The following is a 57671-nucleotide window of genomic DNA, read 5'->3' as shown; positions in this document are numbered from 1 at the left end:
CGCGGCCGGTGCGCGTGGTGGTGCGGCGGGCGCGGCCGGAAGAGCCGGTGCGACAGGCATGGGCGGGATGGGCGGCCACGGGCAGAAGGGCCAGGGCGAGGACGACCTGGAACACAGGTCCGCCGACTACCTCATCACCGAGGAGAACACGAACGAGATCATCGGCGACATGCCGATGGTCGCTCCGCCGACGATCGGGGGGTGACGTGCTGCGGTCGTCCATCCAACTGTCCGACCTCGCCTTCGACGTGCTGTGGAAGCAGGAGGGGCTGGGGGAGTACCACCCCGCGCTCTCCGTCGAGTCGCCCGGTCAGACCGAGGACGAACGCGTGCTCATCGAGCGCGACGTCATCGGTGAGCTGCGCCGGGTCGGGCTCGACCACCCGGACGTCCGGGGGACGCTGCACCTGATCGCCAAGGCCGAGCACGACTACTCGGCCTGGATCGCGGTCACGCCGCAGGAGACCAGGCCCGTCGTCGTGGCGGCGAACGCGCGGCACGGCGTGCTCGCGTTGCACGACAACGGGTTCGTGCAGCTGCACCCGATCCGGCCGGAGAACGCGCCGGAGGTCCTCGCGATGCAGCTGCCGGACGTGCCGGCGGGCCGCGGCGCGTCGATCAACGTGCGCGCGACCGAGATCAACGTGCACCAGCCGGGCAAGGCGTCGCCGTCGATCTCGTTGCGCCAGCTGCTCGCCCAGCCCCGCAACGGCACGGCGAAGCTGTACGCGGCGAAGCGCGAGGGTGATGCCCGGCAGCGCGCCAAGACGTTCCTCACCACGATCGACTTCGAGGACGGCCGCTGGCTCGTGGTCAAGTACACCGACGAGAACCAGCAGACGTGGGTGCACGCCACGCCCGCGTCGCGCCAGATCATCACGGACTGGCTCAAGCGCCTGGAGTAGGGCCGCCGCCGCTGAAGTTCACCTCGGGTTCGGCCGGTGGTCAGAAGCGGCGACTAGAAACCCGCGCATGACCTTCGACCGTCGTACGTTGTTCAAGGCAGGCGCACTCGGCACGGCCGCCGCGTTCGTGCCGAGTGGCGTCAGCCTCGCGAAGACCGACCGGCCGATCCTCACCCACGGCGTGCAGTCCGGTGACGTCACGTGGGACGGCGGCATCGTGTGGACGCGCGCCGACCGTCCCTCGCGGATGCTCGTCGAGGTGTCCAACGACCCGAAGTTCCGCTTCTCCCACCGCGTCCGCGGTCCGCTGCTCACCCCGGAGACCGGCGGCACCGGGCAGGTCAGGGTGTCGAGCCTGCTGCCCGGCCGTCCCGCGTACTACCGCGTCACGGCCGAGGACCTGCACGGCCGCACCCGCAGCGAACCCGTCACGGGCAGCTTCACCACGGCCCCGCTCGGCCGCGAGGACGTGCGGTTCGTGTGGTCCGGTGACGTCGCGGGCCAGGGCTGGGGCATCAACCCGGACATCGGCGGCATGCCGATCTTCAAGGCCATGGCCGACCGCAGGCCGGACTTCTTCGTCCACAGCGGTGACAGCGTCTACTCCGACGGCCCGATGCAGGCGAGCGTGACGCTCCCGGACGGCCGGATCTGGCGCAACGTCGTCACGCCGGAGAAGTCCAAGGTGGCCGAGACGCTCGACGAGTACCGCGGCCAGTTCGCCTACAACTTCCTCGACGACAACGTGAAGCGCTTCGCGTCCCAGGTGCCGGTCTTCGCCCAGTGGGACGACCACGAGGTCACGAACAACTGGTACCCGGGCGAGATCCTCGACAGCCCGCTCTACACCGAGAAGCGCGTGGACGTGTTGGCGCAGCGGGCTTTCCAGGCGTTCCACGAGTGGATGCCGATCGACCAGAAGCGCGCGGTCGACGGTCGCGTCTACCGGAAGTTCTCCTACGGCCGCAACGTCGAGATCTTCGTGCTCGACATGCGCACCTACAAGGACCGCAACACCTCGCCCAAGGACAAGCCGGGCGTCATCCTCGGTGCCCGGCAGGCGAAGTGGCTCGTCGACGGCCTCAACCGCAGCACCGCCACGTGGAAGATCATCGCGGCGGACCTGCCGATCGGCCTGACCGTCCCGGACGGTGCCGACGTCGAGGGCGTCGCGAACGGCCTGCCGGGCGCTCCCAACGGCCGTGAGCACGAGATCGCGTGGGTGCTCAGGGAGCTCAAGCGCCGTCGCGTCCGCAACACCGTGTGGCTCACCGCGGACGTCCACTACACCGCCGCGCACCACTACTCGCCCGACCGCGCGGCCGCCGGCGACTTCGACCCGTTCTGGGAGTTCGTGTCCGGCCCGCTGCACGCCGGCGCGTTCGGTCCCAACACGCTCGACCCGACGTTCGGCCCGCAGGCCGTGTTCGTGCACGCCCCGCCCGCCGCCAACACCACGCCGCTGGACGGGTTCCAGCACTTCGGCGAGGTCAGGGCGTCGCAGCACGAGCTCACGGTGTGGCTGCGCGACGCGACAGGCGCCTCGCTGTGGTCCAAAACGCTCAGGGCTTCCTGACGCGAGACGTAGTGTCGGTGGGTGCCCATCTCGTTCGACACCTCCGGCTTCCGTCAGCTCGACCAGAACACCTGGCAGCACCCCAGCGGTGACCAGGCCGAACTGGCCTACTACGGCCTGGTCCCGGACCTACCGGCCGGGCTGGACGACCTGCCGAGGCTCCGGCACGACCTCGCCCTGGTCCACGGCGAGACCGGCTGCCTGATCGAGGCCCACGTCGTCCAGCTCGGAGGGGCGCCGACGCTGCTGCGGATCGTCAAGATGCCGCTGCCGAACCAGCCGCACGGGCAGATGTTCGTCGCGTCCTTCACCATCCCGAAGGAGAACTGCAGCGCCGTGCTGCAGCTCGGTGCGGTGGAACGCGGCATGACGGGCACGCGGGAGGCCATCCTCGCGGCTGAGATCGGGTTCCAGAACTGGGCCAAGCAGCACCCGTACGCGCCCGAGCTGGAGGGCGTGCTGCCGTTCCACGCGGGCGACGATCCCCGTCACGACGCGAGGTTCCCCGACCACCCGTTGTCCCGCGTGCGGGCGTGGGCGCACCACGTGGTCCGCACGGCACGGGTGGATCCCGGGTTCGCCTCGCTGCCGCCGTTCCGGGGCCAGACGCCGCCACCAGCACCGGTCGAGCCCGGTCAGACCCTCGTCACCGCGCTGCCTAGCCTGCCGGTCAGGGACTTCGTCGGTCTGCAGATCGGCGAGCAGACCACGTACTGGCGCACGAGCGACCCGAAGCTCAAGGAGATGCTCGGCCTCGGTCTCATGGGGCGTTCGCCGCTCGCCGAGACGAGGTTCCGCGACATGCTCCTCATCGACGTCGAGACCGGCGAGGCGATGATCCCCGACCGCTTCACCACCAACGGCCAGATGACCGCGCACAACACGCGCCTGCAGCAGGTCTCGCTGCCCGAGGCCGACGCGTCGCTGTCCGACGACGACGTCATGGACGCCTTCAAGTGGGCAGGCCGGATGGCGGGCGCGGCGGCGGAACGCGGTGAGTTCCTGTCCCTGGAGCCGATCGAGAACCAGGACGAGCAGGCCGATCCGCACATCCTCCTGGCCGTGCAGCAGCACGAGGGCCGGCAGATGGCCATCGCCCAGTTCTCGCCACCGCCGTCCGAGGGACCGCTGGCGGGCGCGCCGAGCCGCAGCGCCCCGGCCACGCCCGAGTCCGTCGAGGGCATCGGCGTGATCGCCGGTCTGGCGGTCAACGAGTGGCGCTCGCATCCGCTGAAGATGGCGATCACCTACCGGCGTCCGGCGGGCTGATCGCAAACATTTGCAGTACCCGACGTATTGTTTCCCGCTGTTTGTCGTGGTTTCGTGCAGCAACCCTGCAAGAGTTTGCGACAAGGAGGTCGCGATGCGTCGGGTCGTCGCCGCGCTCGCTGCACTGGTTTTGCTCCCCCTGACACCCGTTCAGGCCGTTGCCGCACCACCGCAACGCCTGGCCGTGGGGGAGGTGGTGGACATAGCGCCCGGTGTGCGCGACGGGGACGCGAGACTCGCGTTGCCGCCCAAACGCGATGACCTGCGAGGCGAGCGCTTCTACTTCGTGATGCCCGACCGGTTCGCGAACGGAGACCCGGGCAACGACCGGGGGCGCTCGAAGGCCGCCGAGCACGGCTTCGACCCCGCCGACAAGGGCTTCTACCACGGCGGTGACCTCAAGGGCCTGCACCGCAAGCTCGACTACCTCGACGGCATGGGCATCACGGCGATCTGGATGACGCCGATGTTCCTCAACCGCTGGGTGCAGGGCGACAGCGCGGGCTACCACGGCTACTGGACGCTCGACTTCACCAAGCTCGACCCGCACTTCGGCACCACGCAGGAGATGCGCGACCTGATCCGCGACGCGCACCGGCGTGGCATCAAGGTCTTCTTCGACATCGTCGCGAACCACACCGCCGACGTGATCAAGTACGCCGAGAACAAGACCCAGTACGTCTCGACCGGCGCCCAGCCGTACCTCGACGCGAGCGGCAAGCCGTTCGACATCGCGGACTACGCGGGTCGCAAGGACTTCCCGAAGCTCGACGCGCAGAAGTCCTTCCCGTACACGCCGGTGAAGGACGGCCCGACGAAGTACCCGTTGTGGCTCAACGACTCCACGCTCTACCACAACCGCGGCGACTCGACGTTCTCCGGCGAGTCGAGCGAGCAGGGCGACTTCTCCGGCCTCGACGACCTCATGACCGAACACCCGCGCGTGGTCAACGGCATGAAGGACATCTTCACCAGCTGGATCGACACGCTCGACATCGACGGCTACCGCGTCGACACCGTCAAGCACGTCAACCTGGAGTTCTGGCAGGCCCTCGCGCCGCACGTGAAGCAGTACGCGAACCGCAAGGGCAAGAAGGACTTCTTCGTGTTCGGCGAGGTCTTCGACTCCTCGCCCGAGAACACCTCGAAGTACACGACCGACGGCCGCATGCAGGCCACGCTGGACTTCCCGTTCCAGAGCAGCGCGCTGAACTTCCTGTCCGGCAAGGGTTCCCAGCGTCTGGGCGAGGTCCTGCTCGACGACGACCGCTACACCGACGCCGACTCCAACGCCTCGTCGCTGCCCACGTTCCTCGGCAACCACGACATGGGCCGCATCGCGTGGATGATCCGCAACGACCGTCCGGGCATCACCGACGCCGAACTGCTGGAACGCCTCAAGCTCGGCAACCAGCTCATGTACCTGTGGCGCGGCAACCCGGTCGTCTACTACGGCGACGAGCAGGGCTTCGCGGGCACGGGCGGCGACAAGCTCGCACGTCAGGACATGTTCGCCTCCAAGACGCCCGAGTACGTGGCGGAGAAGCTGATCGGCTCCGACCGCACGGGCGCCGTCGACAACTTCAACACCTCCCACCCGCTGTACCAGCAGCTCAAGGCCCTGGCGGCGCAGGTCGACAAGGACCCGGTGTGGCGTGACGGCAACCAGGTGCTCCGGTACGCCGACGGCGACGTGTTCGCGTTCAGCCGCATCCTCGGCCGCGAGCACCTCGTCGTCGCGAACGCCGGCACCTCGCCCGCGACCGTGACCGTGCCGGTGTCCTCCGCGGGGTTCGAGAACGCCGTCGTGCAGAACGGCCGCGTCACGGTGACCGTGCCCGCGCTGTCGGCGTTGGTGCTCAAGGGGACCGGCGACGTCGTGAAGTCGAAGCCGGCACCCGTGCTGGTCGCCCCGGCCGCCGGGACCGTGCTGGACGAGCGCGTCGAACTGCGTGCGGACGGCATCAGCGCGCCCAACGCGGCCGCGACGTTCGCCGCCCGCGTCGAGGGCACCCGCGACTGGACCGTGCTCGGCACCGACGACGCCGCCCCGTACCGCGTGTTCGCCGACCTCTCCGCGCTTCCGGGCGCGGCCGTCGGCAAGCGCGTCGAACTGCGCGTCGTCGCGAAGTCGGGCGAGATCGGCGCGGACGGCGCGTTCGTGTCGCTCGTGGCCGCGCCGCCGCTGCCGGACCCCGGCACGAAGAACCCGGACTGGCTGGTCGTGCACTACGCGCGCGACAACTACGACGGCTGGGGCCTGCACGTCTGGGGCGACGTCGAGACGCCGACCGAGTGGAGCACTCCTCTGCCGTTCGCGGGAGAGGACGCCTACGGGCGCTTCGCGTGGGTGAAGCTGAAGCCGGGTGCGAAGTCTGTCGGGCTCATCGCGCACAAGGGTGACGAGAAGGACACGTCCGTCGACCGGTTCGTGGACCCGAGCGTGACGCCCGAGGTGTGGCTGAAGCAGGGTGATCCGGCCGTGCACCCGTCCGAGCAGGCGGCCACGGGCAAGGCGGTCGTGCACTACGTCGGTGACGCCACCGGTGCGGTGGTGCGCGTGTCCGGACGTGGGGACGTGCCGTTCACGAACGGCATCGCGGAGCTCCCGCCCACCACCGACTTCTCCGTCGTGCGGGGCACGACCGTGGAGGCTTCCGGCAAGTTCACCAGCGGCCACGCGTGGGTCGCCGGTGGCAAGGTGCACGCGTCGCTCGCCGCCGCCGAGAACCGGGCGGTGATCCACTACAACCGCCCGGACGGCGACTACACCGACTGGACGATGTACCACTGGACGGGCTCCGCGGAGCCGTCACCGGGCTGGAACCAGTCGCGGGTGCCGGACGGGCGCGACCAGTTCGGCGTCTACTGGTCGGTGCCTTTGGCGGCCGGCGCGGCGGGTCTGAGCTACATCGTCCACCGCGGCGACACCAAGGACCCCGGCCCCGACCAGTTCCTCGACCTGGGACAGAAGGGCAACGAGGTGTGGCAGCTGCAAGGGAACGAGACCTACCTGCTTCCGCCCAACGCCGGCCCGGCCGCCGATGACGACCTGACCAAGGCCAAGGCGATCTGGATCTCGAAGGACAAGGTCGTCTGGGACGTCCCGTCGGTGCAGTCCGACGGTTACCGGCTCGAGTACGGCTCGAAGGTCCTGCGCCTGTCGCCCACGACCGAGGAGGTGCCGGCCCAGTTCCCGCACCTGCGCGGCAAGCCGGTGTTCGCCGTGCGCGGGTTCGTGGACGAGGCGTTGCGGGACAAGCTCTCCGCCGTGCACGTCGACGCGGGCGGAGCGATCCGGCACCGCACGAGCGTGCAGATCGCGGGCGTTCTCGACGACCGTTATGCCGCTGCCGCGACGAAACTGACGTTCGGGCCGACGTTCGACCACGACCGCGCGTCGGTCAGGCTGTGGGCGCCGACGGCGTCCAACGTCAAGCTGCGCCTGTTCGACCAGCCTTCGGGTGAGCCGCGGAAGGTCGTGCAGCTCAAGCGCGACGACGCTTCGGGGTCGTGGACCGGCACGGGTGACTGGAAGAACAAGTACTACCAGTTCGAGGTCACCAACTGGCAGCGCACGGTCGTGGTCACCGACCCGTACTCCGTGGCTCTGTCGGTGAACTCGACGCACTCGCAGTTCGCTGACCTGAAGGACGGCCGGACGATGCCCGCCGGGTGGTCCCGGGACGTCGCGAAGGGCATGGGCGGCGCGATCACCGAGCTGCACGTGCGGGACTTCTCGATCAACGACCAGTCCGTCCCGGAGGCGGATCGCGGTACGTACAAGGCGTTCACGCACCGCGACTCGACGGGCATGAAGCACCTGAAGACGCTGGCCGCGGCGGGCATGGACACCGTGCACCTGCTGCCGACGTTCGACATCGCGACCATCCCCGAGAAGCGTTCCGAGCAGGCCACGCCCGCGTGTGATCTGAAGGCGTTGCCCGCGGACTCCGACCAGCAGCAGGCCTGCGTCGGCGCGGTGGCCGGGCGTGACGGCTTCAACTGGGGTTACGACCCGTTCCACTACGACGTGCCCGAGGGCTCGTACGCCACGGCGGACGCGCAGAACGGCGCAGCTCGCTCGAAGCAGTACCGCGAGATGGTGAAGTCGTTGCACGACAACGGCAACCGCGTGGTCGTGGACGTGGTCTACAACCACACGGCGGCGTTCGGCGACGCGGCGACGTCCGTGCTGGACAAGGTCGTGCCCGGCTACTACCAGCGGCTGAACCTCGACGGCTCGGTCGCGAACTCGACGTGCTGCGCGAACACCGCGACCGAGAACGCCATGATGGGCAAGCTCGTCGTGGACTCGGTGGTGCGCTGGGCGCGCAACTACAAGGTCGACGGGTTCCGGTTCGACCTGATGGGCCACCACCCGAAGGCGAACATCCTCGCGGTGCGGGCCGCCCTGGACGCGCTGACCGTGGAACGTGACGGCGTGGACGGGCGCAGGATCGGCGTCTACGGCGAGGGCTGGGACTTCGGCGAGGTCGCCGGCAACGCCCGGTTCGAGCAGGCCACCCAGGCCAACATGGCCGGGACGGGCGTCGGCACGTTCAGCGACCGGCTCCGGGACGCGGTGCGCGGTGGCGGTCCGTTCGACGACGACCCGCGCGTGCAGGGGCTCGGTTCCGGGCTGGCCGGGGACGTGAACTCGTCGCCCGCCAACGGGAACGTGGCTCAGCGGCTGGAGAACTACAGCGACCTGGTGAAGCTGGGCATGGCGGGCAACATGGCCTCGTACCGGTTCCAGTCGACGGCAGGACCCGTGGTCTCCGGTCGGGACGTTCAGTACAACGGTTCTCCCGCCGGGTACACCGGGCAGCCGTTGGAGGCCATCACGTACGTCGACGCGCACGACAACGAGGCGTTGTTCGACGCGTTGATGTACAAGCTGAAGCCGGAGACCTCGATGGCCGACCGCGTGAAGATGCAGACGGTCTCGCTGGCACCGGCGTTGCTCGGGCAGGGGCGGCCGTTCGTGCACGCGGGCACCGAGTTCCTGCGCTCGAAGTCGTTGGACCGCAACAGCTACGACTCGGGCGACTGGTTCAACGCCTACGACCCGTCGTTGCGCGACAACGGTTTCGGCCGCGGGCTGCCGCCGAAGGCCGACAACGAGGCGAAGTGGCCGTACGCGAAGCCGTTGCTGGGTCTGGCGAAGCCTTCGTCGTCCGACATGAAGGCCTCACTGGACGCGACGCTGGAGCTGCTGCGGATTCGCCAGTCGTCGCCCCTGTTCTCGCTGGGGTCCGCCGAGCTGGTGCAGCAGAAGGTCTCGTTCCCGGCAGCGCAGTCCGGCCTGATCGTCATGCACGTCGACGACACGGTCGGTCTGGACGTCGATCCGGCACGTCGCGGGCTGGTCGTGGTGATCAACCCGTACCCGACGGACCAGGCCGTCACGCTGCCCGCCGGCGACTGGAAGCCGCTGACCAGGGAGAAGAAGGCGGGAGCCGCGCGGTCGGTCGTGGTGCTGGAGCGATAGTCCCGCTGAGAAATAGTTTTGTTCGAGAATAGTTTGCTACCGTTGGGTCCATGGGCACGACGGGGTGTACTGACCTGATGATGCTGCTGCATCGGACGGGGCACGCGCTCGAGACAGAGCTGACGGCGAGGCTCGCGGAGATCGGACTGACTCCGCGGGCCCGCTGCGTGTTGTCGAGCGCGCTGGACGCGGAGCTCACGCAGACCGAGATCGCGGACCGGATCAGCATCGACAAGACGACCATGGTCGTGACGATGGACGCCCTCGAGTCCGCCGGGTACGCCGAGCGCAAGCCGTCGCCGACGGACCGCCGCGCCCGCGTCGTGGTGGTGACCGAGGCCGGCCGCGCGATCGTGGCCAAGGCGGACGACGTGTACTCCGACGTCGTCGGCAGCGTGCTGGGCTCGTTGCCCGACGCCGAGCGCGAAGGCATGGTCAACGGCCTGACGCGCCTGGTGGAAGGCCGTTTGAGCGCTCCTCCCGCGTGTGAGAGGCCGCCGCGAAAACGTGCTCTGCGTCATGCGGTTGGGTAGAAGATAGTCCCGTACAAAACTATCTGTTACGGTTCCTCTTATGACTTCAGGGGGATCGAAGACCGACGCGCGCTGGCTGGCGCTGATCGTGCTGTGCGCAGGGATGTTGATGATCGTGCTGGACCAGACGATCGTGAACGTCGCGCTGCCCGCGATCGCGGAAGACCTCGAGTTCGGCCAGGCGGGGCTCGCCTGGGTCGTGAACGCGTACCTGATCGCCTACGGCGGTCTGCTCCTGCTCGCGGGCCGTCTCGGCGACCTGATCGGGCACAAGAAGGTGTTCCTGATCGGCCTCGGCGTCTTCACCGTCGCCTCGCTGCTGTGCGGGCTGTCGATGAGCGCCGAGATGCTGATCGTGTCGCGTTTCGTGCAGGGCGCGGGCGGTGCGCTGGCCACGTCCGTGACGCTCGGCATGGTCGTGACCATGTTCCCCGAGAAGGACGAACAGAGGCGCGCCATCGGCATCTTCAGCTTCGTCGCTGCTGCCGGCGCGTCCTTGGGTCTGCTGCTCGGCGGCGTGCTGACCGACGGCATGTCGTGGCACTGGATCTTCTTCGTGAACATCCCGATCGGCATCGTGGCCGCCATTGCCGCCGTGCGTCTCGTGCCCGACTCCGTCGGCCTCGGGTTGCGTGAGGGCGCGGATGTCCTGGGGGCGCTGCTGATCGTGGCCGCGGTGATGCTCGGCGTCTACACGATCGTCAAGGCCGAGCACTACGGGTTCGGCTCTGCGCACACGCTCGGGCTTGGCGCCGTGGCGGTGGCGTTGTTGGTGGGGTTCGTTGTGCGGCAGAGGACTGCCGCGAAGCCGTTGCTGCCGTTGAGGGTGTTCAGGTCTCGCAACGTGACCGGCGCGAACCTGGTGCAGATCTCCATGGTCGCCGGCATGTTCGGGCTGTTCTTCCTCGGCACCTTGTACATGCAGCTCGTGCTGCAGTACACACCGCTGCAGATCGGGCTGGCCTTCATGCCCGTCGCCGGTGCCATCGCGGTGTTCTCGGTGTCGCTGTCGGCTCGGCTGAACGCCCGGTTCGGTGAGCGCAACATGCTGATCGTCGGGTTGCTGTTCATGCTCGTCGGCATGGTGGTGTTCACGCAGGTGCCGGTGGACGGGTCCTACGTGGCCCACATCCTGCCCGCGGTGGCTCCACTGGGCGTCGGGCTCGGGTTGTCGTTCCCGGCCTTGATGACGTTGGCGATGTCCGGTGCCTCGCACGACGAGGCAGGGCTGGCGTCCGGCCTCGTGAACACGACCGCGCAGGTGGGTGGCGCGTTGGGGTTGGCCGTGCTGGCCACCACCTCCACGAGTTACACGTCGTCGTTGCTCGCCTCCGGGGTCGGGCGGCTGGAGGCGCTGACGTCCGGGTTCCACCTGGCGTTCTGGATCTCGGCCGTGCTGGTGGCGGTGGCCCTGGGGCTGGCGGTGTTCGTGCTGCGACAGGTCGCCGTCGACCGCTCCGAGCAGCCCGTGCTGGTGCACTAGTGGTCGGCTAGCTCTTCTCGCTTCCAGACGTCCTCGGTGCGCAGGATCTTGAACTCGCGGTCCTTCGCGTCGAGGACTTTCAGGAAGCCCGGGCTGGTCTCGAAGACGTAGACCTCCTGGGCGTCGTTGATGCGTTCCTTCGGGACCCACGGGGTGCTGACGACCGCCGCCACCGCCAGCGCGGAGCCCGCGAGGATCCAGGCGAACCACTTGAGGACCCAGCGGGCGTTGCGGATCGCCAGCACCATGGCCGCGCCGATCGCCACCGCGCCCAGCGCCAGCCACCAGCGGTGGTAGGTGAGGGTGTGGGAGACCATCAGAGCGATCAGCACGATCAGGGCGAGGAGCGCTGTCGTGTGTGGACGCTCCGGGTCCTTCCGGGTGCGGAGGTAGTAGAAGAACGTCGCCGGGGTGACGATCATCAGCAGCACCGTGCTGATGCGGTCGTCGGCCATGAACGTGCCGAGGAACAAGCCGGGGGCGTCGTCCAGTTCCAGCGTGTGGAGCAGGGCGAAGGCGGTGTGCCAGTCGTAGTGGGAGACCGCGAGGAGCCGGAGGAGGACGAACAGTACGGCCGCGCCGGTCACCGCGGACCCCGTGTGCTTTGCACTCACGCTGCGCACTATCGCAGGTGTGGCGTTCGCTACCCTGTCGTGCACATCCCGTACTTGTTTTGAGGAGTTCTCCGTCGTGTCCGAGCGCACCCTGGTTCTCGTTAAGCCCGATGGCGTTGCCCGTGGTCTCGTTGGCGAGGTGATCGCCCGCATCGAGCGCAAGGGCCTCAAGCTCGCCGCTCTCGAGCTGCGCACCGCAGACCGTGCCACCGCCGAGCAGCACTACGCGGAGCACGACGGCAAGTCGTTCTACGGCGACCTGGTCGACTTCATCACCGGTGGGCCGCTGGTCGCCCTCGTCGTCGAGGGTGTTCGCGCGGTGCCGGCGTTCCGTCAGCTCGCCGGCGGGACCGACCCCGTCGAGAAGGCCACCCCCGGCACCATTCGCGGGGACTTCGGCACCGAGGTCCAGTACAACCTGGTGCACGGGTCGGACTCGGCCGAGTCGGCCGAGCGTGAGATCAAGATCTGGTTCCCCAACCTCTGAGGGTCCTCCAGTGCGACGACGAATGGCCTCGGCGTGCCGCCGGGGCCATTCGTCACAGTGAGGCCGAGTGAGCCTCGCGGAAGTGTTGTCGCAGTGCCGTGCGCTTGGGCGGCGACACCACGAGACGGCTGCCGTGCAGGCCTGAGTAGGCCGGGTAGTCGCGGATGGTGGAAGACACGTACACCTGCAACGAAGTCGGATGCACTGCCACGAGGCCACGGTCGAAGAGCTTGTGGATGTCTGAACGCAGGAGCAGGCCTTCGTCCACGTCGTGGCGACCGTGCGTGGAGAACGCCAACAAGTGTGCGGCTTCCAGCGCTTCTGCTGGGCAAGGCCCGGTGACGGCGCACACCAGGCCGTACTTCTGGAGCAGCTGTTCGCGGTAGGCGGCCTGTCCGTTGCGCACCTTCACCAGCGCCCGGCGGTGGCCACCGGTGATCGGGGGCGGCGGGGTGGTCGTGGCGGGCTTGGGGATGTTCACGAGCATTCGCGCGAGCATCACCTCGAGTGTGCTCACGTCCAGTGGGCTGATGGATTCCTGCTTGGAGTTGTTCAACGCAGCTGTACGCAGTTTTTCGACGGTGATCGCGCCATCGAGCGCCCGCCACGTCCGCTCGTAGCGGGCCGTGTACCGCGTGATGTCGATGTCCACCGGAACAGGTTCGTGGAAGGTTGTGCGGCACGCATCGCGCAAGCAGAGAAATGGCGGGGTCTTCACCTTGCGCCGCTTGAAATTCGTGAAGCCGCACACCGGACACGTGTTCCGCTGCTTGGTCAGACCCGGCGCCACGTCGATCTTCTCGATCGTAGCGGCGCCAAGCGCAACCCTCTTGTCTCGGACAACGACGAGGTCGCCTGAATGCACTGTTGCGCTGTTGTGCACGGTTGAGTCGTAGACGTAGAAAGCATCCGGAACGTCGGCATATCCGTCGTTGCCCTGGAAGTCCCGCTCATCACCGAATGACAACAGTGCCCATGCTCGCATGCCTCATCTAACCGCGACGCGGGCTGCTGCCCAGGCCCCCGGCTGCCGCCCCGTTCAGTGTCGTCCCCTCCGGATAACCCAGCGGCAGGTACATCCACACGTCGTCCCACCGCTCGGTTCCCACGGCGATCGCGTTCGGCATCCGGCCGCACTCCCGGAAACCCAGGTGCTCGTACAGCTCGATGGCGCCGTGGTTGTTGCCGCGCACTCCGAGCATGAGGATCTCGATGCCCTGATCGGTGGCGTTGGAGATCAGGCCCTCCATCACCCGCTTGCCCAGTCCCAGGCCGCGTGCCGACGGGTGGGCCATGATCTGCTGGACCTCTGCCCGATGTTGGAACACGGCGGTCGAGCCGCGCCTCCACAGGCCCACCGCGCGCACCACGCCGTCCACCACTGCTGTGCAGAAGGCCGCGTCGCCGTCCCGGACCTGTTTCAGGACCGTGTCCAGCCAGGTCGAGATGCGGTCGTAGGTCGGGGGCTCGTGGTAGCCGACCGCGCCGCCTGCCGCCACCACGTCGTGCACCACCTCGTGGATCTCGGCGCGGAGGGTGCCGTCGGCTTCCGAGGGCCAGCGGAGTTCGGGCATGGGGCGATCGTAATTGCGTCGAGAATTGTCGGACCTGTTCGTTAACGTCGGGTCTTGTGGACAACCTTGTTGAAGCCAAGGCTCTGACCAAGCACTTCGGGTCGTTCGAGGCCGTTCGCGGCATCGACGTCGAGGTGCGGCGGGGGGAGGCGTTCGGGTTCCTCGGGCCCAACGGGGCCGGGAAGTCGTCGACCATGCGGATGATCTCGTGCGTGTCCGGGCGGACCGGTGGGGAGCTGAAGGTCCTCGGGATGGATCCCGGTACCGAGGGACCCAAGATCCGGGCTCGGCTCGGGGTGGTGCCCCAGTTGGACAATCTCGACACCGAGTTGACGGTTCGGCAGAACCTGCAGATCTACGGGCGGTACTTCGGGATGTCCCGGCAGAAGTGCCGGGAGAAGGCCGAGGAGCTGCTCGCGTTCGCGCAGCTCTCGGATCGGGCGGACCAGGAGGTCGAGCCGCTCAGCGGCGGGATGAAGCGGCGGCTGACGATCGCTCGGTCGTTGGTGAACGACCCTGAGCTGCTGCTGCTCGACGAACCGACGACCGGGTTGGACCCGCAGGCTCGGCATCTGTTGTGGGACAGGCTGTTCCGGCTGAAGCAGGACGGCGTCACGCTCATCATCACCACGCACTACATGGACGAGGCCGAGCAGCTGTGCGACCGGCTCGTCGTGATGGACGGTGGGCGGATCGCGGCCGAGGGGTCGCCCAGTGAGCTGATCAACCGGTACTCGACCCGGGAGGTGTTGGAACTGCGGTTCCAGCCCGGGGCTGAGAAGCCCGACCTGGAGCGCTTCGCCGAGCGGGTCGAGGTGTTGCCGGACCGGCTGTTGCTCTACACGAAGGACGGGGAGGCGGCGCTCCAGAGAGTCCACGAGCACGGGGTGCAGCCCGTGCAGAGCCTGGTGCGGCGCAGTTCGCTGGAGGACGTGTTCCTGAGGCTCACCGGCCGGACGTTGGTGGACTGATGGAGACGTTGCGGGCGAGCTGGTTCGGGTTCGAGAAGACCTGGACGTGGTACCGGCGCAACTGGCGCGCCACGGCGGTGTCGAGCTTCCTCACGCCGGTGTTGTTCCTGCTGGCGCTCGGGCTGGGGTTCGGGTCGCAGGTGCAGTCGACGGCGTTGATCGGCGGCGTGCCGTACCTGCAGTACCTCGCGCCGGCGCTGGTCGTGGTCACGGCGGTGCAGGGGGCCACGTTCGAGTCGACGTTCCCCGTCATGTCGCAGTTCATGTGGCAGAAGTCGTTCATCGCGATGGTGGCCACGCCGATCACGCCGGCACAGGTCCTGTACTCGCAGACGATGTGGATCGGTTCGCAGTTGCTGCTGCGGTCTGTGGTGTTCGTGGGGGTCGCGGCGGCGTTGGGGGCTGCGGCCGGGCCCGGGATTCTGCTGGCCATTCCCGTCGCGACGCTGGCGGGGCTCGCGTTCAGCGCGCCGTTGGTGGCCTACAGCGCGACGTTGGACAAGCCGGACGCGTTCAACAACATCTTCCGGTTCGTGCTGATGCCGATGACGTTGTTCACCGGCGCGTTCTTCCCGGTCAGCCAGCTGCCCGACTGGTTGTTGCCGCTGGTGTGGCTCACGCCCGCGTGGCACGGCATCGAGCTCGCGCGAGGCGCGACGTTCGGCACGTTGGACCTCTTACCGGCGTTGGGCCACGTCGGGTACCTCGGCGCGTTGGTCGTCATCGGCGTCGCGCTCGGCGTGAAGTTCTTCCACCGGAGGCTGGCCGTATGACGCAGACCCTGGAACGAGAGAAGGCCAGGCCCGCGAGCGTCGGGCTGCTGTGGCGGGTGATTCCGCCGGGGCTCTACGGCAGGCGGGCGAGCATGCTCGTCGAACGGTCCGCGGTGGTGAACCGGCGGGCGTGGTTCGTGCTGGTCGGCGGTGCTTTCGAGCCGATGCTCTTCCTGTGGTCGCTCGGCCTCGGGTTCGGGCAGATGGTGACGGCGGTGGCCGGGCCGGACGGGCGGCCGATCTCGTACGCGGCGTTCGTGGCGCCCGCGCTGCTGGCCGCGAGCGCGATGAACGGGGCCGTGTACGACGCGACGTTCAACGTGTTCTTCAAGTTCAAGTACGCGAAGCTCTACGACGCGATGCTCACGACGCCGATGGGGCCGATGGACATCGCGATCGGCGAGATCTCGTGGGCGCTGCTGCGTGGCGGGCTGTACTCGGCCGGGTTCCTCGGCGTGATGCTCGGGATGGGGCTCATCTTCTCGCCGTGGGCGTTGCTCGCGCTGCCGGCCGCGCTGCTGGTGGCGTTCGCGTTCGCAGCGGTGGGCATGGCGGCGACGACGTTCATGAGGTCGTGGCAGGACTTCGACCTGGTGCAGCTCGCGGTGCTGCCGCTGTTCCTGTTCTCGACGACGTTCTACCCGCTGTCGGTCTACCCGGGCTGGCTGCAGGCCGTGGTGACGTGGACGCCGCTCTACCACGCCATCGAGCTGATGCGCGGTCTCACGCTGGGCGTCGTCGGCTGGGGCATGCTCGGCCACGTCGCGTATTTCGCGGTGCTCGCGGCCTTCGGAACGGTGGTCGCGGCGCGGCGATTGGGCAAGTTGTTGCTGGACTGAGGCGCGATTCGGCCCCCGCCTGTGGGGGCCGTTACTCTGGTCGTGTGAGTGCTGAGTCTGTTTTCCCCAGGTTGGAGCCTCTGCTGCCGCGGATCTCCAAGCCGGTGCAGTACGTCGGCGGGGAGCTCAACGCGACCGTCAAGGACTGGGACGCGGCGTCCGTGCGCTGGGCTTTGATGTACCCCGACGCGTACGAGGTCGGCCTGCCCAACCAGGGCGTCATGATCCTTTACGAGATCCTCAACGAGCTGCCGGACGTGCTGGCCGAGCGCACCTACGCGGTGTGGCCGGACCTCGAGGCGTTAATGCGCGAGCACGACGTCCCGCAGTTCACGGTCGACGGGCACCGGCCGGTCAAGGCGTTCGACCTGATGGGCATCAGCTTCGCGACGGAGCTGGGCTACACGAACATGCTGACGGCCCTGGACCTCGCCGGCATCCCGCTGCACGCGGCCGACCGCACCGAGGACGACCCCATCGTGGTCGCCGGCGGGCACGCGGCGTTCAACCCGGAGCCCATCGCGGACTTCGTGGACGCGGCGGTGCTCGGCGACGGTGAGGAGGCCGTCCTCGAGATCACCGAGATCGTGAAGACCTGGAAGGCCGAGGGCTGCCCCGGTGGCCGCGACGAGGTGCTCACGAGGCTCGCCGAGACCGGCGGCGTGTACATCCCGCGCTTCTACGACGTGGAGTACCTGCCGGACGGGCGCATCCAGCGCGTCGTGCCGAACCGCGACCGGGTCCCGTACCGCGTCTTCAAGCGGACGACGATGGACCTCGACGCGTGGCCGTACCCGAAGCAGCCGCTGGTGCCGCTCGCCGAGAGCGTCCACGAGCGGATGAGCGTCGAGATCTTCCGCGGCTGCACGCGCGGTTGCCGCTTCTGCCAGGCGGGCATGATCACCCGCCCGGTGCGCGAGCGGTCCATCGAGGGCATCGGCGCCATGGTCCAGAAGGGACTGGAGGCGACCGGCTTCGAAGAGGTCGGCCTGCTGTCCCTGTCCAGCGCGGACCACAGCGAGATCGCCGAGATCACCAAGGGCCTCGCGGACCGTTACGAGGGCACCAACACGGGCCTGAGCCTGCCGAGCACGCGGGTCGACGCGTTCAACATCGACCTCGCGAACGAGCTGTCCCGCAACGGAAGGCGCTCGGGTCTCACCTTCGCGCCCGAGGGCGGCAGCGAGCGGATGCGCCGCGTCATCAACAAGATGGTGTCCGAAGAGGACCTCATCAGGACGGTGTCGGCCGCGTTCTCCAACGGCTGGCGGCAGGTGAAGCTCTACTTCATGTGCGGCCTCCCGACCGAGGAGGACGAGGACGTCCTGCAGATCGCGGAGATGGCGAAGAACGTCATCCGCGCGGGCCGGCAGGCGAGCGGCCGCAACGACGTCCGCTGCACCATCTCGATCGGCGGGTTCGTGCCCAAGCCGCACACGCCGTTCCAGTGGGCCCCGCAGTGCGACCCGGACACGGTCGACGACCGGCTGCGCAAGCTCCGCGAGGCCGTCAACGCCGACCGCAGCCTCGGCCGCAACATCGGCATGCGCTACCACGACGGCAAGCCGAGCCTCATCGAAGGCCTGCTCAGCCGGGGTGACCGCCGCATCGGCAAGGTCATCGAGGCCGTGTGGCGCGACGGTGGCCGGTTCGACGGCTGGAGCGAGCACTTCTCCTACGACCGCTGGACCGCGAAGGCGGCGGAACAGCTGGAGCCGTTCGGCGTCGACCTCGCCTGGTTCACCATGCGCGAGCGCGAGGAGCTGGAGGTCCTGCCCTGGGACCACCTCGACTCGGGCCTCGACAAGGAATGGCTCTGGGCCGACTGGCAGGACGCGCTCGACGAGCGCGAGCAGGACGACTGCCGCTGGACCCCGTGCTTCGACTGCGGTGTGTGCCCCGCGATGGGCACCGACATCGAGGTCGGGCCGACGGGCCGCAAGCTGCTGCCGATCTCCCCGGTCGGCGTCGGCTCGCCCGTGAAGAACCCCGCTCTCACGCCGTAGCCGTCCACAGCGAAGAGGGGCCCTTTCGAGCGTTCACGACGCTCGAAAGGGCCCCTCTTGCGGTTGCGGGGTGGTTACCTCGTGACGGCGGCGAGCGCGTCCACGAGCCCGTGGCCGTAGAACGAGTTGTACTCCGAGTACCCGGTGCAGAACGCGTCCTGCACACCCGTCCCGTTCAGGTCGTAGTCGGCGGGGCAGGCCAGCGTCGACGCCTGCGCGTTCAGCATGCGGCCCAGCGACACCGCGTCCGTGTCCGGATGCGTCGACGCGATCAGCGCCGCCACGCCGGACGCGTGCGGGGTCGCCATCGACGTGCCGCACGAGTAGTCGTAGCCGGACGGCACGGTCGACAGCACGCACCCGTTCTGCGTGCGCGGGTCACCGCCCGGCGCCGTCACGTCGATCGCGCCCAGCCCGTACGAGCTGTACCCGGCCTTGGTCTCGGTCGAGTCGACCGCCGACACGCCGACGACGTTCTTGAGCTGCGCCGGCAGCACCACGCACGTCGAGTCGACCGGGCGGGTCTGCGCCTCGCCGTTCGTCGGCGACATCGAGTCGCGTCCCGGCCGGGACAGGTCGGCGGCGGCGTTCCCGGCGGCGGCGACCGTCAGCACGTTGCGCGACGTCGCGTGGTCCACGGCACGACGCACGGCCTCGTAGACGATGCGCTGGCCGGGCTCGCTCTGGCACGTGAACAGGTACGGGTCGATGAAGTAGCTGTTGTTGGTGATCGTCATGTTCTGCGAGGCGGCCCACATGAAGCCGCACACCGCGTACTCGGGGTAGATGAAGCCGTCGTCGTCCACGACCTTCACGGACGCGATGCGCACGCCCGGTGCGACGCCCGTGGTGCCGCGGCCGTCGTCCGCGGCGGCGATCGTGCCGGCGACGTGCGTGCCGTGGGCGGAGGTCGTCGGGGCCCAGGCGGAGGACGACGTGTCGGGCTTGCCGGTGAGGCACCCGGCGGACATCTCCGGCGCCAGCGCGTCGGCCAGATCGGGGTGGCGGGCGTCGACACCGGAGTCCAGCACGCCCACGACGACGGACTTGGAGCCCGTGTTGATCTTGTGCGCGGCCGGCGCGTTGATGAGATCCATGTCCCATTGTTCGGCGGAGCGCACGCCCGAGGGCCGGAACAGCTCCGTGTCGTCCTTCTTCCGCTTCACCGACTGCTTCGCGATGCTCTCGGCCTGGGCGCTGTACGCGCGGTCCGGGCCGATCAACTTGAGGAAGCTCGGGTCCGGCGAGGTGGCCACCGCGACCGAGATCTGCGGGTAGTAGACCGTCGTCAGGCCGCACGCCGCCGTGATCTCGGAGTTCGCCGTCTCGGCGGGCGTGGCCTGCGGAAACACCACCAGGTAGCGCAGCAGGGGACCGGGCTGGATGCAGGTGTTCACCACGGGTGCCGGGTCCGGTTCCGCGCCGGCGGGCAGGGATGCCGCCATGCACCCGGCCACGAGCAACGCGGTCATCGCCGCCGCTCGGGCGCGGTGGGGCAGAGGCACCAGGGACCTCCAGGTCGGCAGGGCGTCCAGTCAGCCGGACCGTAGCCACGCGCAACGATCTAGACAAGCTGAACGTTCTGAATCAGGTTCACGGTACCGTCCTCATGGACGAACAGCCTGCGCCGATGGGACCGCTCACCCGTCGGAACACCACTCGGGAGCACCACTGAGCCGCAACCTGCCCAACAACCCCTCCGCCGCGGCGGTGCAGAAACTGCGCCTCCGCTACACCAAGCGGGGGAGGTTGCGTTTCACCTCGCACCGCGACATCGCTCGCACGTTCGAACGTGCGCTGCGCAGGGCAGGCGTACCCATGGCCTACTCCCAGGGGTTCAGCCCTCACCCGAAGGTGTCGTGGGTCGGTGCCGCGCCGACCGGCGTGGCCAGCGAGGCCGAGTACGTCGAGGTCTCGGTGGTCGAGGTCCTCGACCCGGTGGCGCTGAGGGCCGCGCTCGACGAGGCGTTGCCGCCCGGCATCGACGTCGTCGAGATCGTCCAGGCGCGAGGTGGCAACCTCACCGAGCGCATCGACGCGAGCGAGTGGCGGATCGAGCTCGACGGGGTGGAACCCGACGAGCTGGCCAGGGCGGTGAGCGTCCTGCTCGCGGCCGAGTCCGTCGAGGTCGAGCGGCTCACCAAGAACGGCACGAAGATGCTCGACGTGCGGCCCGCCGTCGTGTCGGCGCTGGTCGAACCACGTTCGAGCGACGCCGGACACGATGACACCGCTTTGTCACGACCGTGTGGGATACTCATGACGGTTGTACGGCAGGTAACGCCTACCGTGCGACCCGACGACGTGCTGAATGCGCTTCGCGTCGTAGCCGATCTCGTGCCCCCGGTACCTGCGAGAGCAACCCGGATGGCGCAGGGAAGGCTCGACGGCGAGGGCAGGCTGGTGGACCCGCTCCAGCAGGACAGAGAGTCCTGACGAGCGCAGACGGTTGTCTGTTCGGTCCGGTCCAGCCGGGACGCGCATACAGGAGGAGCGGCGCTGACAGCGGCGTCGTCGTGGGACCTGCGCAAGCGTGCGCCCAGTGAGGCGCCACGCCGCTGCGCGCGAGGCAAGGATTCCCGCCGCGAGAAGCGGTGGAAGAGACGAGAGAGGCCCCTGCGCGGCCGCGTCCTCACGGGACGCGCCCGGGGGTGGAGGAGCTGCATGTCGAACGAGGACAAGCCCGCCGGTGTCACCGGCGGGCAGGGCGTGGTTGCCGCACGCCCGGCACTGGCGGACCTGCCGGACAAGCTGCGGGTCCACGCACTGGCGAAACTGCTGGACGTCAGCAGCAAGGACGTGATGACGGCGCTGGCCGACCTCGGTGAGGTCGCCCGCAGCGCGCAGTCGAGCGTCAGCCGCGACGTCGCGCTGAAGGTCGCCGAGACCCTGGTGGACTGGGACGACGTGGTCACCGGTGAGGTCACCGAGGACTACGAGGCCCCCGCGATCCCGGCGTTCGAGGCACCGGCGCTCGCGCCGATCTTCGCCGCGCCGAGCGCGGTCTTCCTGCCGCCGACGCCGGTCGAGCGCCCCAAGGCGTCCGCCTCGCCGTTCATGGTCGAGGAGACGCCGGTCGTCGAGGAGAAGTCCATCGGCGAGATCGCCGCGGACGAGCTCGACGCCGCCGAGGCCGATGCCGACGCGGACGGCGATGCCGACGGTGACGACGAGGGCGACAGCCGCCGTCGCCGCCGCCGGGGCCGTCGTGGCCGCGGTCGCGGCAAGGGCACCGACGCCGAGTCCGGTGACGAGTCCGACGAGGCACCGGCGGAGGACGCCGAGGCCACCGAGGAGACCGAGGCCACCGACGAGGCCGAGGACGAGGGCGACGAGGGCTCGACCCGCCGTCGCCGCCGTCGCCGTCGCCGCAAGACCGGCGCGGACGACGAGGTGACGTCCGAGGACGACCCGCCGAACACCGTCGTGCACGTCCGCGAGTCCCGCGACGCGCGGGACGACAAGGCCGACTCCGAGGCCGCGCAGAACGAGGTGCGGAGCATCCGCGGCTCGACGCGCCTCGAGGCCAAGCGCCAGCGCCGCCGCGACGGTCGCGAGGCCGGCCGCCGCCGTGCCCCGGTGCTGACCGAGGCCGAGTTCCTGGCCCGCCGCGAGGCCGTGGCCCGCACGATGGTCGTCCGCGAGCGCGGCGACCGCACCCAGATCGGCGTGCTCGAGGACGGCGTGCTCGTCGAGCACTTCGTCACCTCGTCGGGCAGCGGCTCCATCGTGGGCAACGTCTACCTCGGCCGCGTCCAGAACGTGCTGCCGAGCATGGAAGCCGCGTTCATCGACATCGGCCGCGGCCGCAACGCCGTGCTCTACGCCGGTGAGGTCGACTGGGACGCCGCCGGTCTCGAGGGCAAGTCCCGCAAGATCGAGCAGGCGCTGTCCAGCGGCGACTCGGTGCTCGTCCAGGTCACCAAGGACCCGGTCGGCCACAAGGGCGCCCGCCTGACCACGCAGATCAGCCTCCCCGGCCGCTTCCTCGTCTACGTGCCGGGCGGCGGTGCCACGGGCATCAGCCGCAAGCTGCCGGACAACGAGCGCAAGCGCCTCAAGGACATCCTCAAGCGCGTCGTCCCCGAGGACGCCGGCGTGATCATCCGCACCGCCTCGGAGGGCATCTCCGAGGAGGAGCTCGGCCGCGACGTCACGCGTCTGCAGGCCCAGTGGAAGGTCATCCGGGAGAAGGCCGACAGCACCTCCACCAAGGCGCCGACGCTGCTCTACGAAGAGCCGGACCTGCTGGTGAAGGTCGTCCGCGACCTGTTCACCGAGGACTTCGCCCAGCTCGTCGTCCAGGGTGACGAGGCGTGGGAGGTCATCGACTCGTACGTCCGCCACGTCGCGCCCGACCTGCAGGACCGCCTGAAGAAGCACGTCGGCAACAACGACGCGTTCGTCGAGTACCGCATCGACGAGCAGCTGATGAAGGCGCTCGACCGCAAGGTCTGGCTGCCCTCGGGTGGCTACCTGATCATCGACCGCACCGAGGCGATGACGGTCATCGACGTCAACACCGGCAAGTTCACCGGTTCCGGCGGCAACCTCGAAGAGACCGTCACGCGCAACAACCTGGAGTCGGCGGAGGAGATCGTCCGCCAGCTCCGGCTGCGCGACATCGGCGGCATCATCGTCATCGACTTCATCGACATGGTGCTCGAGTCGAACCGCGACCTGGTGCTGCGCCGCCTCACCGAGTGCCTCGGCCGCGACCGCACGCGCCACCAGGTCGCCGAGGTCACCTCGCTGGGTCTCGTCCAGATGACCCGCAAGCGCGTCGGCACCGGCCTGCTCGAGGCGTTCAGCCAGACGTGTGAGCACTGCCGCGGCCGCGGCGTCGTCGTGTCCACCGAGCCCGTGCACTCGCACGGCGGTGGCAACGGTGGCGGCCAGCAGCAGCAACAGCAGGCCCAGGGCGGTGGCCGCAAGTCGCGCCGCAACAAGGGTGGCGGCGAGCAGGCGGCCGAGACCACCGAGGTCGTCGAAGCGGCCGTCGAGACGCCGGTCGAGCCCGAGGCCGTCCAGGTCTTCGAGCCCGGTGAGCCCGAGGACACGTCCGAGGACTTCGTCGCCGCCGACCAGGAGCACGAGGCCCACGGTCGTCGTCGCCGCCGTCGTCGTGGCCGCGACAAGGAGCCGCAGGCCGTCGTCGACGCGGTCGTGGTCGAGGAGCAGGCGCTCAACGGTCACGTGCCGCACGAGGTCGCCGAGGACCCGGCACCGGTCGAGCTCGAGCCCGTCGTCACCGAGTCGGTGGCCGCCGAGCCCGAGGTGATCGAGGAGACCGTCGAGGAGCTCGTCGAGCCGGTTGTCGAGCCCGTCGTCGAGAAGCCCCTCGTCACCGGTCGCATCGGCGCTCAGCAGCCCGCCGTGACCGGCCGCATCGGCGCCCAGCGGCCCCTGCCGGCCGTGGAGCCCGAGCAGGAGCCCGCCGAGGCCCCGCAGCCGGTCGCCGCACCCGAGCCCGTCGTGGAGGCCCCTGCGGCCCCCGTGGAGGCCCCTGTGGTCCGCACGCGGCGTCGTGCGGCCAAGCGCCCCGCCGGTGCGCCGGTCGCCGCCGAGGCACCCGCCCCGGTCGTCGTCGAGGTGCCCAAGCAGCCCGAGGTCCAGATGCCCGCACCGGTGGTCACCACCACCACTCGCAGGCGGCGCGCCGTGTCGCGCCCCGCGGGACCGCCGGTTCAGGAGGACTGACGCGAGGAAAGTGAGACCGGGGTCGCCTGCGGGCGGCCCCGGTTTCGCGTTGGGGGACAAGGGTTGTGAGGGACCGCACAGCCTGCGGGAACGCGTTCTGGGCACCCCGGTTTGCTCCCGGCGTACCCACTCCCGTAACCTTGTTGACGGCCCGCCATCCGACGGGTCCTGTCGTGTGCCTCCTCTGGTGCCTGTGGTGGAAACACCGTTCCCAGACTGGTTGGCGCACGGCCCGTCACCATCGAGTAGCAGGAGACTTCCGTCCTGATGTACGCGATCGTCAAGACCGGCGGCAAGCAGTACAAGGTCGCTGTCGGCGACATCGTCGAGGTCGAGAAGCTCGAGGGCGAGCCGGGCACCGAAATCTCCCTCCAGGCGCTGCTCGTGGTCGACGGCACTGACGTCACCGCAGACGCGGCGGCCCTGGCGAAGTTCTCGGTGACCGGCAAGCTGGTCGAGCACACCAAGGGCCCGAAGATTCGCATCCACAAGTTCAAGAACAAGACCGGCTACCACAAGCGACAGGGTCACCGTCAGAAGTTGACCCGTGTCGAGGTCACCGGCATCACCGGTAAGTGAGGACCTGACTTCTCATGGCACACAAAAAGGGTGCATCCAGTTCCCGCAACGGCCGTGACTCCAACCCCCAGTACCTGGGTGTGAAGCGGTTCGGCGGTCAGGTCGTCAAGGCCGGCGAGATCCTGATCCGCCAGCGCGGCACCAAGTTCCACCCCGGCGTCGGCGTCGGCATCGGCAAGGACGACACGCTGTTCGCCCTGCTGCCGGGTGCGGTGGAGTTCGGTTCGAAGCGCGGTCGCAAGACCGTCAACATCGTTCCGGTCGCGGTCTGAGAAAGACCGCTCCTAGAACGTAGTTAGACCTCTGCGAGGGGCGGGTCCGGGTCATCCGGTCCGCCCCTCGTTGTTTGTTCGCAGTCTTTTGAGAGGAAGTAGTTCCGTGGCCCGCTTCGTAGACCGGGTGGTGATCCACGCTGCCGCAGGCAACGGGGGCAACGGTTGTGCTTCAGTGCACCGCGAGAAGTTCAAGCCGCTCGGCGGCCCGGACGGCGGCAACGGGGGCAGTGGCGGCAACGTCATCCTCGTCGTCGACTCGCAGGTCCACACCCTGCTGGACTTCCACTTCCGCCCGCACGCCTCCGCGACGAGCGGCAAGGCCGGTGCCGGTGCGAACCGCGACGGTGCGAACGGCGACGACCTGATCCTCCGCGTCCCGGACGGCACCGTCGTGCTGACCGAGGCCGGCGAGATCGTCGCGGACCTCGTCGGCGAGGGCACCCAGCTCATCGCGGCGGCCGGTGGCCGTGGCGGTCTGGGCAACGCCTCGCTCGCGTCCAAGGCCCGCAAGGCCCCCGGTTTCGCGTTGCTCGGTGAGCCGGGCGAGACGCGCGACCTGGTGCTGGAGCTCAAGTCCGTCGCGGACGTCGGTCTGCTGGGCTTCCCGTCGGCCGGCAAGTCGTCGCTGATCTCCGTGCTCTCCGCCGCGAAGCCGAAGATCGCCGACTACCCGTTCACGACGCTGGTCCCGAACCTCGGCGTGATCACCGCGGGCGAGACCATCTTCACGATGGCGGACGTCCCCGGCCTGATCCCCGGAGCGTCGCAGGGCAAGGGCCTCGGCCTCGACTTCCTGCGCCACATCGAGCGCACCGCCGTGCTCGCGCACGTCGTCGACTGCGCCACGTACGAGCCGGGCCGCGACCCGATCGCGGACATCGACGCGCTGGAGAAGGAACTCTCGGAGTACACGCCCGCTCTCGGCGGCAACTTCGAGGACCGTCCGCGCGTGGTGATCCTCAACAAGGTCGACATCCCGGACGCCCAGGACCTCGCCGACATCGTCCGCCCGGAGATCGAGGCCCGAGGCCTGCCGGTCTTCGAGGTGTCGACGGTGTCCCGCCAGGGCCTGCGCGAGCTGTCGTTCAAGCTGGCCGAGGTCGTGCGCGAGTACCGCGCGGCCCAGCCGAAGAAGGAGTCGACCCGAATCGTGCTGCGGCCGACCGCCGTGGACGACCAGGGCTTCACCGTGACCGAGGACCCCTCGGTCGAGGGTGGCTTCATCGTGAAGGGCGAACGCCCCGAGCGCTGGATCCGCCAGACCGACTTCTCCAACGACGAAGCCGTCGGTTACCTCGCGGACCGCCTCAACAGGCTGGGCGTCGAGGAGAAGCTCGTGAAGATGGGCGCCGTCCCCGGTTGCCAGGTCACCATCGGCGACCTGATCTTCGACTGGGAACCGACCACCCCGGCCGGCATCGCGATGACGATGACCGGACGCGGCACGGATGTCCGTCTCGAGCGCAACGACCGCATCGGCGCCCACGAGCGCAAGGCCCTGAAGAAGGCCCGCCGCGCGCCCGGTGACTACGGCGACGACTTCGACGAGGAGTAAAACCGTGACGGCCCCCGTGGTCTCACAAGCTCGAACCGCGGTCGCCTCGGCGAACCGCATCGTGGTCAAGGTCGGTTCTTCTTCTTTGACCACAGCGGAAGGTGGCCTCGACCCAGCGCGTCTCGACGCGCTGGTCGACGCCCTCGCCGCCCGTGCCGCCGCCGGAAGTCAGGTCGTGCTCGTCTCGTCGGGTGCGATCGCCGCGGGCCTCGCGCCGTTGAAGATCTCCCGCCGCCCGCGCGACCTCGCCACCCAGCAGGCCGCGGCGAGCGTCGGGCAGCTCACGCTGGCGCACGCCTACGCGAACTCGTTCGGCCGCTACTCGCTCACCGTCGGCCAGGTCCTGCTGACCGCGGACGACGTGGTGCGCCGCGCGCACTACCGCAACGCCCAGCGGACGTTCGACCGCCTGCTGGCCCTCGGCGCGGTGCCGGTCGTGAACGAGAACGACACCGTTGCCACCGAAGAGATCCGCTTCGGCGACAACGACCGACTGGCCGCTCTCGTGGCACACCTGGTCGGCGCCGACGCGCTCTTCCTGCTGTCCGACGTGGACGCCCTCTACTCGGGTGACCCGCGCCAGCCGGGAGCCGTCCGCATCGCCGAGGTGGCGTCAGCGTCCGATGTGGATGGTGTGAAGGCCGGCGCCGTGGGCGCGTCGGGCCTCGGCACCGGAGGCATGGCCTCGAAGCTCGCCGCCGCGCGCCTGGCCTCGTCCGCGGGCATCCCGGTCCTGCTCACCAGCGCCACCGAGGCGGGCCGAGCCCTGACCACCGCCGACGTGGGCACCGCTTTCGCCGCAACGGGTTCCCGCCTCACCGCCCGCCGCTTCTGGCTCGGGTACGCCACCGACGCCAACGGCCGCCTGCACCTCGACGACGGCGCGGTCGCCGCGGTCGTGGGCAGGCGTCGATCGCTGCTCGCCGCCGGCATCACCGGTGTGGACGGCGACTTCGAGGCCGGAGACGTCGTCGAGCTGGTCAGCCTGGCCGGCGAGGTCGTGGCCCGCGGTGTGGTCGGGTACGACTCGGCCGAGCTGCCGTCGTTGGTCGGCCGCAAGTCCCACGACCTGCCGGAGGAGCAGCGCCGCGAGGTCGTGCACGCGGACGACCTGGTGCCGTTGACTAGGTGAGCTCCACGCCCTTCGTCTCCGGCAGTGTCAGGACGACGAGGAACGTGATCACCGCGGCGACCGCGACGTACCAGAAGAAGACGGTGCCGCCCACGGCCTGGATGACCAGCGGGGCGGTACCGCCGAACACGGCGACGGTCAGGTTGTACCAGGCACCGATGCCGAGGCCGCGCAGTTCGGTCGGGAACAGTTCGCTCATGATCGCGGGCGCGATCGACGTGATCGCGGTGTAGAAGCCGAGTCCCACGGCGAACACGACCACGAGGTTCGCGAGGCCCGGTTTGACCAGTGTCGAGAGCGGAACGACCAGCAGCGCCATCGCCGCGGACCACACGAGCATCTGCGGTTTGCGGCCGTAGCGGTCGGCCGTCCACCCCATCGGGTACTGCAGCGCGATGAACACGACGGTGCCGATCGACAGCGCCAGGAACACGTCGATGTCGTTGGCGCCCTTGCTCTTCACCGCGAACGGCGTCAGCGCGCTGAAGAACGTGTAGAAGCTCAGCGTCGACAGCAGCGTGATGCCGATGAGCTGCCCGACGGCCTTCGGGTGCTCCTTCAGCGTCATCAGCAGCGGGTTGCGCAGGTTCTCGGCCTTGGCCTTGTTCTCCTCGAACTGCTCGGTCTCCTTGAGCTCCCGCCGCAGCCACAGCCCGACGAGCCCGAGCACGCCGCCGATCAGGAACGGCACGCGCCAGCCGTAGGAGGCCATCGCGGCCTTGTCGAGGTTGCGGGACAGGAAGAACCCGAGCAGCGACGCGATCAGCACCGCCGCGCCGGTCGAGATGTAGAAGAACGACGAGTACCGGCCTCGGTGGCTCGCGGGCGCGATCTCCGCCAGGTACGCCGACGCGTTCGACACCTCGCCGCCCAGCGCCATGCCCTGCGCGATGCGGGCGATCACCAGCAGCGCCGGTGACAGCCAGCCGACCTGCTCGAACGTCGGCAGCAGGCCGATCATCACCGAGCCGCCGGACATCAGCACGATCGTGAACAGCATCGCGGTCCGGCGTCCCTTGAGGTCCGCGAACCGGCCGAGCAGGTAACCGCCGAGCGGGCGGAAGAAGAAAGCGAGCGCGAACGTCGCGAAGGTGCTCAGCAGCGCAGCGGCCTCGTTGCCCGCGGGGAAGATCTGGGTGGCGAAGTAGATGCTGAAGGCCGTGTAGATGCCCCAGTCGTACCACTCCACCGCGTTGCCGGCGCTGGACGCGACGAGCGTGCGTACGGGCAGTCGATGCTTCTGCGATGTAACCGCCATAGAGGCACCTAATCACACACAGTGCTTGGAACGAGCAACTAGTTCAGCACGGCGTTGCCATCAGGCGCGGGCGCGCCTTAGTGGTGCATAGGTCTCGGTCGGTTCATTGGCCAGGAAGTCGACGATCATCGCGTTGCACAGCGCGGGTTTCTCGTGCAGCAGCCCATGTGACGTGCCGGGAACGACGGCCAGTTCGGCGTTGGGCAGCGCCCGGTACATGGCCGTGGCGTGCTCCAGCCGCACCTCGTCGTCGTCACCGATCATGATCAGCGTCCGGTTGGGGAGCTTCGCGAGATCCGTTTCCGTGAGCGTGGGCGACCGGCGGTGCATCGGCGTCAGTTCCGTTGCCGGGTCCCAGCCGTCGTGGTGGTAGACGCCGCACACGACCACAAGGCGGTGCACGAGGTCTGGTCTGAGCACGGCGGTGAGCAGTGCCACGGTGGCGCCGTCGCTGCAGCCGAGCAGATGGGCGGGCCCGGTGCGTTCGAGGAACTCGATGGTCTCGTGGGCCATCTCGGTGTGGTCCTGAGTGTCCTGCTTGGTCCGATGTGGTGCGTGCAGGGCGAAGTCGGCGAGGGCGTCGAACTGCGGTCCGAATGCCGAGGGGTCCGCACCGCCGGGGTGCAGGAGCACGAGTGAGTCAGTCATGTGCGAGTAGACCTCTCTCGTCGTCGATACTCATCGCTGTGCGATCTATTGGGTTGGTGACGTTGGTTGTCCGCGACTACGACGAGGCGATCCGCTTCTACGTGGAGGGGCTCGGGTTCACGCTGGTCGAGGACCTTCCGCAGGGGGACAAGCGCTGGGTCGTGGTGTCGGCGGGGGAGGGGACGTCGCTGTTGCTGGCACAGGCTGACACAGGTCAGCAGCAGGCACGAGTGGGCGACCAGACCGGCGGCCGCGTCGGGTTCTTCCTCACCACGGACGACTTCGACCGCGACCACGCCCGCATGGTGGCGTACGGCGTCCACTTCCGGGAGACGCCGCGTGACGAGGTCTACGGCCGCGTCGCCGTGTTCGAGGACCTCTACGGCAACCGCTGGGACCTGCTTCAGCCCGCCCGCGCCTGACCGGGCGACACCCCGACGATCCGTTTGAACGCCCGGCTGAACGCGGCCTCCGACTCGTAGCCGAGACCACGGGCGATCTCGCTGACCGTGCTGTCCCGGTCTTTGAGGCGGTTCATCGCGACGTGCATGCGCCACCGCGTGACGTAGCGCATGGCCGGTTCGCCGACGAGATCGGTGAACCGCGCCGCGAACGCCGACCGCGACATGGCGGTCTGGTGCGCGAGGCGTTCGACGGTCCACGGCTGCGCGGGGTCGCGGTGGATCAGCGCGAGGGCCTGCCCGATCTGCTGGTCCTGCAACGCACCCAGCCAGCCCGTGCGCGCGGCCGGGTCGTTGGCGAGCCACGAGCGGATCGTCTGGATCACCAACACGTCCGCGAGCCTGGTGATGACCGCCTCACCGCCGGGGCGCACGGCCTGCGACTCGGCGGCGATCAGGTCGATCGTGGCGCGCATGTCGTCGGCACGGCGGACGTACAACACGTTGGGCAGCACGGTGATGAGGTGCTTCGCGGCCGGATGGTCGAAGCGCACCGCACCACACACGAGGTGCGTCACGGCACCACCGCCGCCATGGCGCAGGATCGCGTAGTTGTCGGTCTCGAACTCGTGCGGCAGCGTCGTGACGACCGGCGACTCCGCCTCCCCGTAGAACAGCCGGTGGCGCTGCCCGCCGGGGACGAGCAGCACGTCACCGGGTTCGAGCGAGGTGACCTGGCCGTCGACCTCGACGTCGCACCGCCCGCTGGTCAGGACGTGGAACCACAGGCAGTCGCCCATGTCGGGCATGATCGCGCCCCACGGCTCGGTGAGCTCGTTGCGGCAGTAGAAGGTGCCGGACATCCTCAACAGGTGCAGTGCCTCGCCCAGCGCGTCCGTCATGCCGTTGATTCTGGACGAACGAGCAAGCCCGCGCGATGAATTGTCATTGAGAGTCTCGCGTCCGGCGACCAGAGTTGGCGCCATGGGGACACTCACGCTGATCGCAGTCACTGCCACCGGTCTGATGGCCGGTGTGTTCTTCGCCTTCTCCGTCGCCGTCATGCCGGGCCTCGCGGACCTGCCCGCCGCGGACGCCCGCGCCGTCATGCGCCGGATCAACGCACGCATTCAGAACCCGGTGTTCCTGCTGCTGTTCCTCGGTACCGCGGTCGTGTGCGGCATCGAGGTCTTCCAGGGCCGGATCGTCGGTGGCCTGCTCTACATCGTCGGCTGCCTGCTGCTCACGATGTTCGTCAACGTGCCCATGAACAACCGTCTCGAACAGACCGACGACGCCTACTGGCCCACCTACCTGCGCACGTGGACCCTCTGGAACCACGTGCGCACGGTCGCCTGCACCGCGGCGACGGTCATCCTGCCGCTCGGATTCTGAGACCGTTCTTCGGACGCATCGCGGCGAGCCCTGTCGGCGTCAGGCGCTGGGGCAGCAGTTCGGGCTTGGGCCGCTGCAGCAACACCTTCAGCATCACGGTGAGCTCGGTGATGGCGAGCCCGGCACCGACACAGCGGTGCGGGCCACCGCCGAACGGCAGGAACTCGTGCGGCGCCGGCTTCGTCTCCCAGCGGTCCGGATCGAACTTCAGCGGGTCCGGGAAGACCTCGGCCAGCCGATGCGTGACGTACGGGCTGTACAGCAGGAACGTGCCCTGCTTGATCTTCTTCCCGGCGAACTCGAAGTCCTGCGTCGCGACCCGCGCGGACACCACCGCCGGCGGGTAGAGCCGCAGCGTCTCGTTGACGACGTTCGCCAGGTACTCGTCGTCCTCCCGCGCCCGCTCCCAGACCCCGTTGTGCCGCAACAGGTTGAACACGGCCCACGCCATCGCGCCACTGGTCGTCTCGTACCCGGCCGCGATGAGCGTGACGATCTGGTCGCGCACCTCCAGGTCGCTCAGCCCGTCACCCTCCACGAGAGAGGCGAGCACGTCACCAGCCGTCTTGCCTTGACGCGTCTCCTCAATCGCCCGGTACACCCGCGCGTCCACGGCCCGACGCGCCCGCATCGCGTTGCGCCAAGCAGGCGCCCTCATCGTCCGCAGCAGCGTGACGACCGCCGGGTTGCGGTCGATCAGGTTGATCAGCACCTGCAGGTGCGCACCGAAGAAGTCCGACTCCTGAGCCAGCTCCTCGCCGAACAGCGCGTGGATAGTGCTGTGCCGAATAGCCCGCCGGAACTCCTGGTAAGCGTCAACGGTCTCGCCAGGCCGCCACGCGTCGACCGTCGCCTCGGCGTTGGCCCGCATGACCGGCTCGTAACTCGCGATCTGCCGATGCGCCAACGCGGGCTGCACGAACCGCCGCCGTCGCTTGTGGTCCTCGCCGTCACTGACGATCAACGACGTCGGCCCGTCCACCGGCACCAGCGACTGGAACGCCCGCTCCACCTCGAACAGCTCGGAGTGCGCGAACACGAACCGGTTCGCCTCGGGCCCGAGCAGGTAGGTGTAGGGGCCCATCCGCACGACCGGCCCGAACCGCCGGTGCAGAGACGCTAGGAGGTCTGCCTGCCGGTACCGCACGACGTCCGGAGTCATGGCGCTGACAGTGCCACACGACGCCGTTTTTCTCGCCGGAGTCCGAACGGCGCACGCCTGCCGGCGTTCGGGTGCAGAATGTGGCGCCGCCGCGCCACTGCAAACACCCTGGGCCTGCACGGCTGGCCAGCCGAGGCTTCGGCCTCCGAGTCGCCCGCACCTCCGCCGACCCAATGCAGGCTCCCGGCACTTCGTCCGCCCGCGGAGCTTGGCATCGGTCGGTCTGCTGGCTCTGCGAGGCCTAGTCTCACAGAACCCGTGGTGCGCGATTGTCAATGTCACCTCTGACGAGCTAGCGAATCATGCGCCTCCCGGCCGCCGTGGCAACAGCACACAACACCACGATCTGGTTGCCCGGTAGGAAGATCGTGATCAACGAAAGGGTCCGATGCCAGCCGCCATTGAGGTCAGCTGTGGATCTTGCGATGTCCTCTGCGGCATCAGCCATCCACAACTGCTGAACTTGCTCTCTGCATCCTTTGCACGCGGCGAGGTTCCTAACGCACTACACAGGTGACGGCTGATCCTGACCACGGCAAGGAGGTGGCGCGAGCGTGGCGAGTTCGCTCGACTTCGATGACTTCTTCCGACGCGAGTTCGGGCGCCTTGTCGCCTTTCTGGTCAAGATGAATTTCGATCGAGCCATGTCTGAGGACGCGGCCGTCGATGCCATGATCGCGGCGCGGAGCACCTGGGCCACGCTCAAATGCGCTTCGGCGTGGGTGCGCAAAGCTGCCTATCACAATGCGTTGAAGGCATCCCGGCGCAATCGAGAAGGTGTCAAGCGCGCCATCTCCGGAGGCTGGCTGAACACGACCGAAGACCACACGGCGGAGGACACGCTCGCTGCGGTGGTGGAGCAGCCTCACGTGGAATACCTGCTGGGCAAGCTCCCCGAACGACAGCGTCTTGTGCTCGCATGGCATCTGGACTCGTTCACGAACGCCGAGATCGCGGAGGCGCTCGAGATGTCCGCCGCGACAGTGCGATCGACCTTGCGACATGCAAAAGATCGGCTCAAGAAGGAGTTCGAGGGAACGGCGGGACGCGAGTCCGAGGAAGGAGGCGAACCGCATGAAGTTCGATGAACCGCGTGCGTTCGACGACTGGCTTGACCGTGCTAACCAGGAACTCGTGACCTCCGTCGCCACCCGGTTGAATGTCGAGGCAGCGCTCAAGGAGGTGAAGCTCCGAGCGGACAAGCCCAACTCCGACCTACATCTTCCTGATGTTGTGGCAAGCAGCAAGAACGACGATGTGTTTGCAGCGGTGGCCGGAGACCGCCGGGCGGTCGAACGCGTGCTGGCCTCCATCCGCCCACTCGTCGTGAGGTACTGCCGTGCCAGGGTCGGAAGCCTCGCTTTGGCAGACGATGTGGTCCAGGATGTGTGTCTCGCCGTGCTCACCGCATTGCCCAGCTATCGCTATCAGGGCCGCCCCTTCCTCGCGTTCGTATATGGGATCGCGGCACACAAGGTCGCCGATACCTTTCGGACGGCAGCCCGGAACCGCTCCGAGCCTGTTCCCGAGGTTCCGGACGTGGTGGAAGCTGAACCTGGCCCTGAACAGCGGATGATGCAGGGTGAACTCTCCGATCGGCTAGCTGCGCTGATGAGCGTCCTGCCGGAGAAGCAGCGGGAAATCCTGCTGTTGAGGGTGGTAGTCGGACTTTCCGCCGAGGAGACCGCAGAGGCGGTCGGTTCGACGGCGGGTGCGGTGCGAGTCGCACAACATCGTGCGCTTTCTCGGCTGCGCAAGCAGATCGCCGCTGGCGATCGAGATGTCGCTCCTACCGGGTACGCCCGTGCTGACGAACAGTGAGCCGGCGATGACTGTCGACAACTCCGTCGTAGCGTCGACCGCTGCCACCGTCCTGCAGGCAGGTGCCGTCAATGGTGACGTGCACCTGCACCCGTCGGCCCTGCCGAAGGCGTTCGTGCTCGTGTTGGGACTGGTCGTGATCGGCGTCTGCTCGATCGCGATCGGCCTGCTCGGCTGGTCCGCTTCGCTGGTCAGTTCGTCACCGCCAGCGCGAACGGCAGCACGGCGGACACCCCTTCCTTCCTGAGCATCCGAGCCGCCACCGTCATCGTCCACCCGGTGTCGATGTGGTCGTCCACCAACAGAACCGGACCGTCCACACCGGACAGATCCGGGGTCTCGCCCGCCCGCACCAGCCCAGCCAGGCGCTGAGCGGAGTTGGCCCGGTGCGTCGACTCGCCGAGCCACACGGTGCCCAGGAACGGCAGCCGTCCGATCGACGCGATCTTCTGCCCGAAGCTGCCGACCAGCTGGGGCCGCCGGCGCGAGCCGACCGTCACCACGCCGACCGGCCGTTCGTCCCAGCCCCACGCCGTCAGCACCTTCACGCACGCCGCGAACACGTCCTCGGGGATCTCGCGGTCGGCGCCGTCCGCGAGCAGGTCGCGCAGCCGGTTGCCCCAGCCGATGTCGGTGAGGCGGCCCAGCGCCCGGCCCGTGGCCGCCACCTCGGTCGCGGGGATCTTGCCGGACAGCGGGACGCCGATCGCGCCCATGCCCGTCGGCCACATCTTGCGCGGCGCCACGTCCAGGCCGGGGCGCAGTAGCCGTTCGCGGGCCGCTTCCGCCGCCACCTCGGACACCTCGACCGAGAGCCGCTCGCCCGTGCAGTTGTCGCAGCGGCCGCACTCGTGCGAGGTCGGGTCGTCGAGCTGGTCCTGCAGGAACTTCATCCGGCACGTGTCGGTGCGCAGGTAGTCGACCATCACCTGCTGTTCGGCCTTGCGCGCCTCCGCGATGCGTGCGTACCGCTCGCCGTCGTACTCCCACGGCCGGCCCGTCGACTCCCAGCCGCCCTTCACGCGCCGGACCGCGCCGTCGACGTCCAGGACCTTCAGCACCACCTCGAGCCTGCCGCGCGACAGCTCGACCATCGGCTCCAGCGCCGCCGTTGAAAGCGGCCTGCCCGCACCGTCGAGCGCGGACAGCACCTGCCGCACCACCACCTCGGCGGGGAACGCCAGCGACGCGAAGTACGCCCAGATGTCTCGGTCCTCGTGGCCCGGCAGCAGGACCACCTCGGCCCGTTCGACGCCACGGCCCGCGCGGCCGATCTGCTGGTAGTACGCGATCGGGGACGACGGCGCGCCCACGTGCACGACGAACCCCAGGTCCGGCTTGTCGAAACCCATGCCGAGCGCGGAGGTGGCGACGAGCGCCTTGACCTTGTTGTTCAGCAGGTCTTCCTCGGCACGCTCACGTTCGGAGGGTTCGGTCTTGCCCGAGTACGCGGCCACCGCGAAACCGCGCGAGGCCAGGAACGCCGCGATGTCGTCCGCCGCCGCCACCGTCAGTGTGTAGATGATCCCGGAACCCGGCATGCGGTCGAGCCGCTCGGCCAGCCACCCGAGCCGTGACTCCGCGGTCGGCAGCAACGCGACCGACAACCGCAGGCTGTCGCGGTCCAGCGGCCCGCGCAGCACCAGCGTGCCCTCTTCGGCGCCGAGCCCCAGCTGCTCGGTGACGTCGTGGACCACCCTGTTGTTGGCCGTCGCCGTCGTCGCCAGCACCGGCACGCCCGGTGGTAGCTCCGTCAACAGCGTCCGCAGCCTGCGGTAGTCCGGCCGGAAGTCGTGCCCCCAGTCCGAGATGCAGTGCGCCTCGTCGACGACGAGCATGCCCGCCGACGCCGTCAGCGAGGGCAGCACCGCGTCCCGGAAGTCGGGGTTGTTCAGCCGCTCCGGACTCACCAGGAGCACGTCGACCTCACCGGCCGCCACCTGCTCCTGCACGGCGTCCCACTCGCCGGGGTTCGCCGAGTTGATCGTCACCGCGTGCACACCGGCCCGAGCCGCCGCGTCGATCTGGTTGCGCATCAATGCGAGCAAGGGCGACACGATGACCGTGGGGCCCTCACCGAGCTGACGCAGCAACGCCGTCGCGATGAAGTACACGGCCGACTTGCCCCAGCCCGTGCGCTGGACGACGAGAGCCCTGCGGCGCTGGGCCACGAGGGTGTGGATCGCCGTCCACTGGTCCTCGCGCAGGACGGCCTTCGGGCCCGCCAGTGCCCGGAGCCGTTCCTCGGCCAGTTCTCGCAACGCCATGTCGTCCATGGGGAGCAAGCTTGCCAGGCCACTCTGACAATTGTGATTGTCGCAGGTCGTAAGCTGTGTGGCGTGACTGATGACCTGCGCGACCAGGTGCACGGGGCCGCTCGCCGCGCCCGCGTCGCCGCCGACGAACTCGTCCTCGCCACCCGTGAGCGCAAGGACACCGCGCTGCACGCGATGGCCGCCGCGCTCCGCGAGCGGACGCCAGAGATCATCGAGGCCAACCAGAAGGACCTCGAAGCCGGCAAAGCAGCAGGTCTCCCGGACAACATCCTCGACCGCCTCACCCTCACCGACGCCCGCGTCGACGCCGTGGCCGTCGGCCTGGAAACCGTGGCGGGGCTGGGCGACCCGGTCGGTCAGGTGATCACCGGCGGCATCCTGCCGAACGGGCTGGAGCTCAAGCAGGTCCGCGTCCCGATGGGCGTCGTCGGCATGGTCTACGAGGGGCGCCCCAACGTCACCGTCGACGCCGCCGGTCTCGCGCTGAAGTCGGGCAACGCGGCACTGCTGCGGGGTTCCTCGACCGCCGAGAACTCCAACACCACGCTCGTCGCCGTCCTGCGCGACGCACTCGAAAGCGTGAACCTGCCGGCCGACTGCGTGCAGCTCCTGCCGTGCCACGACCGCGCGTCCGTCACCCACCTCATCACCGCGCGCGGCCTGGTCGACCTGGTGATCCCGCGCGGCGGCTCCGGCCTGATCAACGCCGTGGTCGAGCAGGCGACGGTGCCCACGATCGAGACCGGCGTCGGCAACTGCCACGTGTACGTGGACGCGAACGCGGACCTGGACATGGCCGAGGCGATCGTCCTCAACGCCAAGACGCGGCGCACGAGCGTGTGCAACGCGGCGGAGTCCCTGCTGGTGCACAAGGACGTCGCGCACGAGTTCGTCCCGCGCATCACCAAGGCGTTGCAGCAGGAGAGCGTGACCATCCACGGCGACGAGGAGTTCGCGCAGCAGCCGGACGTCCTGGAAGCCAACGACGACGACTGGGGCACCGAGTACCTGAGCCTCGACATCGCGGCGAAGGTCGTCGACTCGCTGGACGACGCGGTGAAGCACATCGCGACGTACGGGTCAGGCCACAGCGAGGCCATCGTCACCAACGACGTCACCGCAGCACGCAGGTTCACGGCCCGTGTGGACGCAGCGGCGGTGTTCGTCAACGCCTCCACGGCTTTCACGGACGGCGCGGAGTTCGGCATGGGCGCGGAGATCGGCATCTCCACGCAGAAGCTGCACGCCCGCGGCCCGATGGGCCTGACCGAGCTGACTTCCTCTAAATGGGTCGTGTGGGGCGAAGGCCACACCCGCCCGAAGGCGTAGCTCTACGTTCGGAGACATGGCTCCCACCTATCCGTTCTCCGAAGCCGACGGCCTGACCCTCGATCCGACCTATGAACGTCTACGGCGTGACGAGCCCGTCACGCGCGTGACGTACCCATACGGCGGCGAGGGTTGGCTCGTCACGTCCTACGAAGAGACGAAGTTCGTCCTGGGCGACCCGAGGTTCAGCCGTGCGCGGACTGTCAACCAGGACGTACCGCGGATGCAGCCCCTCATCGCGCCGGGCGGATCGATTCTCACGCACGACGGCGCGGACCACGCGCGCATGCGCCGGTTGGTGTCCAAAGCGTTCACGGTGCGCCGGATCGAGGAGCTGCGGCCGCGCGCCCAGCGGATCGTCGACGACCTGCTCGACCGCCTGGACAACCCCGGTGACCTGGTCGAGGGCTTCAGCATGCCGTTCCCGATCACGATCATCTGCGAGCTGCTCGGGGTGCCGTTCGAGGACCGCGACGACTTCCGCGCGTGGTCGAACCAGGTACTGGCCACGGTCGGCGGCCACACGCCCGAAGAGGCCATGCACGGCATGATGAAGTTGCACGCCTATTTCGTCGAACTCATCGCCAAGCGCCGTGCGAACCCCACGGACGATCTGATCAGCGCGCTCGTCGCCGCTCGGGACAACGAGGACAGGCTGACCGAGGACGAGCTCGTCCGGTTCGGCATCACGTTGCTGGTCGCGGGCCACGAGACGACGGCGAACATGCTCTCCAACAGCGTCGTGACGCTGCTGGAGCACCCGGAGGCCATGAAGAGCCTCCAGGACGCCCCTGAGAAGCTCCCGAACGCCATCGAGGAGCTGCTGCGGTTCATCCCGCTGGGCAGCGGCGCCGGCTTCACCCGCATCGCGACCGAGGACGTCCAGGTCGGCAACGCGCAGGTGAAGGAAGGCGACGCCCTGTTGGTGGTCGTGTCGTCGGCGAACCGCGACGAGGCGATGTACGCCAACAGCGCCGAACTGGACCTGGAGCGCGAGGTCGGCCAGCACATGCAGTTCGGGCACGGCATCCACTTCTGCCTCGGCTCCCAGCTCGCGCGGATGGAACTGCAGGTCGCCCTGGGCGCGGTGCTGCGCCGCATGCCCGGCCTGCGGCTCGCCGAACCCGTCGAGTTCCGCAAGGGGTCACTGGTCAGGGGCCCTGTGAAGCTCGTCGTGGCCTGGTGAAGAAAATCTTGGACCAACCCGCGTAATGGGGGAGCGGCCCGCGCGTTCCTCCAGTGCGCGCGGCTTTGCTTCGGGGTGAGCCGCGACCCGAACGGCTCGTCCTCCCCCTGAGCCGTGCGGTGTGATCAGCACGACCGGCGTCAGGTCTCGGGAGCGGCCCGACGCCGGTCTACGCTGTTTCGATGCGCATCGGCGTCATGGGTGGCACGTTCGATCCCATCCACCACGGCCACCTCGTGGCCGCCAGCGAGGTGCAGGACAGGTTCGACCTGGACCGAGTGATCTTCGTTCCGACAGGTCAGCCCTGGCAGAAGGCGTCGCGGGAGGTCTCCGCCGCCGAGGACCGCTACCTGATGACGGTCATCGCCACGGCCTCCAACCCCCGGTTCTCGGTCAGCAGGGTCGACATCGACCGCGACGGGCCCACCTACACCGTGGACACGCTCACGGACCTCAGGAAGCAGTACCCGGACGCCGACCTGTTCTTCATCACGGGCGCGGACGCGCTGGAGCAGATCCTGTCGTGGAAGCGGGCGGCGGACGCGTTCGAGCTCGCCCACTTCATCGGCGTCACCCGTCCGGGCTACACGCTCAACGCCCGTCACCTCCCGCCCGGTTCGGTGTCGCTCGTCGAGGTCCCGGCCATGGCGATCTCCTCGACCGGCTGCCGCGCAAGGACTGCGACGGGTCAGCCGGTCTGGTACCTGGTACCCGACGGGGTGGTCCAGTACATCGCGAAAACAGGCCTGTACGCCGAGTCGTAACCACGTTCGAGTGGATTTTGCGTGCATCCGAGCGCGCGGGGAGCAACAATCAGCGGGTTGTTGCTGGTTCGTGGAAGGCAAGACTTTGGCTACAGGCACCGTGAAGTGGTTCAACGCCGAAAAGGGCTTCGGCTTCATCGCGCCCGACGACGGCTCGGCTGACGTCTTCGTGCACTACTCGGAGATCCAGTCCAAGGGTTTCCGCTCGCTCGAGGAGAACCAGAAGGTCGAGTTCGAGGTCGGCCAGGGCCAGAAGGGGCCGCAGGCCCAGCAGGTCCGCCCGCTCTAGGCTTCGGCGCAGGTGAAGGCCACCTCAGGGCGCTGAGGTGGCCTTCGTCATGCCCGCGTGTGAAGTACCCGTTGGCGCACGCCGGTACCCTCAGTAACTCGTGTGGGCGTATCGACGCCCGCCGGAAGTCAGAGGAGTGACGTGGCAGCCACCGACGAGGCACGACGGCTGGCGCTGGTCGCGGCGAACGCAGCGGCCGACAAGAAGGCGCACGACGTGACGGTGCTCGACGTCTCCGACCAGCTCGTGATCACGGACGTGTTCGTGATCGCGTCCGCTCCGAACGAGCGGCAGGTCGGCGCGATCGTCGACAACATCGAGGAGAAGCTGCGGGAGGCCGGCACGAAGCCGGTGCGCCGCGAAGGGGCCCGCGAGGGCCGGTGGGTGCTGCTGGACTTCGTCGACGTCGTGGTGCACGTGCAGCACGTCGAGGAGCGCAGCTTCTACGGCCTGGAGCGGCTGTGGAAGGACTGCCCGCGCATCGAGTTCGAAGCGGACGTCCCCGCGGACTCCACGGCTGAATGAGGTAGCTGATGGCCCTGAGCCGGCTCGTGCTGTGGCGGCACGGTGAGACCGACTACAACGCGACCGGTCGTCTGCAGGGTCATCTGGACTCGGCGCTCACCGAGACCGGCTTGAACCAGGCCAGGTTCGCCGTCCCGGTGCTCGCCGGGTTCGAACCGGAGATCGTCGTGGCCTCGGACCTGCAACGCGCGCGCAACACCGCTGGCGTCTTCACGACGTCGACGGACGTGCCGCTGCGGATCGACGAGCGGCTGCGCGAGACCCACCTGGGCAAGTGGCAGGGCCTCAACGTCGCTGAGGTGGAGCGGGAGTGGCCGGGAGCGGTCACGGTGTGGCGCACCGACCCGACGTACGCGCCGCCGGACGGCGAGTCGCGCGTCGAGGTCGCCGAGCGGGCCATCCAGGTCGTGCACGAGGTGGACGCCGAGTTCTCCGGCACGGTCCTGCTGTGCGCGCACGGTGGCCTGATCAGCGCCCTGACCGGGCGGCTGCTCGGCCTGCCGGTGGAGAACTGGTCGCAGCTCGGCGGCATCTCGAACTGCCACTGGACCGTGTTCACACGGCGCAACGACTTGTGGCGGCTGACGTCGTACAACGCGGGCACCACGCGTTGAGACTGCTCGTCCTCGGGGACTCGCTGTCGTTCTTCGGGCCCTCGGGGCCGCTGCCCGCCGACCATCCACGCCTGTGGCACAACATCTGTGCCGAGGCGCTGGGTGGGTCGGCGGAGCTCGCGGCCGGGTTCGGATGGACGGCGCGGGACGCCTGGTGGGCGTTGACCGGGGATCCGCGGATCTGGTCGTTGCTGCCTCGTACGGACGTGCTGGTGTTCGCGGTGGGCAGCATGGACACCCTGCCCTCGCCGTTGCCGACGTATCTGCGCGAGGGGCTGCGTTATGTGCGGCCGGACTGGCTGCGGCGTTGGGTTCGTGCGCGCTATCAGTTCGTGCAGCCTCGGCTGGCGCCTTACACGCGTGCGTCGCTGCCTCCTGCGCTGACCGCGCGCTATCTGCGGGACATGCTGCAGTCCGTCCGCAACCTCCAGTACACGATGCCGGCCGTCGGGATCGTGCCGTCGGTGCACCGGGCGGCCACGTACTCGTACGCGCATCAGGGGCACGCGGCTGCGGTTGCGGCCGTGCGTGGGTGGGCCGCGGATGCGGGGGTGCCGTTGCTGAACCTGCCGACGGTGATCGGGGAGCACGTGCGGTCCGGCGCCGGGAACCCGGACGGGATGCACTGGGGCTGGGAGGGCCACGAGTTGGTCGGCAAGGCCATGGCCGCATTGATCTCGTCCGTGGCGTTGAGTCCCTCGGAGGAGTGAGCCCCGTAGGCTCGTCGCTCGTGCGCATCTCCATCGTCACCGACTCCACGGCATACCTGCCCGAGGGGTTCGCGAAGCGCCATGCGATCACCGTGGTGCCGCTGCACGTCGCGGTGGACGGTGCCGGACGCCTCGACGGCGTCGACTTCGGTCCGTTCGAGCTGGCGGCCGCTCTCGCCGAGCACCGCCGGGTGACCACATCACGTCCCACGCCCGGTGAGATGGCCGCCGTCTACCGCGAGGCGCTGTCGTCGTCGGACGCGGTCGTGTCGGTGCATCTCTCTCGTGAGCTGTCCGGGACGTGGGAGGCCGCACGACTGGCCGCCGAGGAGATCGACTCCTCCCGGATCCGCGTCGTCGACTCGCGCTCGACGGGCATGGGGCTCGGGTTCTCGGTGCTGCGCGCGTGCGCGGCCGTGGCTGCCGGACATTCGCACGCCGAGGTCGAGGAGGCCGCCACCTCAGCCGCTCTGCAGACGCGGATGTTCTTCTGCCTCGAGACGCTGGACCACCTGCGCCGGGGCGGCCGGATCGGTACGGCGGCGGCGCTGGTGGGCACCGCGCTGGCAGTGAAGCCGTTGCTGCACATGGACGACGGCCGGATCGTGCCGCTGGAGAAGGTGCGCACGATGGGCCGCGCGGTGGGCCGTCTGGTCGACCTGGCGGCGGCCGCGGCGGGCGACGGTCCCGTCGGACTGGCCGTGCACCACCTGGCCGCCCCCGAACGCGCTGCCGAACTCGCGACGCGCCTCGACGAACGGTTGCCCGGCTCGACGGGATGCGTGATCTCGGAGGTGGGCGCGGTGATCGGCGCGCACACCGGCCCAGGCGTGCTGGGCGTCGTGGTGCTGCCGGGAGGACCCGACAGCCTCCCACACACCCCCGACAATTCCCCGTCCCCGAACCGCGAGTGATCGCGACCTGTCCACAACCCGCGAGTAATCCACAGCCCCGGAGCGAACCCCACCTCCCCGCCCGCCCCGCTCCGTAACGTCCCTCGCATGTTCCCCCGCTCCCACCAGGACTCCCTCCCGACCGAACGCCTGGCCGCCCTGGCCGACAAGGTGAGAGCCGACCCGACCCTCGTCTACGCGAGGTCAGAGGACTCGGACGAACACGGCTCGCCTGCCCGCCGCTTCCGCCTGCCCCGCCTCCCGCGCCGTGGCCTGCTCGCCCTGGGCGTGGCCGTGGCGTGCACGGTGATAGGTCTGGGTAGCTGGTGGCAGAGCCCCGCCGCCGAACCAGCCCCGGACCTGGCACTCGTGAGCACCTCCGCGCCGGCACCCGAGCTGATCGTGAACGTGGTCGGCGAGGTGGCCAGCCCAGGCCTGATCACCGCACCGTCGGGCGCCAGGGTCGCCGACGCCATTCGCCTGGCCGGAGGCCTGAAGCCGGGCACGAACCTCCACAACCTGAACCTGGCCCGCAAACTCACCGACGGCGAACAGATAGCGGTGGGCATCCCACCCCCACTCCAGGCAGGCGCGGCACAAGCAGGCGGCGCACAGCCGAAGCTGAACCTGAACGCCGCCTCGGCGACCGAACTGGACGCCCTTCCCGGCGTGGGCCCGGTGACGGCCCAACGCATAGTCGACCACCGCACCCGCAAAGGCCCGTTCGCCTCGGTCGACCAGCTCCGCGACGTGGAAGGCATCGGCGAGTCGAAGCTGGCCAAACTGGCAGACCTGGTCCACACATGACCATCGCCACCAAGGCCCTGGCCCTCTACCTCCGCACCAAGGCCCACTACCGCCTCTTGGCCGCCCCGCCCCTCCTCCCCACCGACCACATCCACCTCACCCGCCACCTGACTCTCGCGTTCCCGCTGCACCGCTCTCCAGCCCGGCTCCGCCGCAAGCCGCGCCCAGTGGCCACAGCCCTGCGCCACCTGCTGGCCGCAGCCGCGCCACCGCTCCCACCCAGCCCGGCGCCACCCCCGCCACCCACCATCCCGCCGGCTCTGATGCAACGCCCCTGCCGCATGTGCGCCGCAACCGTGCATCGCCGCCACATCAACGAAACCGGCCGGACAGCTCCGGTAGCGAACCTGCCTGAAACGCCCTGAACCGAAAGCCCGGCTCCGCGGACCGTTCACAGGCAACCCCACGACACAACCGCTCTGCTCCTGCTGACCGGTCTCATCCCCGCCCGGCATCCAGCTTCCGCACCCCTGACCGGTCCCACCCATCCCACCGATCGGAGTCAGCCATGCCCTCGGCCCGCATCACCCGCCCTCCCCGCATCGACACCGCCTGGCACCATCCCGCCACCAGGCGCCCCCAGGTCCAGCCGAACCCCGTCCCGCACCGCCCACGTCCCCCCGAGCTGCCTCGCCCGCGCCAAGGCAGCCCCACCCCTGACCCGAGACCTCCCACCACCCAGGGGAGGCCCCAGTGGCCCGCCGCCACCCGATAACCCACGACCTCCGCCTGGTCCCGGCAGCCGCAGCCGTCTGGACCACAGCCGTGGCCGGTCTCTTCCTCAGCTGGCAAGCAGCAGTGCTCACCGGCCTCGCAGCAGGAGCCCTCGGCCTGACGGCGTGGCGCAGAGCGTGGTGGACCAGGACCTGCGCGATAGCCCTCCTGATCTCGGGCCCGGTGGCTGCGGCCTGGGTAGGTGGCAACGTCCTGCGAGCCGAGTCCCACCCACTCCGCCTGGCCGCGGACCAAGGCCGCAGCACCACCCTCACAGTCGAACTCACCACCAGACCCAAGGGCATCCGGGCCGCGGGCTTCGGCGGAACCCGGGCAGGCGTGGAGAACGTGGTCCTCAGGGCAACGGCGAACGGCGCCCAACTGGTGCTGCTGGCACCGGCCGACAAGTGGCGCGATCTGTTGCCAGGCCAGAAGGTCACGGTCAAAGGCACCCTCGCCCCGCCCAGAGGCGGCGACCTGGCGTCAGCGCTGCTGCGAGTGCGCGGCCCGCCGCAGGACCCGCGCCCACCCCCGGTCTGGCAGACCTGGGCCGGCGACCTTCGCGACGGCCTGCGACAGGCCAGCAAGGTCCTCGACGACGAGGAGGCAGGGCTCCTGCCCGCACTCGTGGTGGGCGACACCGAGCAGATGGTGCCGCGCATCGTGGAGGAGTTCCGCACAGCAGGGCTCGCCCATTTGCTCGCGGTGAGCGGTGCGAACCTGGCGATCATCTGCGGGGCGGTCTACCTGCTCACCCGACGGCTCGGGCCACGTCCGGCCGCCTTCGCCGCCCTCGCGGCGCTGGTCGGGTTCGTCATCCTGGCCGGACCGGAACCGAGTGTGCTCAGGGCCGCAGTCATGGGTGCCGTAGCGTTGCTGGCATTGGTGCTGGGCCGGCAACGATCCGCGGTGCCGAGCCTGGCTACGGCGGTGCTCGCCCTGGTGCTGCACGATCCGGCGCTGGGAGGCGATCCGGGATTCGCGTTGTCCGTGGTGGCGACGGCGGCGTTGGTGCTCATCGCGCCGAGGTGGGCGCAGGCGCTGAAACAGCGTGGTGTGCCGAACGGGCTGGCTGAGGCGATCGTCGTGCCGATGGCCGCGAGCCTGGCCACGGCTCCCCTGGTGGCGGGGCTGTCCGGGCAGGTGAGCCTCGTGTCGGTGGTGGCGAACCTCGTCGCCGGGCCGGTGGTCGCGCCGGCGACGGTGCTGGGCGTGCTGGCGGCGGCCGTCGCGCCGCTCTCACCGCAGGTGGCGGAAGTCGTCACGCACGTCGCCGGGCCTGCGGTGAGCTGGTTGATCACGGTCGGGCGGCAGGCGTCGGCCGTGCCCGGTGCGGCGGTCGGCTGGCCGGACGGGTGGACCGGAGCGCTCGCGTTGGCGGGTGTGACCGCCGCGGTCGTGTTGTTGGTGCGGTTCAAGAAGACGCGGGCGTTGGTCGTCGCGGTGCTCGTCGGCGCGTTCGTGGTGCTGGTGCCGCTGAGAGTCGTGGCGCCGGTCTGGCCGCCCGCCGGGTGGAAGGTCATCAGCTGCGACGTGGGCCAGGGCGATGCGCTGGTTCTCGCGACCGACGACGCCGACACGGCCGTGCTGGTCGACACCGGGCCCGATCCCGGAGCGGTCGACCGGTGCCTGAAGACGTTGGGGATCAAGAGGATTCCGCTGGTGGTGCTGACGCACCTGCACGCGGACCACGTCGGCGGACTCGACGCCGTGCTCACCGGGCGTGCGGTGGGAGCGGTGGCGGTCGGGCCGCTCAAGGAGCCCGCGTGGGCGTGGAGGGAGGTCGGCGAACGGGCTCGCGCTCACAACGTGCGGGTCGTGGAGCCGAAGGCGGGCGAGCGGTTCGCCTTGCCGGGACTGGAGCTGGAGGTGATGGGACCGAGACGGCCGCCGGTCGCCGAGGACGGGAACACGACGGTGAACGACTACTCGCTCGTGCTCAGGGCTCACACGAGGGCGGGGCGGGTGCTGCTCACCGGTGACGTCGAGCTGGCCGGCCAGGCGGCGTTGCTGGGGGAGCGGGACCTGAACGCCGAGGTGCTCAAGGTGCCGCACCACGGGTCGCGGTCCTCGCTGCCCGCGTTCCTGAAGGCCGTGCGGCCTCGGGTGGCGCTGGTGAGCGTCGGCGCGGGCAACAGGTACGGGCATCCGAGCGCGCACGTCATCGACGTGTTGCGGGCGGGAGGCGCGTTGGTGTTGCGCACGGACAAGGACGGAGACCTGGCGGTGTTGCCGGGAAACCGAATCGTACGAAGGAGAAGAGATGGTCTGGGTCAGGTTGTTCAACGCGCGCTACCCGATTCCCGGTGGCACGCCAGGCCTCGCGTGGGCGCTGTGGCAGCCGAACTACTCGGCGACGCCGTGGCCGCACGACGAACTGAAACCCGATTTCGGTTACTACATCTGCGAAACACTCGAAGACGGCACCCGCGCCGTCACCTACAGGGCGACGACCACGCACGTGCTGCCGCAGACGAAGGCGGAGACGCCGGAGGAGGCGTACGACCTCGTCGCGGAGCGGGTGTTCGACGACGAGCTGCGGGTGGCGCCGGACGTGTGGCACGACTACCACTACAACGCGCTCAAGGCGGAGGCCCCGTGGCCACAACGGATCGTGGCGTGGCGCGCGGCCGTGGAACCGGTCGGACCGCACGTGGTGGAGGGCTTGCAACGCTTCCCGCGCACCGGCTGGCTCAAGACGGACGCGATCTCCCTGTGAGCCAGGGAGATCGCGTCCGCGAGAAGGTGACTAGCCCAGTGCCTTGATGACGGCCTCGGCCGACGGCGGGACCGTCGCGCGCGGGCCGATCGTGTCGCCGAGCGCGTCGAGGGTCTTGAGGCCGTCGCCGGTGATGAGCAGCACGGTCTCGGCGTCGGGGTCGAGCTGGCCCGACTCGATCAGCTTCTTCGCCGTCGCGACGGTCACGCCGCCGGCGGTCTCGGCGAAGATGCCCTCGGTGCGGGCGAGCAGCTTGATGCCCTCGACGACCTCTTCGTCGGTGACGTCCTCGATGGCGCCGTTGGTGCGGCGCACGGCGTCGAGCACGTACGGGCCGTCGGCCGGGGCACCGATCGCCAGCGAGCGGGCGATCGTGTCCGGGCGGACCGGGCGGATGACGTCGTGGCCCGCCTTGAAAGCGGCGGAGATCGGGGAGCAGCCGGTGGCCTGCGCGCCGAACACCTTGTACGGCGACGCTTCGACGAGGTCGAGCTGGCCGAGCTCGCGGAACGCCTTGTCGACCTTGGTGAGCTGCGAGCCGGACGCGATCGGCACGACGATCTGGTCGGGCAGGCGCCAGCCGAGCTGCTCGGCGACCTCGTAGCCGAGCGTCTTCGAGCCCTCCGCGTAGTACGGGCGGACGTTGACGTTCACGAACGCCCAGTCCTCGTTCTCCGCGGCGAGCTCCTGGGCGAGGCGGTTCACGTCGTCGTAGTTGCCGTCGACGGCGATCAGGTCGCCTTCGTACACCGCGCTCATGAGGATCTTGGCGCGTTCGAGGTTGGAGGGCACGAGAACCACGGACTTCCAGCCCGCGCGGGCGGCGGCCGCGGCGACGGCGTTCGCCAGGTTGCCGGTCGACGGGCAGGCCAGCACCTTGAAGCCGAGCTCGCGGGCAGCGGCGAGCGCGACGCCGACGACGCGGTCCTTGAACGAGTGCGTGGGGTTGCCGGTGTCGTCCTTCACCCAGATCTTGCGGACGCCCAGGGCCTTGGCGAGGTTGTGCGCCTCGACCAGGCGGGTGCCGCCGGGATCGGTGTTCGGGTGCTGTTCCACAGTGGACGGAACGGGGAGAAGGCCGCGGTAGCGCCAGATGGACCTGGGGCCGGCCTCGATGTCCTCGCGCCGGATCTTCCCGAAGTCGTAGGCCACTTCCAGCGGCCCGAAACACTCGAGACAGGCGTACTCAGGAGCGAGAGGGGTCTCATTCCCACATTCCCGGCACAGCAGTGCCCGGGCAGGGCCGAGGTCGAACTTCGTGCTCGTGGGCACAGTGACAGCAGTCATCGCGAGGTATCTCCTCATCTTTCCCGCGAAATCGAACGGGTCGGAATTGGCACCGTGATCGTCTGCGCAGAGCTCCGCACAAGGTTCTGTGCTGGCGCTGACGCCGGTTGCCGGGGCTTCTTCGGGCCGTTCCCTCTGCCCCTCTGGATGAGCGGTGTTCAGTTGTGGGCACCAAGCTACGGCAACTGTCCGTTGCGCAGCCACCAACGTCCACGATCCGGGACGTGGAAAGATGCGGAGCGTGAGCGCACCGGAGTCACTGCACCTCGTCATCGGCGAGGAGGAGTTGCTGGTCGAACGTGCTGTTCGGGCGGCTCTCGAGGCCGCACGAGAGGTCGACTCGACCGCCGACCTGACCCGCGTCCAGGTGACTGATCTCACGGCTCCGGAGCTCGCCGAACTGGTGAGTCCGTCGCTGTTCGCGGAGGGCCGCGTGATCGTCCTGCAGAACGGGCAGGACATCAGCAAGGAGATCGCCGACATGGTGCTCTCCTACGTCAAGGCGCCCGCGGACGGCGTGACGCTCGTCGTCGTGCACACGGGCGGTGGTCGCAGCAAGGCGGCCAAGGACCTGCCCGGGCAGCTGAAGAAGGCCGGCGCCGCGGTCACCGAGTGCGCCAAGGTCACCAAGGCGAGCGACCGAGAGGCGTTCGTGCGCAACGAGGTGCGCCGCGCGGGCGGCAAGATCGACTCGGAGGCCGTCGCCACGCTCATCGACGCCGTGGGCACGAACCTGCGCGAGCTCGCCGCGTCCGCGTCGCAGCTCGTGTCCGACACCGACGGCAAGGTGACGGTCGAGGAGATCCGCCGCTACCACCAGGGCAAGGCCGAGGTGACGGGGTTCGCCGTCGCGGAGAAGGCCGTCGTCGGTGACCGGGCGGGTGCCATGGAGGCATTGCGCTGGGCAATGCAGCTCGGCGTGCCGCACGTGCTGGTCGCGGACGCACTGGCGGACGCGGTGCGCACGGTCGCGCGCGTGTCCGCCGTGGGCCGCGCCGACCCGTTCAGCCTGGCCGGGCCGCTCGGCATGCCGCCGTGGAAGATCAAGAAGGCGCAGGCCCAGTCCCGCGGCTGGGCCCAGTCGGGGCTCGCCGACGCGATGCAGGTGGTCGCGGGGCTCAACGCCGACGTGAAGGGCGTGGCGGCCGACGCCGACTACGCGCTGGAGCGGGCCGTGCTCCGGATCATCGCCGCGCACAGCCGCCGCTGACAGCGCCGTCACGCACAGAGCCGCCGCTGACAGCGGACGATCACGACTGGCGCGGTATCCCGATCAGGTACTGGGTTCCGGTGAAGCCGGGTTCGACGCCGATCGTCCACTCGAACGACTCGGTGCCGTCCAGCCCGTCCACGAGCCGCCGCAGTTCCGCGCGCCCGTACATGCGCAGGAACGACACGACGCTGTCGAAGAACATCATGAACGGCAGCACCGGCACGACGTAGGTCAGCGCCAGCCGCAGCAGGTAGCGGGGCAGGGGATTGCGCTGGAACGGCGCCGCGAGCAGCACGGCCAGCGCTAGGAAGAACGGGAACACCAGCACGTGGAGCCACGACCGCTTGGTGTCGACGACGACCATCGGCTGCCGGGTGTCGACGGCGTTCTGCAGCATCCGCGAGGCCAGCGCGGGCGGGAAGTGGTGGAAGGCGCCGTAGATCGTCCGCGTTCCCTCCACCCGGCAGTCCGTGGCGTCGACGGGCGTCGCCACGTGGCCGACGGAGCAGCACTGGTCGGGCAGCCGCCGCCGGTTCTGCCGGGCGACGCGCTCGAAGGCGGGCACGTTCGGTACCAGGTCCGTCAGCGTGACCTGGGTGTGGACGCCCTCCGCGTGCAACCGCCGCTGGATCAGCGGCACCGGCCCGCCCGACCCCGCGCAGAGGTCGACGATCCGGTGGTCCGCGCCCGACCGCAACGCCAGCGCCAACGGGCGTGAGTACTCGCGCGCGGCGTCCGTCAGCCGGTAGATGGTCATGATCGACTCGGTGTGCAGGGTCCTCAGCACGGGCGGCGTGCCGTCGAGGTCGTGCAACTCGAAGAAGTCGATGCGCGGCAGCGATTCCATGGGGTCTACGCCTACACCAGAAATGTGAAAGGGCTCCACCTCCCGGAGGAGGTGGAGCCCTTTCACAGAAGCTCGAAGGTCTACGAGCGAGATCAGCCCTCGAGGGCGTTCGCGCGCAGGGCCATCGCCGACTTCTTGTTGGCGGCCTGGTTGGCGTGGATGACGCCCTTGGTGGCGGCCTTGTCGAGCTTGCGGGACGCGTCCTGCAGCAGCTCCAGGGCCTTCGCCTTGTCACCGGCCTCGGCAGCCTCGCGGAACTTGCGGATGGCCGTCTTCAGGGACGACTTGACCGACTTGTTGCGAAGGCGGGCCTTCTCGTTGGTCTTGATCCGCTTGAGCTGGGACTTGATGTTCGCCATGCGACATCACCCTTCTTGTCGAAACCGGGTTCGTGACGCGCTTGGTCGGCACCGGCCACGAGGGCCGGGTCTCCTCCACGGCGGAGAGCCGCGCGTTCACGACGGGAAAGAATATCAGGCCAGCTCAGCGCACCGTGAAGGTGGCCTTCTCGGCGCCCACCACGGCCTCGTAGCCGCCGCGGGCGACCTCACGCCGTCCGTCACCGTCCACGTCGCCGACGGTCAGGGCCAGCTGCGAGAGCTTGAACGACACCTCGACCTGCTTCGACTGCCCCGCAGCGAGTTCCACGCGGGTGAAGCCCACCAGACGGGCGTCCGGGGTCAGCACCGGTGAGGCCGGCTGACGCACGTGGACCGGAACAACCGTGGTGCCCGCACGCCCGCCGGTGTTCGCCACCGTGAACTTCACCACGCCGTCCCGGCGATCAACCGACACCGAGGTTCCCGAGGTCGCGAACGACGTGTACGACAGCCCGTGCCCGAACGCGTAGAGCGGGTCGTACTTCGCCCCCGCCGACGTGTTCGCGCCCGGCAGCTGGTCGTAGGTCAGCGTCGGGTCGCCCAGCGCCTTCGGCCACGAGATCGGCAGCCTGCCGCTCGGGTTCACCGCGCCGAACAGCACGTCGGCGATCGCCCGGCCACCCTCGCTGCCCGGCAACCAGCCCGCGACCAGCGCGTTCGCGTCCGCCGCCGCGCCGAGCACCTGTGGGCGCGCGGTCAGCAGCACCACGACCACCGGCTTGCCGGTCGCCTGCACCGCGTCCACCCACGCCTGCTGCTCGGTCGTCAGCACCGGGTTCTCCGTGTCGGCCGGACCCTCCGCGCCGGGCTTCTCGCCCAGGACGACGACGACCGCGTCGGCACCTGCCGCCTCGGACACCGCCGCGGCCTGAGTCGGAGCGTGCACCACGGACGCGCCCGGGACGGCCTCACGCACACCGGTCAGCACGGTCGCGGTCGGCGGCAACGGCGAGTCGTCCGGCACGCCCTGCCACTCGACGGTCCAGCCACCGAGCTGGCGGCGCACGTCGTCCGCGGTCTCCCCGGTCACGACGATCTTCTTGGCAGCGGAGGACAACGGCAGCACGCCGTCGTTCTTCAGCAGCACGGTGCCCTCGGCCGCGGCCTTGCGCGCCAGGTCGCGGTCCGCGTTCACCACGTTCCCGTCGGCCTTCGCCGGGTCCACGTACGGCTTCTCGAACAGCCCCAGGTCGAACTTGAGCTTCAGCACCCGCCGCACGGCCTGGTCGATCCGCCCGCGCGACACGGACCCGTCGCGCACGTTCGCCAGCAGCAACGACGTGAACTCGGCCGCGTTCGACGGCTCCATCGCCATGTCCACACCGGCGTTGACGCTCATCGCGATCGCCGTCTTGTAGTCGGGCGCGACCTTGTGCCGGTCCACCAGGTACTTCATGTCCTGCCAGTCCGAGACCGCGACGCCCTTGAAGCCCATGCGGTCCCGCAGCTGCGTCTGCAGCATGTACTTCGACGCGTGCACCGGGACGCCGTTGAGCGAGCCGGAGTTGATCATCACGGTCTTCACGCCAGCGTCGAACTGCGCCTGGAACGACGGCAGCACGAGATCCTGCAGCTGCCGGATCGGGATCTGCGCCGCCGCCCGGTCGTGGCCGTTCGCCGGCGCCGAGTACCCCGCGAAGTGCTTCGCCGTCGCGGTCAGCTGCGCGGTGTCGTCCACCTCGGCCTGCTGCCCGCGCACGTTCGCCGCCGCCAGCTGGCCGGACAGGAACGGGTCCTCGCTGTAGGTCTCGTAGTAACGGCCCCAGCGCGTGTCCCGCGCGATGTCCGAGACGGGCGCGAAGTTCCAGAAGACACCGGTGGCGCGCAACGCCTTCGACGCCGACACACCGATCTTCTCCTGCAGCCCCGGATCCCACGTCGCGCCGAGCCCGATCTGGTGCGGGAACATCGTCGCGGAGATGACGTTGTTGTGCCCGTGCACGCCGTCGGCGCCGTAGATGATCGGGATCTTCAACCTGTTGTTCTCCAACGCATAGCGCTGGATCGCGTTGTTCATCTCGGCCCACGCCTTGGGCGTGTTGTCGAGCGGCGCGTCACCACCGCCGGACAGGATCGACCCCACGTGCGCGTCCGCGAGGACCGCCTTCAGGCACGAGTCGACCAACGGCCCGTTGACGTTGTTGCAGTCACCGCGCAGCTTCCCGACGCGGATCTGGGCCATCTGCCCGATCTTCTCCTCGACCGTCATCCTGCGCAGCAGGTCCTCGACCCGCCGCTCCGTCGACGCCCGACTGTCCAGATAGATCTCTCTACCGGCCGCGAGACCACCCGCCGGTGTCAGCGACGCGATCACCACAGCAACGCCCAGCACGCCGAGACCAGCACGCTTGCGGGAGAACAAAGACAAGACTCCTCCACGTTCCCGGTGCGCCCGCCGCACACCTTCGCGTGGAGGAGTCGGACAACAAACCTCCGAATGGATGAACTCAATGACAGCGTTTTCATGCTGGTGAAACGCCTGTTCAGTGCCTCGCGTCCGGGAAGTTCCGGAACAGGTTTCAGGCCTGTTCCGGAGGTTCCTCAGGCTCCGGGTTCTTCGGTGGCCTGCCGCGGCGAGGCATCTTCCTCACCTCGCCGGGCAACCGGCCCTCGTCCGCCAGCGCACGCCGCAGCAGGAACTCGATCTGCGCGTTGGTGCTGCGCAGCTCGTCGTTCGCCCACCTGCTCAACGCGTCGTGCACGGCCGGATCGAGCCTGAGCAGAACGCTTTTGCGCTCTGCCATCAGGTGTACAGGGACCCGGTGTTCACCACGGGCTGAGTGGAACGGTCACCGCACAGGACGACGAGCAGGTTCGAGACCATCGCCGCCTTGCGCTCCTCGTCGAGCTCGACGACGTCGTGGTCCGCGAGCCGCTCCAACGCGAGCTCGACCATGCCGACGGCGCCCTCGACGATCCGGGTCCGTGCCGCGACGACCGCGCCGGCCTGCTGCCGCTGCAACATGGCATGGGCGATCTCCGGCGCGTACGCGAGGTGCGTGAGTCGTGACTCGATCACCTTCACGCCCGCGGACTGCACGCGTGCCGAGATCTCGATCGCGAGCGTCTCGGTGATCTCGTCCGCGTTCTCCCGCAGCGAGAGACCGGTCTCCTCGTGGTTGTCGTACGGGTAGCTGTTGGCGATGTGCCGTACGGCGGTCTCGGTCTGGATGCCGACGAACCGCACGAAGTCGTCGACCTCGAACCGTGCGCGTGCGGTGTCCTCGACCTGCCACACGACCACGGCCGCGATCTCGATCGGGTTGCCGTCGGCGTCGTTGACCTTGAGCGTCGCCGTCTCGTGGTTGCGGATCCTGACGGAGATCTTCTCCCTGGTGGTGAGCGGGTTCGCCCACCGCAGACCGTCCGTGCGCGCCGTGCCCACGTAACGGCCGAGGAACTGCAACACGCGCACCTCGCCGGGCGCGACCGTGAACAGCCCCTTCCAGATCACCGCGGCGGCCAGGAACACCAGCACTCCGGTGAGCAGCAGCCCGGCCGCCGGGTCGCCGTCGGCAGCGTCGGTCGCCTTGATCCCCTCGATGATCGTCCACACGCCCACAGCGAGCACCGCCAACCCAGCGAAGAACATGAGGAGACCGGGCAGCTCCCGCGCTTGCTTCTCGCGGACGACAGGTGCCGGCATCTGGACCGTCGTTTCGATGGATGCACTCATCCAGGACCCCCTAGCGAAGTAGTAGCTAAGTGATATCACTTTTTTCGCGGTGATCGCAAGTTACGCTGCGTCGCATGAGGGCGAAGAAGCAGCGTGTGGCGGCGTACGGGGTGTGCGTCAACGAACGCGACGAGATCCTGCTGGCGCGCTGGCTTGGCCCAAAGGGCAAACGTTGGATCCTGCCCGGAGGCGGCATCGACCACGGCGAGCACCCGTACGACGGGGTCATCCGGGAGATCGAGGAGGAGACCGGGTACGCCGCCGAGGTGGTCCGCCTGCTCGGCATCGACTCCGAGCTCCGCGAGGAGCCCGACCGCGACTACCACGCACTTCGGATCATGTACGAGGTGCGGATCGTGGGCGGCGAGCTGCGCAACGAGGTGGGCGGCACGACCGACCTCGCCCAGTGGTTCCCCCTGGCAGACATCGGACAACTGGAGCGCGTGCCGTCGCTCGACACAGCACTTGGTCTGTACCGGACTGCCCCACCTGCCGGAATCTTGCGGTAGCTTCGCTCTACCGCCGCCGACGACCCAACACCGGAGTTGGCGAATGATCCGATCACTGGCCGCAGTCGGCGCGGCCGCCCTGCTGTCGTCCCTCGTTCACGTGCCTGCCTTCGCTGCTGTCGTCGGCGTGTCGACCGTGTCCTCCCTGCAGGCCGCACTCGACACCGCACGACCCGGTCAGCGCATAGTGCTGGCCGACGGCGTGCACCTCGCCGACCAGCCCATCAAGATCACCAAGTCGGGCGTCACCGTGGCCGCGCAGAACGCCGGCCGCACGGTGTTCACCCGCGGCGGCTTCGAGCTCGGGGCCGTTCGAGACGTGACGATCGAGGGCTTCGTCTTCGACGGGACCAGCACGCTCTCGGTCCCCGCGGAGGCGCAGGCCACGCGCATCACCCGCAACACGTACAACGGCAACAAGGACGGCGCCTCGCTCACCGTGAGCGCCGACGACGTCCAGGTGGACCACAACACGTTCTCGAACCGCAGCAGCGAGGGCGTCTACCTGCAGATCACCGGTCCGGGCAGTGAGATCGCCCAGAGGACCTGGGTCCACCACAACTACTTCTACAACCACAGCTTCACCGGCGCGAACGGCGGCGAGTCGATCCGGCTCGGGTACAGCCACAAGCAGTCGAAGTCGGCGAACGCGGTCATCGAGTACAACCTGTTCGAGAAGGCCAACGGTGACCCCGAGGCCATCTCCGTGAAGTCCTCGGACAACACGATCCGCTTCAACACGATCCGCGACAGCAAGGGCTACATCGTCCTGCGTCACGGCAACCGCACCACGGTCGAGGGCAACCTGCTGTTCGGCAGCGGCATCCGGTTCCACGGGAACGACCACAAGGTGTTCAACAACTACGTGCAGAACACCGGGGACCGGGCGATCGTGTTCGGGAAGGGCTCGGAGACCGACAGCGGCCCCACCTCCACGTCGCACGACCGCCCCGACCGCGTGACGGTCGCGTTCAACACCCTGGTCGGTACGGGTGCCGTGGTCGACAGCGACACCGGTACCTACGCACCCAAGGACTGCGTGCTCGCGAACAACGTCATCCAGGGCTCGTCGTCGAAGCTCGTCGACATGATGAGCGGCTCGACGGTGAAGTACGAGGGCAACATCGTGTGGGGCGGCACCGCCGGCATGCCGAACGGCTACAAGACGGTGGACCCGAAGCTCGTGCGCGACGCGAACGGCCTGCTTCGTCTCACGTCCGGAAGCCCCGCCATCAACGCGTCGGTGGGCACCTACTCCTATGTGACGCGTGACTTCGACCTTCAGGCGCGCTCGGGCACGCGTGATGTCGGGGCGGATGAGTACAACTCGTCGGCGGTGCGGAAGCCGCTGACGAAGGCCGATGTCGGGGTCTCGGCACCCTGACGAACGCATTTGTCCTGGTAGCCGCCCGTGTGGCGGTTACCAGGACCCCCCGATTTGGAGATCGAAACAGGCCCGTGTAATGTTCTCCATGTCAGAGCGAAGCGGGCCGGGAAATACAGACCGGAACGGGCCTGGCCAAAAAACCGGAAGAGAAAGAGCCTCCGAGAGGCCGATTTGACACCGGGAAGCAAGACCAAATAAGCTTCAACACAGCCCCGAGAGAAAGCCTCCGGAAACGGAGACTGGAACCGGTGAGCGCGTGTTCTTTGAGAACTCAACAGCGTGCCGAAACACAGCCAGTAATATATGAATTACCTCCTCGTCGAGGTAGTTCCTTTGAGGCAAGACTAGATTGATGCCAGACATATTCCGTCTGGAGCGATCAAACACAATCCTTATTGGAGAGTTTGATCCTGGCTCAGGACGAACGCTGGCGGCGTGCTTAACACATGCAAGTCGAGCGGTAAGGCCCTTCGGGGTACACGAGCGGCGAACGGGTGAGTAACACGTGGGTAACCTGCCCTGTACTCTGGGATAAGCCTTGGAAACGAGGTCTAATACCGGATACGACACCGAACCGCATGGTTTGGTGTGGAAAGTTCCGGCGGTATGGGATGGACCCGCGGCCTATCAGCTTGTTGGTGGGGTAATGGCCTACCAAGGCGACGACGGGTAGCCGGCCTGAGAGGGTGACCGGCCACACTGGGACTGAGACACGGCCCAGACTCCTACGGGAGGCAGCAGTGGGGAATATTGCACAATGGGCGAAAGCCTGATGCAGCGACGCCGCGTGAGGGATGACGGCCTTCGGGTTGTAAACCTCTTTCAGCAGGGACGAAGCGCAAGTGACGGTACCTGCAGAAGAAGCACCGGCTAACTACGTGCCAGCAGCCGCGGTAATACGTAGGGTGCGAGCGTTGTCCGGAATTATTGGGCGTAAAGAGCTCGTAGGCGGTTTGTCGCGTCGGCCGTGAAAACTTGGGGCTTAACTCCAAGCTTGCGGTCGATACGGGCAGACTTGAGTTCGGCAGGGGAGACTGGAATTCCTGGTGTAGCGGTGAAATGCGCAGATATCAGGAGGAACACCGGTGGCGAAGGC

At 68.7% G+C, this 57671-nt stretch carries 50 protein-coding genes, 1 rRNA gene and 1 riboswitch (1 of these 52 running past the window's edge); of the genes, 36 read left to right on the top strand and 15 right to left on the bottom strand.

What is annotated here, in order from left to right:
- From ACWF7A_RS41705 to ACWF7A_RS41675, 7 genes are all read left to right on the top strand, one after another.
- Positions 1-205: the end of a PPE domain-containing protein gene (locus tag ACWF7A_RS41705; protein ID WP_452255989.1), read on the top strand. Its footprint begins 1094 nt before the window's first position; 205 of the gene's 1299 nt are visible here — the last part of the coding sequence; its start codon lies beyond the left edge, outside the window; it ends in the stop codon at positions 203-205.
- A 1-nt stretch (position 206) separates the two neighbouring features.
- Positions 207-905 carry an ESX secretion-associated protein EspG gene (locus ACWF7A_RS41700; RefSeq protein ID WP_452255988.1) on the top strand — a complete coding sequence of 233 codons (699 nt, stop codon included), beginning with the start codon at positions 207-209 and terminating at the stop codon, positions 903-905.
- Between the two features lie 67 nt (positions 906-972).
- Positions 973-2481, top strand: a complete 1509-nt coding sequence (locus ACWF7A_RS41695) for an alkaline phosphatase D family protein (RefSeq protein WP_452255987.1) — start codon at positions 973-975, stop codon at positions 2479-2481.
- Between the two features lie 21 nt (positions 2482-2502).
- Positions 2503-3750, top strand: coding sequence for a hypothetical protein (locus ACWF7A_RS41690; RefSeq protein WP_452255986.1), 1248 nt, complete (start codon positions 2503-2505; stop codon positions 3748-3750).
- 94 nt (positions 3751-3844) lie between these two features.
- A complete protein-coding gene (gene pulA / locus ACWF7A_RS41685) occupies positions 3845-9244 on the top strand; it encodes a pullulanase-type alpha-1,6-glucosidase (RefSeq protein ID WP_452255985.1) in 5400 nt (1799 codons plus the stop codon).
- 80 nt (positions 9245-9324) lie between these two features.
- A complete protein-coding gene (locus ACWF7A_RS41680; RefSeq protein WP_452255984.1) occupies positions 9325-9777 on the top strand; it encodes a MarR family winged helix-turn-helix transcriptional regulator in 453 nt (150 codons plus the stop codon).
- 40 nt (positions 9778-9817) lie between these two features.
- Complete coding sequence (locus ACWF7A_RS41675; protein ID WP_452255983.1) at positions 9818-11260, top strand: DHA2 family efflux MFS transporter permease subunit; 1443 nt, start codon at positions 9818-9820, stop codon at positions 11258-11260.
- On the opposite strand, the gene ACWF7A_RS41670 is transcribed toward ACWF7A_RS41675, so the two are convergent.
- The gene (locus ACWF7A_RS41670; RefSeq protein WP_452255982.1) at positions 11257-11874 is read right to left on the bottom strand and encodes a hypothetical protein; all 618 of its coding nucleotides are present in this window, start codon (positions 11872-11874) and stop codon (positions 11257-11259) included. The two genes, ACWF7A_RS41675 and ACWF7A_RS41670, sit on opposite strands and share 4 nt — an antisense overlap.
- Positions 11875-11950: 76 nt before the next feature.
- On the opposite strand from ACWF7A_RS41670, the gene ndk reads away from it, so the two are divergent.
- Complete coding sequence (gene ndk / locus ACWF7A_RS41665) at positions 11951-12361, top strand: nucleoside-diphosphate kinase (RefSeq protein ID WP_191305657.1); 411 nt, start codon at positions 11951-11953, stop codon at positions 12359-12361.
- Between the two features lie 52 nt (positions 12362-12413).
- On the opposite strand, the gene ACWF7A_RS41660 is transcribed toward ndk, so the two are convergent.
- Both ACWF7A_RS41660 and ACWF7A_RS41655 read right to left on the bottom strand, forming a co-directional pair.
- Positions 12414-13346: an HNH endonuclease gene (locus tag ACWF7A_RS41660; RefSeq protein WP_452255981.1), complete on the bottom strand. Its 933-nt coding sequence runs from the start codon at positions 13344-13346 to the stop codon at positions 12414-12416.
- Between the two features lie 7 nt (positions 13347-13353).
- Positions 13354-13935, bottom strand: coding sequence for an N-acetyltransferase family protein (locus ACWF7A_RS41655; protein ID WP_452255980.1), 582 nt, complete (start codon positions 13933-13935; stop codon positions 13354-13356).
- A 56-nt stretch (positions 13936-13991) separates the two neighbouring features.
- On the opposite strand from ACWF7A_RS41655, the gene ACWF7A_RS41650 reads away from it, so the two are divergent.
- From ACWF7A_RS41650 to ACWF7A_RS41635, 4 genes are read left to right on the top strand one after another with little or no spacing between them, the layout of a single operon-like run.
- Positions 13992-14906, top strand: a complete 915-nt coding sequence (locus ACWF7A_RS41650) for an ABC transporter ATP-binding protein (protein WP_452255979.1) — start codon at positions 13992-13994, stop codon at positions 14904-14906.
- Positions 14906-15679, top strand: a complete 774-nt coding sequence (locus tag ACWF7A_RS41645) for an ABC transporter permease (protein WP_452255978.1) — start codon at positions 14906-14908, stop codon at positions 15677-15679. The genes ACWF7A_RS41650 and ACWF7A_RS41645 overlap by 1 nt, the downstream gene beginning before the upstream one ends.
- Positions 15676-16518, top strand: a complete 843-nt coding sequence (locus tag ACWF7A_RS41640; protein ID WP_452255977.1) for an ABC transporter permease — start codon at positions 15676-15678, stop codon at positions 16516-16518. Before ACWF7A_RS41645 ends, ACWF7A_RS41640 begins: the two co-directional genes overlap by 4 nt.
- Positions 16519-16562: 44 nt before the next feature.
- Positions 16563-18524 (top strand): TIGR03960 family B12-binding radical SAM protein, encoded by a 1962-nt coding sequence (locus ACWF7A_RS41635; protein ID WP_452255976.1) that lies wholly within the window; start codon positions 16563-16565, stop codon positions 18522-18524.
- A gap of 74 nt (positions 18525-18598) precedes the next feature.
- On the opposite strand, the gene ACWF7A_RS41630 is transcribed toward ACWF7A_RS41635, so the two are convergent.
- Positions 18599-20029, bottom strand: coding sequence for a S8 family peptidase (locus ACWF7A_RS41630; protein WP_452255975.1), 1431 nt, complete (start codon positions 20027-20029; stop codon positions 18599-18601).
- Positions 20030-20234: 205 nt separating this feature from the next.
- Here ACWF7A_RS41630 and ACWF7A_RS41625 point away from each other — a divergent pair, with 205 nt between their 5' ends.
- From ACWF7A_RS41625 to proB, 6 genes are all read left to right on the top strand, one after another.
- Positions 20235-20960: a TIGR03936 family radical SAM-associated protein gene (locus tag ACWF7A_RS41625; protein ID WP_452255974.1), complete on the top strand. Its 726-nt coding sequence runs from the start codon at positions 20235-20237 to the stop codon at positions 20958-20960.
- A gap of 228 nt (positions 20961-21188) precedes the next feature.
- The gene (locus tag ACWF7A_RS41620) at positions 21189-24224 is read left to right on the top strand and encodes a translation initiation factor IF-2 N-terminal domain-containing protein (RefSeq protein ID WP_452255973.1); all 3036 of its coding nucleotides are present in this window, start codon (positions 21189-21191) and stop codon (positions 24222-24224) included.
- Between the two features lie 267 nt (positions 24225-24491).
- Positions 24492-24803 (top strand): 50S ribosomal protein L21, encoded by a 312-nt coding sequence (gene rplU, locus ACWF7A_RS41615; protein WP_030479431.1) that lies wholly within the window; start codon positions 24492-24494, stop codon positions 24801-24803.
- A gap of 14 nt (positions 24804-24817) precedes the next feature.
- Positions 24818-25075: a 50S ribosomal protein L27 gene (gene rpmA, locus ACWF7A_RS41610; RefSeq protein WP_266037684.1), complete on the top strand. Its 258-nt coding sequence runs from the start codon at positions 24818-24820 to the stop codon at positions 25073-25075.
- Between the two features lie 106 nt (positions 25076-25181).
- Positions 25182-26633, top strand: coding sequence for a GTPase ObgE (gene obgE, locus ACWF7A_RS41605; RefSeq protein ID WP_452255972.1), 1452 nt, complete (start codon positions 25182-25184; stop codon positions 26631-26633).
- 4 nt (positions 26634-26637) lie between these two features.
- On the top strand, positions 26638-27765 hold the full coding sequence (proB, locus tag ACWF7A_RS41600) for a glutamate 5-kinase (protein ID WP_452255971.1): 1128 nt from the start codon (positions 26638-26640) through the stop codon (positions 27763-27765).
- Here the strand turns inward: proB and ACWF7A_RS41595 are convergent.
- Positions 27758-29023, bottom strand: a complete 1266-nt coding sequence (locus tag ACWF7A_RS41595) for an MFS transporter (RefSeq protein ID WP_452255970.1) — start codon at positions 29021-29023, stop codon at positions 27758-27760. The two genes, proB and ACWF7A_RS41595, sit on opposite strands and share 8 nt — an antisense overlap.
- 60 nt (positions 29024-29083) lie before the next feature.
- The gene (locus ACWF7A_RS41590; protein ID WP_452255969.1) at positions 29084-29671 is read right to left on the bottom strand and encodes an alpha/beta fold hydrolase; all 588 of its coding nucleotides are present in this window, start codon (positions 29669-29671) and stop codon (positions 29084-29086) included.
- A gap of 56 nt (positions 29672-29727) precedes the next feature.
- On the opposite strand from ACWF7A_RS41590, the gene ACWF7A_RS41585 reads away from it, so the two are divergent.
- Positions 29728-30093, top strand: a complete 366-nt coding sequence (locus ACWF7A_RS41585; RefSeq protein ID WP_452255968.1) for a VOC family protein — start codon at positions 29728-29730, stop codon at positions 30091-30093.
- Here ACWF7A_RS41585 and ACWF7A_RS41580 read toward each other — a convergent pair.
- Positions 30075-30974 carry an AraC family transcriptional regulator gene (locus ACWF7A_RS41580; RefSeq protein ID WP_452255967.1) on the bottom strand — a complete coding sequence of 300 codons (900 nt, stop codon included), beginning with the start codon at positions 30972-30974 and terminating at the stop codon, positions 30075-30077. The two genes, ACWF7A_RS41585 and ACWF7A_RS41580, sit on opposite strands and share 19 nt — an antisense overlap.
- A gap of 82 nt (positions 30975-31056) precedes the next feature.
- On the opposite strand from ACWF7A_RS41580, the gene ACWF7A_RS41575 reads away from it, so the two are divergent.
- Positions 31057-31467, top strand: a complete 411-nt coding sequence (locus ACWF7A_RS41575; protein ID WP_452255966.1) for an anthrone oxygenase family protein — start codon at positions 31057-31059, stop codon at positions 31465-31467.
- On the opposite strand, the gene ACWF7A_RS41570 is transcribed toward ACWF7A_RS41575, so the two are convergent.
- Positions 31445-32629: a cytochrome P450 gene (locus tag ACWF7A_RS41570; protein WP_452255965.1), complete on the bottom strand. Its 1185-nt coding sequence runs from the start codon at positions 32627-32629 to the stop codon at positions 31445-31447. The genes ACWF7A_RS41575 and ACWF7A_RS41570 overlap by 23 nt on opposite strands.
- 554 nt (positions 32630-33183) lie before the next feature.
- Here ACWF7A_RS41570 and ACWF7A_RS41565 point away from each other — a divergent pair.
- Entirely contained in the window at positions 33184-33717 is a 534-nt protein-coding gene (locus ACWF7A_RS41565; RefSeq protein ID WP_452255964.1) for an RNA polymerase sigma factor, read from the top strand.
- A gap of 145 nt (positions 33718-33862) precedes the next feature.
- On the top strand, positions 33863-34450 hold the full coding sequence (locus ACWF7A_RS41560; protein ID WP_452256011.1) for a sigma-70 family RNA polymerase sigma factor: 588 nt from the start codon (positions 33863-33865) through the stop codon (positions 34448-34450).
- Between the two features lie 191 nt (positions 34451-34641).
- On the opposite strand, the gene ACWF7A_RS41555 is transcribed toward ACWF7A_RS41560, so the two are convergent.
- Positions 34642-36726: a RecQ family ATP-dependent DNA helicase gene (locus ACWF7A_RS41555; protein ID WP_452255963.1), complete on the bottom strand. Its 2085-nt coding sequence runs from the start codon at positions 36724-36726 to the stop codon at positions 34642-34644.
- A gap of 63 nt (positions 36727-36789) precedes the next feature.
- On the opposite strand from ACWF7A_RS41555, the gene ACWF7A_RS41550 reads away from it, so the two are divergent.
- From ACWF7A_RS41550 to ACWF7A_RS41505, 10 genes are all read left to right on the top strand, one after another.
- Entirely contained in the window at positions 36790-38055 is a 1266-nt protein-coding gene (locus tag ACWF7A_RS41550) for a glutamate-5-semialdehyde dehydrogenase (RefSeq protein WP_452255962.1), read from the top strand.
- Positions 38056-38071: 16 nt separating this feature from the next.
- A complete protein-coding gene (locus tag ACWF7A_RS41545; protein WP_452255961.1) occupies positions 38072-39241 on the top strand; it encodes a cytochrome P450 in 1170 nt (389 codons plus the stop codon).
- Between the two features lie 182 nt (positions 39242-39423).
- Positions 39424-40005 (top strand): nicotinate-nucleotide adenylyltransferase, encoded by a 582-nt coding sequence (gene nadD, locus ACWF7A_RS41540; RefSeq protein WP_452255960.1) that lies wholly within the window; start codon positions 39424-39426, stop codon positions 40003-40005.
- A gap of 85 nt (positions 40006-40090) precedes the next feature.
- Complete coding sequence (gene cspE, locus ACWF7A_RS41535) at positions 40091-40294, top strand: transcription antiterminator/RNA stability regulator CspE (protein ID WP_030468099.1); 204 nt, start codon at positions 40091-40093, stop codon at positions 40292-40294.
- 141 nt (positions 40295-40435) lie between these two features.
- The gene (gene rsfS, locus ACWF7A_RS41530; RefSeq protein ID WP_030468098.1) at positions 40436-40819 is read left to right on the top strand and encodes a ribosome silencing factor; all 384 of its coding nucleotides are present in this window, start codon (positions 40436-40438) and stop codon (positions 40817-40819) included.
- An 8-nt stretch (positions 40820-40827) separates the two neighbouring features.
- Positions 40828-41433, top strand: a complete 606-nt coding sequence (locus ACWF7A_RS41525) for a histidine phosphatase family protein (RefSeq protein ID WP_452255959.1) — start codon at positions 40828-40830, stop codon at positions 41431-41433.
- Complete coding sequence (octT, locus tag ACWF7A_RS41520) at positions 41430-42143, top strand: diglucosylglycerate octanoyltransferase (RefSeq protein ID WP_452255958.1); 714 nt, start codon at positions 41430-41432, stop codon at positions 42141-42143. The genes ACWF7A_RS41525 and octT overlap by 4 nt, the downstream gene beginning before the upstream one ends.
- A gap of 20 nt (positions 42144-42163) precedes the next feature.
- Entirely contained in the window at positions 42164-43057 is an 894-nt protein-coding gene (locus ACWF7A_RS41515; RefSeq protein WP_452255957.1) for a DegV family protein, read from the top strand.
- Between the two features lie 87 nt (positions 43058-43144).
- Entirely contained in the window at positions 43145-43843 is a 699-nt protein-coding gene (locus tag ACWF7A_RS41510) for a helix-hairpin-helix domain-containing protein (RefSeq protein ID WP_452255956.1), read from the top strand.
- A gap of 765 nt (positions 43844-44608) precedes the next feature.
- Positions 44609-47323, top strand: a complete 2715-nt coding sequence (locus ACWF7A_RS41505) for a DNA internalization-related competence protein ComEC/Rec2 (protein ID WP_452255955.1) — start codon at positions 44609-44611, stop codon at positions 47321-47323.
- On the opposite strand, the gene thrC is transcribed toward ACWF7A_RS41505, so the two are convergent.
- Complete coding sequence (thrC, locus tag ACWF7A_RS41500) at positions 47307-48563, bottom strand: threonine synthase (protein WP_452255954.1); 1257 nt, start codon at positions 48561-48563, stop codon at positions 47307-47309. The two genes, ACWF7A_RS41505 and thrC, sit on opposite strands and share 17 nt — an antisense overlap.
- A gap of 11 nt (positions 48564-48574) precedes the next feature.
- A riboswitch (SAM riboswitch) is annotated at positions 48575-48717 on the bottom strand.
- A gap of 78 nt (positions 48718-48795) precedes the next feature.
- On the opposite strand from thrC, the gene holA reads away from it, so the two are divergent.
- Positions 48796-49773, top strand: coding sequence for a DNA polymerase III subunit delta (holA, locus tag ACWF7A_RS41495; protein WP_452255953.1), 978 nt, complete (start codon positions 48796-48798; stop codon positions 49771-49773).
- 40 nt (positions 49774-49813) lie between these two features.
- Here holA and ACWF7A_RS41490 read toward each other — a convergent pair whose 3' ends face one another.
- The 5 genes from ACWF7A_RS41490 to ACWF7A_RS41470 all read right to left on the bottom strand — a co-directional run bounded on the left by ACWF7A_RS41490 (position 49814) and on the right by ACWF7A_RS41470 (position 54679).
- Positions 49814-50623, bottom strand: coding sequence for a hypothetical protein (locus ACWF7A_RS41490; protein ID WP_452255952.1), 810 nt, complete (start codon positions 50621-50623; stop codon positions 49814-49816).
- A gap of 92 nt (positions 50624-50715) precedes the next feature.
- Positions 50716-50982, bottom strand: coding sequence for a 30S ribosomal protein S20 (gene rpsT, locus ACWF7A_RS41485; protein ID WP_166047155.1), 267 nt, complete (start codon positions 50980-50982; stop codon positions 50716-50718).
- A gap of 124 nt (positions 50983-51106) precedes the next feature.
- Positions 51107-53371, bottom strand: a complete 2265-nt coding sequence (locus ACWF7A_RS41480) for a glycoside hydrolase family 3 N-terminal domain-containing protein (RefSeq protein WP_452255951.1) — start codon at positions 53369-53371, stop codon at positions 51107-51109.
- A 151-nt stretch (positions 53372-53522) separates the two neighbouring features.
- Entirely contained in the window at positions 53523-53747 is a 225-nt protein-coding gene (locus ACWF7A_RS41475) for a hypothetical protein (protein WP_452255950.1), read from the bottom strand.
- Positions 53747-54679 carry an SPFH domain-containing protein gene (locus tag ACWF7A_RS41470; RefSeq protein WP_452255949.1) on the bottom strand — a complete coding sequence of 311 codons (933 nt, stop codon included), beginning with the start codon at positions 54677-54679 and terminating at the stop codon, positions 53747-53749. The genes ACWF7A_RS41475 and ACWF7A_RS41470 overlap by 1 nt, the downstream gene beginning before the upstream one ends.
- 74 nt (positions 54680-54753) lie before the next feature.
- On the opposite strand from ACWF7A_RS41470, the gene ACWF7A_RS41465 reads away from it, so the two are divergent.
- From ACWF7A_RS41465 to ACWF7A_RS41455, 3 genes are all read left to right on the top strand, one after another.
- Positions 54754-55188, top strand: coding sequence for an NUDIX hydrolase (locus tag ACWF7A_RS41465; RefSeq protein ID WP_452255948.1), 435 nt, complete (start codon positions 54754-54756; stop codon positions 55186-55188).
- A 43-nt stretch (positions 55189-55231) separates the two neighbouring features.
- Positions 55232-56572, top strand: a complete 1341-nt coding sequence (locus tag ACWF7A_RS41460; RefSeq protein WP_452255947.1) for a polysaccharide lyase 6 family protein — start codon at positions 55232-55234, stop codon at positions 56570-56572.
- Positions 56573-56967: 395 nt separating this feature from the next.
- Positions 56968-57671 (top strand): 16S ribosomal RNA (locus ACWF7A_RS41455); the annotation flags it as partial.

Source organism: Lentzea sp. NPDC055074, from assembly GCF_053608005.1.
The sequence above is the reverse complement of the archived record's forward strand: the minus strand, read 5'-3'. Positions and strand labels throughout refer to the sequence as shown.

What these genes read in the sequence shown, in the direction of transcription:
- ACWF7A_RS41595 (WP_452255970.1), bottom strand. Translation starts at nt 29,023, where the DNA reads ATGGCGGTTACATCGCAGAAGCATCGACTGCCCGTACGCACGCTCGTC.
- ACWF7A_RS41640 (WP_452255977.1), top strand. Translation starts at nt 15,676, where the DNA reads ATGACGCAGACCCTGGAACGAGAGAAGGCCAGGCCCGCGAGCGTCGGG.
- ACWF7A_RS41465 (WP_452255948.1), top strand. Translation starts at nt 54,754, where the DNA reads ATGAGGGCGAAGAAGCAGCGTGTGGCGGCGTACGGGGTGTGCGTCAAC.
- ACWF7A_RS41660 (WP_452255981.1), bottom strand. Translation starts at nt 13,346, where the DNA reads ATGCGAGCATGGGCACTGTTGTCATTCGGTGATGAGCGGGACTTCCAG.
- ACWF7A_RS41555 (WP_452255963.1), bottom strand. Translation starts at nt 36,726, where the DNA reads ATGGACGACATGGCGTTGCGAGAACTGGCCGAGGAACGGCTCCGGGCA.
- ACWF7A_RS41490 (WP_452255952.1), bottom strand. Translation starts at nt 50,623, where the DNA reads ATGGAATCGCTGCCGCGCATCGACTTCTTCGAGTTGCACGACCTCGAC.
- holA (WP_452255953.1), top strand. Translation starts at nt 48,796, where the DNA reads ATGCGGAGCGTGAGCGCACCGGAGTCACTGCACCTCGTCATCGGCGAG.
- ACWF7A_RS41620 (WP_452255973.1), top strand. Translation starts at nt 21,189, where the DNA reads ATGTCGAACGAGGACAAGCCCGCCGGTGTCACCGGCGGGCAGGGCGTG.
- ACWF7A_RS41525 (WP_452255959.1), top strand. Translation starts at nt 40,828, where the DNA reads ATGGCCCTGAGCCGGCTCGTGCTGTGGCGGCACGGTGAGACCGACTAC.
- ACWF7A_RS41470 (WP_452255949.1), bottom strand. Translation starts at nt 54,679, where the DNA reads ATGAGTGCATCCATCGAAACGACGGTCCAGATGCCGGCACCTGTCGTC.
- ACWF7A_RS41545 (WP_452255961.1), top strand. Translation starts at nt 38,072, where the DNA reads ATGGCTCCCACCTATCCGTTCTCCGAAGCCGACGGCCTGACCCTCGAT.
- nadD (WP_452255960.1), top strand. Translation starts at nt 39,424, where the DNA reads ATGCGCATCGGCGTCATGGGTGGCACGTTCGATCCCATCCACCACGGC.
- thrC (WP_452255954.1), bottom strand. Translation starts at nt 48,563, where the DNA reads ATGACTGCTGTCACTGTGCCCACGAGCACGAAGTTCGACCTCGGCCCT.
- pulA (WP_452255985.1), top strand. Translation starts at nt 3,845, where the DNA reads ATGCGTCGGGTCGTCGCCGCGCTCGCTGCACTGGTTTTGCTCCCCCTG.
- ACWF7A_RS41580 (WP_452255967.1), bottom strand. Translation starts at nt 30,974, where the DNA reads ATGACGGACGCGCTGGGCGAGGCACTGCACCTGTTGAGGATGTCCGGC.
- ACWF7A_RS41575 (WP_452255966.1), top strand. Translation starts at nt 31,057, where the DNA reads ATGGGGACACTCACGCTGATCGCAGTCACTGCCACCGGTCTGATGGCC.
- rpmA (WP_266037684.1), top strand. Translation starts at nt 24,818, where the DNA reads ATGGCACACAAAAAGGGTGCATCCAGTTCCCGCAACGGCCGTGACTCC.
- ACWF7A_RS41695 (WP_452255987.1), top strand. Translation starts at nt 973, where the DNA reads ATGACCTTCGACCGTCGTACGTTGTTCAAGGCAGGCGCACTCGGCACG.
- rpsT (WP_166047155.1), bottom strand. Translation starts at nt 50,982, where the DNA reads ATGGCGAACATCAAGTCCCAGCTCAAGCGGATCAAGACCAACGAGAAG.
- ACWF7A_RS41655 (WP_452255980.1), bottom strand. Translation starts at nt 13,935, where the DNA reads ATGCCCGAACTCCGCTGGCCCTCGGAAGCCGACGGCACCCTCCGCGCC.
- ACWF7A_RS41475 (WP_452255950.1), bottom strand. Translation starts at nt 53,747, where the DNA reads ATGGCAGAGCGCAAAAGCGTTCTGCTCAGGCTCGATCCGGCCGTGCAC.
- ACWF7A_RS41645 (WP_452255978.1), top strand. Translation starts at nt 14,906, where the DNA reads ATGGAGACGTTGCGGGCGAGCTGGTTCGGGTTCGAGAAGACCTGGACG.
- ACWF7A_RS41510 (WP_452255956.1), top strand. Translation starts at nt 43,145, where the DNA reads ATGTTCCCCCGCTCCCACCAGGACTCCCTCCCGACCGAACGCCTGGCC.
- ACWF7A_RS41675 (WP_452255983.1), top strand. Translation starts at nt 9,818, where the DNA reads ATGACTTCAGGGGGATCGAAGACCGACGCGCGCTGGCTGGCGCTGATC.
- ACWF7A_RS41460 (WP_452255947.1), top strand. Translation starts at nt 55,232, where the DNA reads ATGATCCGATCACTGGCCGCAGTCGGCGCGGCCGCCCTGCTGTCGTCC.
- ACWF7A_RS41680 (WP_452255984.1), top strand. Translation starts at nt 9,325, where the DNA reads ATGCTGCTGCATCGGACGGGGCACGCGCTCGAGACAGAGCTGACGGCG.
- rplU (WP_030479431.1), top strand. Translation starts at nt 24,492, where the DNA reads ATGTACGCGATCGTCAAGACCGGCGGCAAGCAGTACAAGGTCGCTGTC.
- ACWF7A_RS41590 (WP_452255969.1), bottom strand. Translation starts at nt 29,671, where the DNA reads ATGACTGACTCACTCGTGCTCCTGCACCCCGGCGGTGCGGACCCCTCG.
- ACWF7A_RS41570 (WP_452255965.1), bottom strand. Translation starts at nt 32,629, where the DNA reads ATGACTCCGGACGTCGTGCGGTACCGGCAGGCAGACCTCCTAGCGTCT.